The sequence below is a fragment of the Hyphomonas sp. genome, from assembly GCF_016125515.1.
Taxonomy (GTDB): domain Bacteria; phylum Pseudomonadota; class Alphaproteobacteria; order Caulobacterales; family Hyphomonadaceae; genus Hyphomonas.
On record NZ_WGLO01000015.1, the window covers coordinates 1 to 55,986 of the forward strand.

Consider the following 55,986-nt stretch of genomic DNA (forward strand, 5'->3'; position numbering starts at 1 on the left):
CCGCGCAATCGTATCCACGCCCTTCAACTCCAGCTCCATCCGCTACCAAAACGCGGATGGTCAAACACTCCAAACGGGGGGTCAAAGTTGGACGCCGATAACCCCGTCTAAGGGGTCAAACTTGCACGCCGAAACACAGTATGCGATTCCGCTCAGCCTTCCCGCCAAGCCCATCAAGCGGCGATGACCGACTGATGGAAAGGGTCGCCGGCGAGTTCCCCCTGCTCGCCGGCGGCTTTTTTGTCCGGCCAACGCGTTTCACGATTGCGCGGCGACGAACGGCGTATGGCGGCCGTTGCTGAAACTAGGAGGCCGCTTTCAGCTGTACCTGCGTCGGGCGCGCATTCCCGCGGCCATAGAGGTTGACCTCAAGCTTCGAGATCGCATGGACGAGGGCATTGGGCCCGTATCTGATCTCGCCGGTGAACTCGATCTTGGGGAAGCGGGCAAAGAGTTGTTCGTAGGCGACCTGCAACTGCATCTGCGCCACTCTCGCGCCGAGGCATTTGTGAACGCCGTGGCCGAAGGCGATGTGTTTTGAGACATTTTCCCGCGTCATGTCGAAGACGTCGGGGTTCTCGAAAACGTCCGGGTCCCGGTTGCCGGCGCCGTACCACATGACGACCTTTTCATCCTTCGCAATCCGCTGGCCGTTGATCTCGGTATCTTCAAGCGCGGTGCGACGCATATGCTTGACGGGCGAGACCATGCGCAGCGCCTCTTCGGACATGCGCGGGATCATCGCGGGGTCACTCAGAACGATCGCCCTCTGCTCTGGCCATTCCGTCATCAGCTTGACGGTGCCTGACAGCGAGTTGCGGGTCGTGTCATTGCCGGCAAAGATGATCAGAAGCCAGGAGCCGTCGAGGTAGGCCTGCGGCAGGTCTTCGCCGTCAAGTTTTGAGTGCGCGATCAGCGTCAGGAGGTCTTCGCGCGGATGGGCGCGCCGGTCGGCCATGACACGCGCGCCGTAGGCGAACATCTCTTCAACAACCTTGTTGAAGCGGAAGGGAAAGAGGGGCTCTCCGAGAAAGGTTGTCAGGGGGTTGGAGAGGAACTGGCTCGCCATTTCGAGATAGTGCATCCAGTACACAATCTTCGGGCGATCGGCCTCGTCGACGCCGAGCATTTCGCAAAGCGTGTAGAGCGGGAGTTCGTTTGAGAAGACTTTGACAAAGTCGACGACCGGTCCTTTGGCCTCAAGATCATCACACAAGGCATCGACCTTGGCGCGGACTTTCTCACGAAGCTTCGCCACATAAGCCGGAACAAAGAAGTCCTTCTGCTGGATCCGCATCTGCATGTGGCTTGGTTCGTCCATGCTGATCAGATTATCCATGGCGGCGCGGATCAAGATCTCGGGCTTCCAGTTCTTGCGGTCCGGAACGGCGAGGTTGATGCCGCCGCGCTGCGACGAGAAAATATCAGGCTGAAGCTCGACGGTCTTGATGTCTTCATACCGCGACACTGACCAATACCTGGAGGCCGGGCGCCTGACCTTCGACCACATGACAGGCGCCTCTTCGCGCATCCGCCTGTAGAGGTCGTAAGGGTGGCCTCGTTTCCAGGAGTTCGGGTTCCAGAGCTCGAAGTCTGTCTCCAGCTCAGGGTAACTCGCTGGATAGACGGGCTCGGTTGCGCCTGTATCTGTGAGGATTTCGTCGCTGATCAGCTTCATGTTGGCCTTCCTGAAACTACTGGCGGATGTTCCAGCGGTCTTCGCGAGGGAAGTCAAAAAGAATTAAGTTTGCCCCCTCATAGGCGTAGCCATCCTGTTGCGGCCGGGACGGGTGCGACGGCCGTGGGAGGGATAAATCGGCATCGTGCAGATTGCTGATGAGCCCTTCAACCGCAGAGGTCGATGGCCAAGGATTGCCTTTGCAGCGGCCAACGGGCCCGATGACACATTGCGGCCGCCGACGGGCTTTAGGGGTATTTCCACGTGGCAGCGGAGCCGCTTCTGGGCTGCTGCCTGATGGTGATGTTTATGTATCGCGATGGGCAACGTCGATTCACATAGCTGTCGGAGAAGGAAATATCCTGTCGATCGCCTGGCCGCTTCAAAATTCTGCGACCGCTTCCTTCTGAAGGGCGGCATGCGTCTGGCGGCTCAGTTCGGCGTTGTGGCTGCCAGCGCTGCATCCTCCAGGGCCAGCCAGTCCCGCGCAGGCAAGCCCAGCGTCATGTCCAGAAACATGGGGCCAATGGACCACATCCGCTTCGAGCGGGCGTTAGCGAGCACCACGATGCCGGTATTGCGGTCTGGCAGCAGCATGATCTGCGCCGCATAGCCGTCCACCGAGCCGCTATGGGCAACAACCGTCTGCCCGGCATAGTCGTAAACCCGCCAGCCGAGCGCATATTGTGACGCGCTGAGGTCCGGCAGCGCGTCGCGCATGCGCCGTGTCTCGGACGGGGTGGCGACCTGCGGCGCGTGGATGAGGTCCAGTACCTCCGGCGGCAGCACATCCGGCACGTTGCCGAGCTGCGCCTTCAGCCACTGCGCCATGTCATTGATCGAGGCGTTCACGCCGCCAGCCGCAGGCGTCGTATAGTAAGGCAGCTTCACATCGATCCGGGTCCACGGGTTCGGCGGCAGGTCCGGATCGGTCTGGCGCTTGCGGTTGTGCGGGCGCGCCCAATTCCCCCCCGCAACCAATCCGTCCAGCCCATAGCTTGCCGTCTTCATCCCGAGCGGCTGGAAGAGTTTTTCTCCAACAAGGTCGGCATAGGCCTCTGAATAGGCGCGCGCCAAAGCCCGCGATGAAAGGTCGTAAAGGATGTTCTGGTAGGCGTAGCAGTCCGAGACCGGGCAGATCGATTTGACCTTCCGGTATTGCGGCAGGATCGCGCCCGGCGCGGTGCCCGCTTCCAGCAGGTTGTCGAAAGCGTTCGGTGGCAGGCTCGTCCGGTGGCTCAGAATATCGGCGAGGGTCAGCAACTTTTCCGCCCCGCCCGGCAATGCCAGCTCCGGGGCGAACCCGGTGACCGGTTCGTCCAGCGACAGCCGGCCCTCGGAGACAGCAAGGCCCACCAGGCTGGAGGCGAACCCCTTCGAAAGTGAGGCCAGACGGAACAGCGTGTCGGGATTGACCGCCTCGCCGCTGCCGATCTCGGTTTCGCCATAAGTGCGCAGGAACGCGACCTCTCCGCCCCGCACGACAGTGACCGCCAGCCCGACGAAATCCCCGGTCTCCATCGCCTTCTGCAGGTTGGTATCCAGGCGCAGCATCTGCGTCTCGGCAACCAGTTCCGGTGAGGCGAGCGGGGCGAGCGCCGCGCGCTGAAACCCGTCCGCGCTGGCCGTTAAGGCCAGTCCGGACAAGCCGGCGGTCAAAGCGGCCCAAATCAAAGTACGCATCCGAATGACCTGCTCCAGCGCCGAATCCGAGTTACGGTTAGAATTGACACCGGCCATTCTGTCCAGTTCGCCGCTCGCCCGGGCTGGCAAATTTCGGCGGCGGCATGAGGGATTTGCGGGGCATGGCGCCCGCAGTCTTCGATGCGCAACATCGAACCGATGCGCGAACGCCACGGCAGTGGCGAAACATAAAGCCTCAATTTTGATATGTTGGAGGCCTTTCAACCGCCTTATGCGTGAATTGTGATGCATCATCGAGCCATGAGGCGAGCTGGCGTAAAATCTTGCCGGTGAAGATTTCGAGCTGCTGTCGGAGCGCCAAGGCATCAGCATACAGCTGGCGCGGCTTCAGGCAGACGCGAACAGTTGCGCCGATGAAGCTGAGCTTGTCGGTAAGCGAGACGACGGCGTCTGGGTCTTCAAGATCGATTGTGATCTTGTCGGATTGCCGGAGATGTTGACGCAGGGCGGCCCCCGGCGAGCTCCGCCGGAGGCCGCCGCGCATTCAAGCTCAAAGTTGAGACCCCTCAAATCCAGATCAACGGATTGGAGCGATCAGCAACGCGCTCCATCAAAGCCGTGCAAAGCGCTGGCGAGGACAAACCGGCACCACTTTTCGGGTTGAGCGCTGCCGACCACCCAATCACAGCGCAGGCCCGAAAAGTGAAAAGGAGTTTCCGGCAAAGCCAGCGCGACACCTGAAAAACGAGACGCGGTTCTTCGCAGCTCGCGCAGATCTGCGCGACCCAGATGCGTGCGCCTTGCATACATCCGTCAAAATGTGTATAAATGCAGGAATTATACACATGAATCGACTCTGCGAGAGTTCACCATGCGCACCAATATCGATATCGACGACGCCCTGATCAAAGAAGCCATCGCTGTGACAGGCGCAAAAACCAAGAAGGATGTCGTCACAGAGGCGCTGCGCCTTTTGGTGAAAACGCGCCAACAGGCCCGTGTCAAAAAGCTTCGCGGCAAACTTAAATGGGAAGGCTCGCTCGACGCGATGCGCACCGACGAATGATCCTGGTCGACAGTTCGGTCTGGATCGATTTCTTCAACGGCGTTGAAAGTGCCCAAGTGGGCATTCTGGATGCCAGCCTCGGCGAAGTTCCGATTATTGTTGGCGATCTTATAATGACGGAAGTCTTGCAGGGTTTTCGCTCGACCAGAGATTTTAATGCAGCAAGGACGGCGCTCGATCAGTTTGAGTATCGAGACATGGTGGGCCGGGATATCGCCTTGCAGAGCGCCGGGAACTACCGCTTACTGCGCCGACAAGGCATCACGGTTCGAAAGACCATCGACGTCATTATCGCGACGTATTGTGTTGAGAACAGTATAGCGCTTTTGCATGCCGACAGGGATTTTGATCCCATGGAAAAGATACTGGGCCTGTCGGTGGTTGCAGGCTGATCCGCCCTCGGTTTTCCGCTAACCAGATCGAGCCCTTCGAGGGCCGTGTGCCTCGCCGAGTGCTGCGCCGACTGCACTAGAAACTGAACGATGTCCGAGAAGTAGGCCGCCAGCAGGATGGTCGCGGCATTCAGAAACGTCATTTCCAGCGGGTTTCAGGCAGAAGCGAACGGGTTACGGCCCTGACACTGAACGTGTCGATAAGCGAGACGATGGCGTCCGGGTGTTCAGGATCGTTTGTGACCTTGTCGGATGACCAGAGACCTTAACCCATGCGGTCTTTCTTTGCGGTCCTCGCCTCAGGCAGGCTGGCGGGCCAATGCGCCGGCATCGATCTCGCGCATTGCATCGGCAATGATCTCGAACGAGCGCCGCCGTTTTTCCGGATCGTACATGTCGGACACCACCATCAACTCGTCGGCTTGCGTTCGCGCCAGCAATGCGATGATCCCCTTACGGACGGTTTCGGCATTGCCGATGATGCTGAAATTCAGCATGTGCGAGGCTTGCGCACGCTCCTGCGGGGTCCAGTAGGTGTCGATGTCGTCGATCGGCGGCTGGGTCAGCTTGCGTCTCCCGCGTACGAGGTTGGCGAAGGACATCTGCTGCGAGGTTGCAAGATATCTTGCCTCCTCGTCGGTTTCAGCCGCGATGATGTTCACACCGATCAGCGCGTGCGGTTTGGGCTGGCGCGCCGAAGGCCTGAAGCTACCGCGATAGATCGCGAGCGCCTGATCCAGCATCTGCGGCGCAAAGTGCGAGGCAAAACCGAACGGGAAGCCATAGGCCGCCGCCATCTGCGCGCCATAGAGGCTCGAGCCCAGAATCCAGAGCGGTACGTTGGAATTCGAACCCGGAACGGCCTCGATCCTCTGTCCAGGTTGCACCGGGCCGAGCCAGGCTTGCAGCTCGAGCACGTCTTCCTGGAAGTGTTCCGAAGCCGACGGGTCGCGCCGCAGCGCGCGCAGCGTCATCTGGTCTGTGCCCGGAGCGCGGCCGAGCCCTAGATCGATGCGTCCCGGATAGAGCGCCTCCAGCGTGCCGAACTGTTCGGCAATCACGTACGGCGAATGGTTCGGCAGCATAATGCCGCCCGCGCCGACGCGGATCGTCTTCGTGCCCGCGGCAATATGCGAGATGACCAGCGAGGTCGCGGCGGTTGTCACGGTCGGCATGTTGTGATGTTCCGCCACCCAGAAGCGGGTATAGCCCAGCGCCTCGGCATGCTGCGCCAGGCGCCGCGCTTCGTTCAGGGCATCGGCCCGCGTGAAGCCTTCGCGCACCCGGCCGAGTTCAAGGATGGAAAGTCGTGCCATGGACGCGCCCTCGTTTCATGCTCTTGCCTAGATGGGGGCTTCGCCCGGTTCGCCAATAGGCGTCAGAATCCGGCCGGCGGCGGCAGTCCTGAAGACGACAGGCAGATCGCCTTGAACCGCGCGCCCATGTCGCTCGGGTCGATCAGCTTGCGCGCCGCCTTGAAAACGTCCTCAGCCGCCTCGGGATCGGCGTTGACCAGTTGGTTCAGGCGCGCCTGGGCGCCGAGGCCCAACAGGAACATCCCCTGCGGCGTCGGTCCCGCCACGTCCAGCCCGGCCGCTGCCGCAAGCCGCGCCAGCCGGCCAAAATCCACATCGACGGTCAGGTCAGACGCCCCGGGCATGTCGAGCGGCGAGACCTGCCGGCCCTCGCGGTAAGCGCGCAATGTGTCGCCCGGCGCCTTGTCGTCCGGCCCGTAATCGATGAACAGCGCGCGCACCGGCGCAGGGCGCGAGACGAGATCGGCCACCACCAGGTCGAGTCCGACCTGCACCTCCACCACGTCGCCCGCGAGCGCAGTGCCGTGCGGCGGGCGCGGCTCATCTGCGGCGAGGCCGAAGGCAAGGCGCCTCTCGGTATCAAGGCCCACGACGCATTCGCGCCAGGTGCCATCGTCCTGCCGGAACTGGCGCGCGGGCAGGCAGTCCAGGTATTCGTTTGCCACGATGAGGGCGGGCCCTTCCGGCACCTGTGCCAACGTCTGGGCGAAGACCGGGCTTGAGGCCTCAAACAACCGTTTCAAGCCGGCTGCGAGCACCGGGCTCGGCTCGACGAAGACCAGCTGCATGGCGTCGGCGAAAGCATTGCCGCCGGCCGCGCCCGCAGCACGCAGGGCATCCAGCATCAGCTGTCCGCGCCCCGGTCCGATCTCGACCAGATGGAAACGGTCCGGCGCGCCCATCGCGCGCCATTCATGCACCAGCCACAGGCCGATCAGCTCGCCGAAGATCTGGCTGGTTTCCGGCGCGGTGATGAAGTCGCGCCCGATGCCGGGCCGGGCCGCATAATAGCCCGCCTTGGGGTCATGCAGGGCAACCTGCATGAAGGTGGATAGGGGAATGGGGCCGCCCGTCTCGATCAGGCGTACCAGTCGCTCTTCAATACTCATCGTGCAATTCAGGCCCTGAAACGCGCTATCGCGCCTTTGCCGGAACCAGATAGGCCGCGCCAAATATGCCGGCCAGTATAATCAGGACCCAGGAGGCCAAAGACCCGAAATCATACACAGGTTGATTGCGGTAGAACCAATGCAGGCCGACATGGACAACGGCGAAAACGCAGAGCCCGTAACGGCGCGCGGCCCGGTTTCCCGTTTCCGCCAGCAAGATCAGGCCCAAAACGATCGGGACATGCGCCCAAAGGAAGATCTGCTGATCCAGTGATGAATACCCGCTGAGCGTGTTCGTGAAGGCGTTCCGGCCCTGGCGCAGGGTCGATTCCAGCTCGTGCGTGATCAGGCACGCCGCGGTCAGCCGGTAAAGGCGATCTGGTTTCATGCGCTGTCCTCCCCAGGATGGCGCGCTTGCGGAGCGTCCGTAAAACTACGTATTAATCTTTCGTTTATACGCTCTTTTCCTTGCCTTTCAAGGCGTTCCAAATCAGCCAGGCGCCGCCGATCCACATTGGGGTCGAGAGCAACATGCCCATGGTCAGCCATTCCGGCAGTCCGCTGACAAAAGAATCCGGTTCGCGGAAGTTTTCGGCAACAGATCGCCCCACGCCGTACAGGATCAGGAAAATTCCTGCCACGAGGCCCGGCCGCTTCAGCGCGCCGAATTTCCAGATCAACAAGGACAAGACGAGCAGGGGGAGCCATCCCTCCAGCACTGACTCGTAAAGCTGGCTCGGATGGCGGGCCATTTCGGCGCCCGTATAGGCCCATTCGCCGGTTTCCCAATTATAGGCCGGCGGTGTCGAGCCCGGCACATAGCCTTCCGGGAAGATCAAGCCGACCGGTGCATCGGTGTGGCGACCATAGAGTTCGGCGTTCACAAAGTTCGCGATGCGCACGAGGCCGATGCCGATCGGGGCCGTCACGCCCGCGATGTCCCCGACCGAGAGCAGCTTCACGCCGCGCTTGGCCGCGAAGAACCACAACACGGTCGCGACGCCGAGGATGCCGCCATGGAAGGCCATGCCGCCGTCCCAGATACGGATCACCGTCAGCGGATCGGCGGTCAGCACGTCCATCTGGTAGGGCACCATATAGAACAGGACGTAGCCGAGGCGTCCGCCCAGGATGATGCCGATGATGATCCAGAACATCAGGTCATCCATCGCGTCCTTGCTGAGCGGCGGCTCGCCGCCCCAAAGGTTCGGGCGCTTCAAGAGCTGCATCGCGTACCACCAGGCCCCGCCGATGCCGGCGATATAGCCGAGCGCATACCAGCGCAGATGGAAGGTCGGCAGGCCGATGAACCCGAAATCGATCGAGATCAGGGCCGGGCTCCAGCCCGGAAAGTGCAGCGCAGCCTGGGTAAGGTAAACGCTGAGCGCGGCGAGGAGTTCTGTCATGCGGCGTCTTTTCCCTGTCTGGCGGGCGTCCTATCTGTTAGTCCACCGGCATACCCGGCGCGAAGGAGTAGCCGCATGGCAGGTACAAATCCACTGCTCGATGACATTGCAAGCCTGATGACCGGCGCCCTCGGTGCCGCGCGCTCGGCAGGCGAGGAAGCCAAGACCGCCGCGCAGGCCCGCATCCGGGCGCTGATCGCGGACATGGATCTGGCCGGCCGGGACGAAGTGGAGGCCCTCAAGGCAATCGCCACCGCCGCGCTCGACCGGGTCGACACCCTCGAAGCGCGCATCGCGGCGCTTGAAGCGGCGCAGGCGAAATCCACTGCTTCATAATTCCGCGACTGCACTCGCCCATGGACATTGCCCGGGCAGCCCGATTTGTTCGGGATTGGATTTGTCATGCGAATCCGGCACCAATTCAGGAAACCCGCAGGGGAGGCGACCGAATGAGCCTTGAGATCGAGACTGGCCACGATTTCGAAATCGATCCGCTCGACATTGTCGAAGGGGTGCTGGAAGCCGCCAACTGGCCCTTCGAGCGCGACGAGGAGGGCACCCTTCAGGTTGTCGCCGAGACGCGCTGGGGCGATATGGGCGCCCTGTTCGCCTACCGGCCGGAGCCTTCTGCGATCCACTTCTCCCTCACCCTCGACGTCAAGGCGATGGCCGCCAAGCGCAGCGCGATCGCCGAACTCGTGATGCTCGCCAATGAGCGTCTCTGGGTCGGGCATTTCGACTTCTGGTCCGACGACGGTGTCATCATCTACCGCTACACCTTCCCGATGGAGGGCCGCGACGAGGTCAGCCCCGGCGAGGTCCGCGCGGTCATCGCCGCGGCGGTCAGCGCGGCCGACCGGTTCATGCCGGCGTTCAACTTCCTCGTCTGGGCCGGCAAGTCGCCGCGTGAAGCCATCGACGCGGTGATGTTCGAAACTCACGGCGAGGCCTGAGACCTCCCATGGCCGCAGCGCCGTCGCTTGTACTCGTCGGGGCCGGCCGCATGGGCGCCGCGCTCGCGCGCGGGTGGTTGAACGCCAAATCGAAGCGCCAGATCACCATCGTCGAGCCGACCCCTTCGGATGAAGTGGCCAGCTGGGCCGCCGCGGGCAAAGTCACGCTGAACCCCGCGGCAGCGCCGGCCGGCATCCTGGTCGTCGCCGTGAAGCCGCAGCAATTTGCCCAGGTGGCTGAAGCGATCCGCGGCTTTGCGGGTCCGAAAACCCTCGTCGTCTCGATCATGGCCGGCGTTCGCATCGCGCAGCTCTCGCGCCGTCTGGACACGGCCCGCATCGCCCGGGCCATGCCCAACACGCCGGGCGCCATCGGGCAGGGCGTCACCGTCTTCTGCGCTGCCCCGGGCCTCAGCGCGGCCGACAATGAAACGGTCCGCAGCCTGCTCGCGCCGCTCGGCGAAGTGCATGGGCCGGTTGACGAGGGGCTGATGTCCGCCGTCACGGCCCTGTCGGGCAGCGGCCCGGCCTACCTGTTCCTGCTGGCCGAATCGATGGCCGAAGCTGGCGAGTCCGAAGGCCTGCCGCGCGCCCTGGCCCAGCGCCTCGCCCGCCGCACGGTCGAAGGCGCCGCCGCCCTGCTTGCCGCCAGCGAAGACGGCCCCGAAGCTCTGCGCCGCGCCGTAACTTCCCCCGGCGGCACCACTCAGGCGGCTCTTGACATCCTGATGGACACGGGTGGCATGCCTCGATTGTTGAGAGACGCTCTGCGCGCTGCCGCGACCCGCGACCGGCAGCTGTCAAAAGAGGCGGATTAACCCCGGGAGGCATGGCCCTTGGCCAGCGCTGAGAAGATCATCGAGAAGGGGCTCAAAGCAGCCCTCGAGCTGGCTGCGTCGCGGCCCTGGGCAGATATTCCGTTGGCGGACATTGCCGCCCGGGCGAAGCTCTCGCTTTCGGACTTTCACGGTGTGGCCGGGCGCGAAGACCTCGTCGAAGCGCTGGATGGCTATTTCGACAGGGCGATGTCGGCAGACGGCGTGCCAGAAGAAACCTCGCCGCGCGAACGCCTGTTCGATGTCATCATGCTGCGCTTCGAGGCGATGGAGCCCTGCCGCGCAGGTCTCCTCGAGCTCCTGAAGTTCCGCGAAACCTCGCTCACCCATGTCGTGCGCCTGCCGGGCCATCGCCATGCCAGCGCCGCCTGGGCGCTTGCCTCAGCCGGTCTCGATAATGATGGCGGCGCGCCGGCCAGCCTGAAACGCATCGCCATTGCCGTTGTCATAGCCCAGGCCGAGCGGGCCTGGCGCAAGGAGGCCGGCGGCGACTTTGCCCTCACCATGGCCGCGCTCGACAAGGGGCTGCGCCGGGCCGAGGAACGCCTCGGCCAGCTGCGACGGTTTACTGGCCGCGCGCCCACTTCCAAACCCGAAACCGAAGAAACCGCCACATGACCCGTCCCGGACTCGACACAAACCCGCTTGAACTGACGCCTGACTGGTTCAACACGCTGTTCGGCGAGATCGGCATCGACGCCGACGTGCGCAGCCTGACGGCGAAGTCCATTGGCACGGGCCAGATCGGCGAGAATGTCCGCTTCGTGTTCGACTATGCCCGCGCCGGCGCGAACGCGCCAAAAACGCTGGTCGGCAAGTTTCCCTCAGCCAATGAAATCAGCGTCGCGACGGCAAAACTGCTTGGCCATTACAAGCGCGAAGTGATGTTTTACCGGACTTTTCCGAAGGTGGCCGGCCGCATCACGCCCAACGCGCTGTACACGGATTATGACGAGAATACCAATCGCTTCGCCCTGATCATGGAAGACATGGCGCCGTCGGAGCAGGGCGACCAGTTGAAAGGCTGCGGCGTCGAGGAGGCGAGGCTCGCGATGGAGGCGGCCGCCGTGCTCCACGCCGCGCATTGGGAAGATCCGGTTCTGGACGAACATGACTGGCTGCAGGGCTCTGCCAAGGCGCCGCCGCCGGGCCTCGGGCCGGAGCAGATTGCAGGCCTCTGGGCCGCCTTCAAGGATCGCTACGCTGCGCATATCAACGCTGAACAGATCGAAGTCGGCGACGCCTATGCTGCTAGCTTGCCAAAATGGGGCGATGCCTATCAGGGCCCGCACGCGCTGACCCATTCCGATTACCGGCTCGACAACATGCTGTTCGGCAAACCCGGCGCGAAGAAGCCGCTGGCCGTTGTCGATTGGCAGACCGCAGGCAAGGGCGCGCCGGCCAATGACGTGGCCTATTTCATCGGCGCCGGTCTGACGCGCGAGGATCGCCCGAAGCATGAGCAGGCGCTGCTGCGCCATTATCATGACTGTCTGAAAGCCGAAGGTATCACCAGCTACAGCTTCGAAGATCTCTACACGCACTATCGCTGGTTTTCGTTCTACGGCATCTCGGTGGCTTTCGCCGCCGCCATGATCGTCAAACAGACCGAGCGCGGTGACGAGATGTTCCTCACGATGCTGCGCCGCCACTCGGCACAGGTGCGCGAGAACAATGGGCTGGAGCTTCTCAAGGGTCTTGGCTGATCGCAGCCTGCCTGAAATTTATCCGTAGCCGGATAGAGTTGGGTTTCGGGCGCCCGCGGCCGTGGTGATTCGGCGCTTCGCCAAAATGGCCAAAGCGCCAGATTTCGCCTATTTCAAGGCATTTTATACCCGTTTCATTGATGTTTCGCTGATATGCGACGCCTCTTGCGCAATTCCAAAAGCGAAGTTATGCGATCCGGCTCTTGGTCGATTATCCGCAAGAAAGAGTTTGTAGCAGCCAGAAACCCCCGTTTTTAGCTGTGTTCCGCGTTCACTGTCTTACAGAAGGAAAATGACATGGCCGTTAAACCGAAAGCCGCTGCCAAGGCCCCGGCAAAAAAAGCACTGGTGAAAAAGGTGCCGGTGAAGAAAGCGCCGGCTGCCAAAGCGCCTGCGAAGAAGGTCGCCGCGAAAGCCGCCGCCCCCGCGAAGAAAGCAGCACCTGAAGTGCTGACCGTGAAACACCTCGCCGCCGAAGTTTCGGAAGCGCAGGAAATCTCGAAGAAACAAGCCGAGATGGTTGTCACCGACTTCATCGACCGCATGGGCGGCTACCTGAAAAAGGGCAAGAAGCTGCGCATCTCCGGCCTCGGCATCTTGCAGGTCCGCGCCCGCCCGGCACGCAAGGGCCGCAACCCGGCCACCGGCGAAGCCATCAAGATCAAGGCGTCCAAGAAGGTCGCGTTCCGTCCTTCGAAAGACCTGAAAGACCGCGTTCTCTAAGCCTCGGCTGACAGAGTTTGCCCAGCGCCCGGCCAGCGAAAGCTCGGCCGGGCGTTTTGTTTCGGACGCTTTCGCGTTGACCGGTTTGGCCTTCCGCCGAAAGATGCCGTCCGGGAGAACGTCCATGACAGATGAGATCGAACGCGCAGCGCAGGACCTGTTGGCTGAGATCGCTTTGACGCCGCCCAATGCTGCGCCCGGCCAGAACATGCTGTCGCCCAGCGCGCGCCGCGATGTGGGCGCCACGCCGCTCTGGCGCGCGCATGACGGGCCGGCGACCCTGTTCGTTCATGGCTGGAACGATACGCGCCGGATCTGGCGCCAGTTCGCGCAGGACTTCATCGCCAATTCGCGCCCCGTTCTCCTGATGGACCTTCCTGCGCATGGGGCTTCCAAGGCGAGCGCTTTCGGCCGGGACGAAGCAGGCCGGTCCTTGCGCGAGGTGTGTGAGGCCGAGGCGCCGATCGATGCTATCATCGCTCATCGTTCGGCTGCATCGCTACCGCGGCCGCGATGCAGTCCGGTGCCCGGGCCGATAACGTCATCCTGATTGTGCCGCCGGTGCTCGGCTGCGAGGCGTGCCAGCGCCGGAGGGCACCGATCCGGCCGTAATCGACCGTGTGCTGAAAATCCCGGCCGACGACGGCCGGGCTCTGCCGGAAGCCTTCAACTTCGAATCTGCCCTCGCCGATTTCGACGGCAACCTGCTTTTCATCGGGTGTGATGAAGATGACATCTGCCCTCGAAAAGGCAGAAGGCGATTGAAAGCGCTGCGACATCACCCGATTGAAACAGATTGATCAGAACCGTCCCGATCGGGAATCTTCCTCGACCAGGGTGGGCGGCCTGGTGAAGTCTTCCCGTTCGGGAATGTGTCCTTGTCTCGGGTTGGCGATGCCGAAGGACATATCAGTTGAGCAATGATTCGAGGCTTTCGCACTGCGCGGCGTGCTTTTCCGGGTTCGTGTCTCGCAGTTTCAGGATGTTTTGCAGCTTCCACTGGACGGCGGGCAGGTCCGCCGCGGATGGTAAATCGATGGCGTCGAAGTCCGGTTCGCCATTGACCAGTGTTCGCAGAAATCGTGCCGCATTGCCGTTCAGGCGCGACTGTACATCTGCAATGAGTGTGACCCGCACTTGCTCCAGTTCGGCGAGGCTGACCGCATCGACAGTCATGCCGGAGAACTCAGCCTCGAAGACGTTTGATAAGGGTGCGAGGTTCGGGTTCAGCAATTCATGCGGAGGTCTGCTGGAGCTCGCGACACAGACGAGGAAGGCCCGGAAGAGATCATCCGTAATGCCCTCATGCTCTTAGAGCAGCTTCACATCGAACAGGTCGCGCGGGTGCTGACGGTCAAGCGCGGCATGGAGCTTGCCGGCATAGAGATCCTCGAACGCGACCAATCTTGTCTCCGCGAACCCGAATTCGTCCTCGACCGCAGGTGAGACGCGTTTGGTCTCGGGCTCGAACACAACGCCGCGTGTCACAGGGGAGGTTTCGACCTTCACGGATGCAGCGCCGCGCCGAAACAGGACGCGGGTGGCGCCGCCGCCACCGCCCGGGATCCGGGTCGCGGTCACGCCTCGCACTTTCGAGCCTGCCGCAGCGATACGGGTCATGGCGGCGTCGATGTCCGTAAGGGATTGCGCGCGTTCCCTGACCGGCAGGAAGGTCAGATCGACATCGACCGACAGGCGCGGAAGATCACGATAGAGCAGGTTGATCGCCGTGCCGCCTTTCAGGGCAGAAGTCTTCTTCTGCCGCCACGGCAGGCTGGATATCCACCAGCAGCCGGACCTGATCCACATATCGCTCACGTGCCATGGCGAGCCTCACTTTGCGGCATCAGCTCAGGCGGCACGGAGACCTTGTAGTGCGGATGAAACTGTCCTTTGTCAAAGAGGGCGCGGGGCCCCGAGCCGAGGTCGAACCGCTCCGGCGAGAGATGTCGCCGCCAGGCATGAGCATGCTTGTCGGCAAAAACGAAGAAGAGCCGCTTGACCTTGATGCTGGTGCAGGACGCCAGCAGCTTTTCCAGTCGGCGGGGGCGCGCGGACACGAGGCCTTCAAAGGCCGTATCGACGATATGAGCGCTCTCATGCTTCGGCAGCTCATCCAGCAATTCAAGGATGGCGCGTTCCGGCGTTGAACACTTCAGCAGGCCAACGGGGGAGTCGACCTCCGTCGTTTCCTCATGGGCCTTCATGTCGAACAGTTTGGCGCTGTGCAGCCTGTAGCGGCCCGCCTCATCCAGCCGCTTGAGCCAGGTCGGATGGGCTTCGCCATAAAGGTGGACGTCCTGATCGCCGCGCATCGGCAGATAATGGGCGAACCCTTGCAGCTCCAGTGCGGTCCGTCCGCCAACCACTGATGAATAGTTCATGATGTGCTGCAGCGAGCGCACCACGCGTTGCCAGTCTGCGCCGCCAGCGACAACCTGCGGCCGTCGATAGAGGCCGCGCACCACCGGTTCGAGCCAGCCGCTGTCTATGTATTTGTGGGCGAGCATGCGCGTGATGCCATGACGCTCCAGCGTTGACGTATCGACCAGCTGACCTGGCAGGACGGTCTCCAGCAGCCATTTTAGCTTTGTCTCATTTTGTCGCCTCATAGGATACAAAATAGCCAATTTTCGAAATTTAGCAAGTGGAGAGTTTTGAAAATACGCAGACTGGTATACCCAAAGGGTACTAAAACCACCAAACTCGAAACGCGCCGGGTTAAGCGAACACGCCTGTACACACGCCAGCACCCAGTGATCACCGTGAGCCGTACAAGGCTCTAAATTCTCGCAAGACGTCGCAAGAGCGTCGCCCCGCAAGGTCAACGGGAACCGATCTAAGTGTTTGTTGAAGAACACTTTTTTAGCGAAAACTTGCACAGCCTCGGTGGTTCTCGCAAACATGCGAAAGCCGAGCTCCCAAAGACCAAATCGCCGATCTTGCCGGTCACGTGCCTGGCGCAGGGGTCACCGGTATCGACGGGCTCGATCACCGCGAACTCTGCCTCGACCGGCAGGTCCTTTCCGCCATCCTCGCCTTCCTCGGATACACCTAGCCGGATCTTTTTTTGCCTGATCCTTACCGGAATCTGGCACGCAAACCCCGCTTCCGGCAGGTTTTGGCCCCAATTCCCCGAAATGTGCCGCCCCGGAACAGGTTTCCAAACGGGCCCCTAACGGGGGTGGCCAAACTCATCTTCCAAGGCAAGGCCGGGCTTAAACCGCCTCGTGTACGGTCCGCTCATACCCCTGCAGAAGCGGGGTGAAACGCTAAGGACCGTGAAGTGGTTTTTGAAATGAACATGCAGAATGCACGCCCGATGAGTGTCAAAGGCCCGGACGGCCAGAAGCTCACCCTCGCCGACCTGCCGTCGCCCGGCATCTCCCGCTGGGTCACCCGCCGCAAGGCGGAAGTTGTGGCCGCCGTCCAGGGTGGTCTGTTGACCCGCGAAAGCGCCTGTGAACGCTACAATCTGACCGAAGAAGAGTTCGAAGGCTGGGAGCGGCTCTACGCCCGTCACGGCGCCAAAGGCCTGCGCACGACCCGCTTGCAGCAATACCGCCGTTAACGCGGCGTTTGCCTTGTTAAACCTGCCTTAAGGCGGGCCTTCTAGCCTTCCGGGAATCTGCCGGCCAAACGGCCGGCCCCGGAGAGCACGATGGCGCTTGGCAAGACTGCAGACACGGCTCAGGCGGGGCTGCTGCGCCCGCTGGCGCTGCTGGCCTGCGCGCTGGCGCTCGGCCTGCTGGCCTGGCGCGGCGCCGCCCTGCTGACCGGCCCGGGCGCACCGGTTGCGGCGACCCCCGCCGAAGCTGCGCTCGCCGACATCCTTACCCCGATCGCCGGCCCCGGCCTTGCGCGCATCAGCGTCGCCTACAATGCCGAAGGTGGCCGCACATTGCTCGTCCTGCTGGACGACGCGGCCGCGCCCCGCATTCCGGAGCTCCAGCGCATCGCCCCCATCGCCGCCGGCCTGATCCCGGAGCGCGGCGACAAGCTGGTCATCGAAACCGTTGCCTTTGCCGGCGGCCTGCCGGGCCGTCCAGACATGGCGGCCTGGATCGAACTTGCCGCACTGGCCGGCCTCGGCCTGATTGGCGGGGCACTCGCCGTGCTGGCGCGCACCCCGGCGCCGGTCGCCGCCGCGCCGTCCCAGATCCTTCCGGCCCAGCAGCCAGTGGAGCGTCCGCGTGAGGCGCTCCGGGCCCAGAGACCCGTCGCGGTGTCGACGGACGCCGCCGCGGACCTCGCGCGCCGCGATCCCGCCCGTGCGGCGGCCGTTGTGCGCGGCTGGATGACGGCCAAGGATGAAACCGCATGAGCGCGCTCACCCGCCCCCAGGACACTCTTGCCCCGGGCCTCGCCCGGTCGGCCCGGTTGATGCGCGCGCTGGGTCCGGACGCGGCCGCGATCTGGGCTGAGCTTGATCCGCAGGAAGCTGCCAGCCTCAGCGCGGCGATGGACCGTCTCGGCGACGACCCTGCCGGTGAGGCCGAAGCGCTGCGCCGCTTCACCGAAGCCCAGCGCAGCCCCGCCGCCTCGGGCGTGTGGGCAGACCTTTCAGCGCTCGACACAGCCTTGCTGTCCGGTCTCTTGCGCAACGAGCGCGCGCAGATCGTGGCGCTGGTCCTCTCCCGTCTTACCGGTGAAGCCGCCGCCCGGTTGCTGCGCGCCTTGCCGCCCACGCTGTCGATCGATGCCATGCAGCGCCTTCTGCATATCGGCGAGGTGCACCCCGCCGCGATGGCGAGCCTCGAGCAGCACCTGAAGGGCCGCGTCAAGGCGCTGGCCAGGGACGGTGCGCAGGTGGGCGCAGAACGTATCGCCAGGATCTTCGACCGGCTCGATCCGCGTGCGGGCACGCTGTTCCTCAGCGCGCTCGAAAAGGCGGAGCCGGGCACGGGCGAGAAAGTCCGCTCCCTGATGTTCACCTTCGACGACCTCGCGACGCTGGACGCTGGCGGCATGCAGACATTGCTGGCGGCCGCAGACCGGGCCGTCCTGATCACTGCGCTCAAGGGCGCAAAGGACACAACCGCGGCGGCCTTCTTCGCCAACGTTACCCAACGTTCCGGAGACCTCCTGCGCGAAGAGATCGCTGCGCTGGGCCCGCTGCGCCGCAGCGATATCGAAGCGGCCCGCACCGAACTGGTGGAGCTTGCGCGCCTGCTGATCGGCCGCGGCGAGATCCGAGCGGGCAAGGCTAATGATCTTGACGAGCTGGTCGAATGACGGCGCGCGCTGTGAAGTCCGTCACGCCGTTCGACTTCCGGGCCGATTTCGGGCCGCAGCCGGAAGAGGTAGCGGCCGAGGATCCGGCCCGCGTCAGTTTCACGGGCGAGGAGATTGCCGGCCTGATCGCGCAGGTGCGCGCTGAGACCCTCGCGGAGGTCGCCCGCGTCAAGGCCGAGACCGAGAGCGAACGCCTCGCCGCCGTGACCGCCGAGCTTGCCCAGGCGCTTGAAGAGATCGCTCAGGTGATGCGCCTGATTGAGTCCAGCCAGTTTCACGCTACAACCGAGGCGCGCCTGCGCAGCCTCATCGATGGCGCGGCTGCGCGGATCGTTCACGGGCAGGGCGACCTGTTTGCGGCGACCGGGCTGTCGCCCAAGCCGAAGGAAGACCGGACATGACCGAACCAGGCAATCCCGCGCTCCACCGCATGTTGATGGACGTTCCGGTGCGCGTTGAAGTCGTGCTCGGCGAAGTGCGCCTGACGATGGAAGAACTGTCGGCGCTGACGCCCGGCGAAGTGCTCACGCTTGAGAAACAGACCGGTGAGCCGGTCGACATCTACGTGTCCGGCCGCCTGATCGCGCGCGGCAAGCTGGTGGTCGCCGATGGCGAACTGGGCGTAACGCTGACCGAGATCGTGGACGCGCGCACGGTCAATTGAAGCGCCCCTAAATTAGTTACATCTGGAACTAATTTTCCATTTGGCCTATACTGGCTGAATGGACACAGGCTTTGCAAAGAATCGCTATCACGATGCGCCCCGCGCCGCCGATTTCACGATCGACCAGGCATGGGAGACCTACAGCGCGGCCGAACATGACCGTTGGGACCGGCTGTTCCGGCGCCAGCGCGAGGTGACCAAGGGCCGGGCCTGCCAGGCGGCGCTCGATGCGATGAACGCGCTGGAGCTGTCGCCTTCGGGTATTCCGCACATGGGCCGGTTGTCCGACCGGCTGGAAGTGATGACTGGCTGGCGGGTCGTGCCGGTGGCGGAACTCGTGCCGGACGACATTTTCTTCGACCACCTTGCCAATCGCCGGTTTCCGGCAGGCGCCTTCATCCGGCCGGAAGCGGAGTTCGATTACCTGCAGGAGCCGGACATCTTCCACGACATCTTCGGTCATGTGCCGATGCTGGCGAACCCTGTCTTTGCGGACTTCATGGAGGCCTATGGCAAGGGCGGCCAGCGGGCGATGCGTCTCGGCCAGCTGCACAACCTGGCGCGGCTCTACTGGTACACGGTTGAGTTCGGACTTATTCAGGAGGCGGACGGTCTGCGCATCTATGGTGCGGGCATCCTGTCGAGCCCGCAGGAAACCGTGTTCGCGCTGGAAGATGCGAGTCCCAACCGGATCGGATTTGATGTGCAGCGCCTGATGCGGACCAAATACATCATTGATGACTTCCAGCAGACCTATTTCGTGATCGACAGTTTCGATGCGCTTCTGGAGGCCTGCTACCGCGACTTCGGGGATGTGTATGCCGAAGTGAAGGGCGCGTCCGACCTTGAGGCCCACGAGATCGCGCCGGAAGACCGCGTGATCACCCGCGGCACGCTCGATTATTTCAAGGCGGGCGGCCGTAAGGGCTGAAGCCTGCACGTGCGGCCGGACGCAGCTTGCCTGATCGCGAAGTCTGCACTCAACGGCTCCAGGCCGGGCCCTGGCGTTGCGCTTGGGTACGGTGGTTGGGGCCTTAACCTGAGAGCATTACGAGCCGATCTCATACGCATTTGCGTATAAATAAATTCTATGCGCAAACGCGTATAAGGAGGATAGCCTGTGGCTGATCTGGTTCGAAGCCCGCGGATGGCGGGCGATCTGGTGCGCAAGGCACGCCTCGGCGCTGGCTGGACACAGGCCGAGCTCGCGGCTCGCATGCGGGTACGTCAAGCGACAGTGTCCAAACTGGAGGCAGGAGCGCCGGCGACCCGTATGGAAGTGTTCTTTGACGCCATGACGGCGCTCGGCCTCGACCTTGTCGCCAACAAGCGCGGCGGTAGGGCGGACTTTGTAAAACTCATCTGATGGCGCGCCGGAGCCGGACGCGCAGCGGCTGAGCGTCTATCTCAATGTCCTTTTCGTCGGGCGGTTTGAAGAGGCCGGCACGGGGGCGGTCTCCTTTGGCTGTGATGCGGGATGGATCGACTGGGCCGGCGCGATGCCGGTCTCGATCTCGATGCCGCTCGGGGCGCAGGCGCGGTCAGAAGGCGGCGGCGATCTGGGCAAGTTCGCGGCGGAGGGATTTACCGTTGGTGGTGAGGTGGGTGTCGACTTCGTCATGAGTGCGGCGCCAGACCGGAACAGCGGCTTTCAGGAGATCGCGGCCGGCATCGGTGAGGTGGAGACGGCGCGAGCGCCGGTCGTCCTTGTCCGGAACAATTGCGACCAGGCCGCGGCGTTCGAGCGGCTTGAGATTGGCGGTCAGCGTGGTGCGGTCCATCGCCAGGAAGTCGGCCGCCTCGCCAAGGCGCGGCGCGTTCGGCCGGTTGAGCGACATCAAAAGCGAATACTGACCATGGCTGATGCCGAACGGGGCGAGCGCCTGGTCGAACCGGCGGGCGAGGGCCCGGGCGGCGCGGTGCACGCCGAGGCAGAGGCAACGTCCATAGACTTCGTGCGTGATGCTGAGCGGCAGATCTGTTCTCATGACCGATATATAAGTTGACATCAACGTATCTGTCAACGAGAACAGGCAGGCTACCTGAAGACAGAAGGGGAGACCGGGATGCCTGAAGTGACCGGCTACAAGTGGGTTCCGGAATTTGCGCAAGGGTTCGTGCGCGACCTGCGGGTGCGCTGGGCGCTCGAAGAAGCGGGCATTCCCTATGACGAGCATCTCATCTCGCTGGAGGAGAACGCGTCGCCCGCGCATCTGAAACGCCAACCCTTCGGGCAAGTGCCCGCCTATCGCGACGGGGCGGTCGACATGTTTGAATCCGGGGCGATCGTCTTGAAGATTGCCGAGCGCAGCGAAGCCCTGATGCCGGCAGATGACCCGGGCCGGGCGCGTGCCATGAGCTGGATCTTTGCCGCGATGAATTCGGTCGAGCCGCGCTTGATGAATGTGCGCAGTGCAGAGTTGTTCTGGGCCGGCGAGCCCTGGGCGGAGAGGTTCGGCGCGAAAGCCGCCGAACTCCTGCAGATGCGGCTCGCACGGCTCTCGGACTGGCTGGGTGACAAGCCGTTTCTGGAGGATCGCTTCACAGCCGGCGATCTCATGATGGCGTGTGTGCTGCGCGAGATTGAGGGGACAGACCACCTGGCGGCATTTCCCAACCTCGAGGCTTATTGTGCGCGGTGCCTGTCGCGGCCGGGATTCAAGGCGGCGCTGGCGGCGCAGCTGAAGGCGTTTGCGGCCTATGAAGCAGCAACTTGAGGAGGATGTCATGACGGGTCTCGAAAGGAAGGTGCGCCCCTGTCTCTGGTTCGAGACGGGCGGGGTGAAGGCGGCGGAGTTCTATGTGTCGCTGCTGCCGGACAGCCGGATCGATGCGGTGTTCGAGCATGGCAATGCGACCGATCCGATGGTCGTGGAATACACGCTGGGCGGGGCGCCGATGATGCACCTGACGGCGGGGCCGATGTACAAGCAGACACCGGCGGCCTCGATCAGTGTGCTGACGAAGGATCAGGCGGAGACGGACCGGTTGTGGCAGGCGCTGCTGGAGGGCGGGGGCAAGGAGAGCCGGTGCGGCTGGCTGGCCGACCGGTTCGGTGTGTCCTGGCAGATCGTGCCGGAGAAGATGGTGCGTCTGTTCCACGATACGGACCAGGTGGCGGCCGCGCGGGCGCGCGCCGCGATGCTGGAGATGCGCAAGATCGACATTGCGGCCATCGAAGCCGCGTTTGCAGGGTGATGGAGGACAAGATGACAAACCCGAAGAGGAAGCCAGTGGCAGAGATTGCCGCTGAAATGGGCGTGAGCCTGCTGTCGCCGCACCTGACGTGCCGGGATTGCAACAAGGCGATCGATTTCTACAAGGCCGCTTTCGGGGCCGAGGAGATGATGCGCCTGCCAGGACCGGACGGGCGGCTGCTGCACGCTTCGGTGCGCATCAATGGCGAATTGGTGATGCTGAATGATGAGTATCCCGAAATGGGCGGAGCCTCGCCGCTGGCGCTGGGCGGCACGCCGGTGACGCTGCACCTGATGGTGGATGATGTGGACGCTGCGGCGGCGAAGGCCGTGGCGGCGGGCGCCGAGGTGGTGATGCCGGTGGCGGACCAGTTCTGGGGCGACCGGTACGGCGTGGTGAAGGACCCGTTCGGGCACCAATGGTCGATCGCGTCGCCGGTCTGGCCGCCGAAATCGCCTGAAGAGATGGACGCGGCGCGCGACGCCGCGATGAAGCAGATGGCTGGAGGCTGACCTGATGGCCTATATCGACGGGTTTGTGCTGGCGGTGCCGAGCGCCAAGAAGGACGCCTATCAAAAGATGGCGTCGGACGCCTCGGCGGTGTTCCGCCGGCTTGGCGCCATCGGCTTGGTCGAGAACTGGGGCCTCGATGTGCCGCAGGGCAAGGTGAACTGTTTCAACTCGGCCGTGATGCGCAGGCCGGATGAGACTGTGATGTTCTCCTGGATCGTCTGGCCGGACCGCGCGGCGCGCGATGCCGGCAACAAGGCGATGATGGAGGACCCGGCGTTCGAGGGCATGTCTCCTGAGACGATGCCGTTCGACGGCCAGCGGATGATTTTTGGCGGGTTCGAACAGCTGTTCGGCGACGCGCTGGCGGCGCCGGGCATCGTCGACGGGACGCTGATGCCGGTGCCGGCAGGCAGCCGCGCCGCCTATCTGGCGGCGGCGGAGAAGCTCGCGGCGGTGTTTGTCGAGCATGGCGCGACGTCGGTGGTGGATGCCTGGGGCGACGACTTGCCGGAGGGCAAGGTGAACTCCTTCCATACGGCCGTTCTGAAGAAGCCGGATGAGAACGTGATTTTCTCCTGGATCAACTGGAAGGACGCGGCGACGCGTCAGGCGGGCTGGGACAAGGCGATGGCCGATCCGCGGATGGCCGAGTTCAGCCCGGTCACGACTGGCGCGGACCTCGGGCGGATGATCTACGGGACGTTCGAGCCCATCGTGACGGGCTGACCGGTCCGGAATTATTTGCTTGCGAATGAGTTGCAATAAGGGTCGCCGCCCGTTACAGCGAATGAGAAACATTCTCAGTAACTGGTGGTCCTTTACATGTCCGTTCCGTCTTCAGACTTCATTCGCCCGCGCCTCGTTGCGCGCCTTCTGGGCTGTGCGGCGACCCTGGGCATTGGGATCGCTCCAGCGCTGCCGGCGTTTGCCGACGATGCCCCTGACGAGGTCAAGCGCCAGGAGACCGTCTATGTCTATGGCACCCGTTCGGGCTATACGGAGGATACCTCTCGCGGGGCCACCAAGACCACCACGCCCATCGTCGAGATTCCGCAGGCCATGACCGTCATTACCGGCGACCTGATGCGCGATCAGGCGATCTCGGGCATGGCAGAGGCGCTTCGCTTCGTGCCAGGTGTGACGGTCGCGCAGGGCGAGGGGCACCGGGATGCGCCCGTGCTGCGCGGAAACACGACAACGGCCGATTTCTTCGTCGACGGCGTGCGCGACGATCTCCAATACTACCGCGATACCTACAACACCGACCGGATCGAAGTGCTCAAGGGGGCTTCGGGGCTCGTGTTCGGGCGCGGAACGGGCGGCGGCGTGATCAACCGCGTGACCAAGCAGGCCGATGGCGAACGGGTGCGCGCGCTGACGCTGGGCGTCGGCTCGTTCGGCTTTGGCCGGGCCAATGCGGATCTGGGCGACGCCATCGCCGAGGGTGTAGATGGGCGGCTGAACCTTGTTTATGAGCAGGCAGGCAGCTACCGCGACGGTGTGGAGTCTGAGCGCTACGGATTTGCGCCTTCGGTTTCGGTTGATTGGAGTGAGCGAACAACGCTTCGTCTGTCAGCGGAGCATTTCGTCGATGAGCGCGTGACCGATCGCGGCGTACCGTCGATCAATGGCCGGCCTTTCAGCGTTTCCGAAAAGGCCTTCTTCGGTAATCCGGACCTCAGTCCCAGCGATGTGACCGTGAGCTCGGTTTCGGCGGTTCTGGAACATGAGTTTTCCGACGCGCTGACCTTGCGCTCAACCTTGCTCTTCGCGGACTATGAGAAATCTTATCAGAACATCTTCGCGAGCGGCGCAGTGAATGCCCAGGCCGGCACGGTGCAGCTTGCGGCCTATAACTCGCAGACGGAGCGCCAGAACCTGATCAGTCAGACAGATCTCATCTGGGAGGGGCTGCTGGGAGGGATGGAGCACACGCTTCTGCTGGGCGTCGAAGCGGGTCGGCAGGAGAGTGACAACCAGCGTGTGGAAGGCCAGTTCCCGGCAGCGGGCGGACTTGAGCGTCTCACGGTCTCGATTGCCGACCGGGGGCAGGATGCGGTCGCGGTGTTCGGCCGGCTCTCGCGCGACAACACAAACGACCTCGATCTGTTTGCCGTCTATGTGCAGGACCAGATCAAGCTCACCGATGACTTGCAGATCGTTGCGGGCGCGCGGTTTGATCGCTTCGACTTTGCGTTTGGAAACCGGCTGGGCGCTGATGCCGCGCGGACCGACGAGTTCGTGTCGCCGCGCTTCGGCGTTGTCTATCAGCCTGTAGAGGACCTGTCGGTCTATGCCAGCTGGGCCCGGTCGTACCTCCCACAATCGGGCGAGCAGTTTTCGTCACTGACACCCTCGCAGGCGGATTTCGAGCCGGAAGAATTCGAGAACTCCGAAATCGGCTTGAAGTGGCAGCCTTCGGACGAACTGCTGATCACGGCCGCGCTGTTCCGGCTTGACCGGACGAACACCCTGTCGCCGGGCGCTGTATCGGGCACGACCGTTCAGACCGGCGCGCAGCGCAGCGAAGGCCTGGAGCTCGCATTGCAGGGTCAGATCATCGAGGGCTGGGATGTTGCAGCGGCCTATGCCTGGCAAACGGCAGAAATCACCGAGACGACAACTTCAGCCCCGGCTGGCCGTGAAGTGCCTCTGGTCGCCGAGCAGAGTGCGAGCCTCTGGAACAAGGTCCGTGCGACCGCGCGGCTAGACTTCGGGCTCGGTCTGGTCTGGCAGGACGACCGGTTCGCGTCGATCTCGAATGCCGTGGCTTTGCCGGGATATACGAGGGTTGATGCAGCGGCCTATTATCAGCTGTCGGATGACCTGACCCTTCAGCTGAACCTCGAAAACCTCACGGGCGAGACCTATGCGGCCAGTTCGCACAATGACAACAACATCATGATCGGCGCGCCCCTGACGGCCAAGCTCTCGCTGAGCGCGCGGTTCTAGTCCTGGTGGGCGAGCACCTCAGGCGGGCTTGCGGCGGCGCGTTGCGGCAAGGGCGGCGCCGTATTCCGGCACGAGATTGCCGAGAAGGCGCAGGGCTTCCAAAGTTTCGTGGCGGCGGGCAGCGTCCATCAGTACGCTGATCTGCTTTTCAAGGAGTTCGTTCTGCGGCGGTTCGCAAACGACCCGGTTGACGCCGTCAACACGGGTCGTCTCGAGCTCTTCATAGGCGTAGGTCAGCGCTTCGTGGCGCTTCTCGCCCTTGCGCATGCCGGTGGTGACGATCTCGATATCGACGCCGGGCACCTTGCCCTTGAGGCGGATCATTGTCTCGGCCAGCTGGCGGATGGCGATCGGCTCGCCCATGTCGAGCACGAAAAGCTCGGCATGGTGCGCTTCGCGCTGCAGGGCGGCGGCCTGGAGGACGAGCGAGGTCGCCTCCTCGATGGTCATGAAGTAGCGGGTGGCTTCAGGATCGGTGATCGTCACCGGCCCGCCGGCCGCGATCTGGCGCTCGAACAGCGGCACGACGGAGCCGGATGAGCCGAGCACATTGCCGAACCGGACCATGGCGCTGGCCATGCCGGCTTCGGTGGTGATGCGGCTGATGGCGAGTTCGGCCAGGCGTTTGGTGGCGCCCATGACATTGTCTGGCGCGACGGCCTTGTCAGTCGAGATGAACACGAACTGGCGCGCGCCCGAGGCGGCGGCGGCCCGGGCGACGTTCACCGCGCCGCCGACATTGGTAAGGATCGCTTCGCAGATGTTCTCTTCCATCAGCGGCACATGTTTCAGCGCGGCAGCGTGGATGACGATCTCGGGCCTTGATTGCGCGAAGGCTGCATTCATGCGGACAGGGTCGCGGATGTCGCCCAGATGCGAAGTAAACGGCAGGCTAGGATGGTGTACGCGCAGCAAATGGTCGATCTGGTAGAGATTGAATTCGGACGAGTCGATGATCGTGAGGGCTGCGGGAACGTTCTGCGCGACCTGCAAGGCCAGCTCTGACCCGATGGAGCCGCCGCCGCCGGTGACCACGATCCGGGCACCGCTGATCAGGTCGCGCACCGGCCGGCGGTCAAGTGCGCGTTCCGGGCGGGCGAGCAGGTCGGCCGCGCGGATCGGTTCGAGCGTCTGCGCCGTCTCGTCATGGCCAAGCGCCATGATGTCCGCCCGGTGGGTGGAGGCGATTTCGAGGATACGGGCCATCTGGCCGCGTTCGCGGGCGGGTCCGGTGACGGCGACCCAGGGCGCGCTGCCATAGCGCAGCGAAAGCACGTCGATGACCTCGCCCAGCGTGTCGAGGTTGCCCATGATCGGCACGCCGCGCACGGCCCGGCCGGGCTGGTCAGAGCTGACCTCGATCAGGCCGAGCACGCGGACGGTCGAGCCGGCCGCGGAGGCTTCCAGCCGGCGCAGGACGTTGACCCAGCTGTCGGCGTCGCCGACGAGCAAGACCGGCTGGCTCTGGTGCGGCAGGCGCTGGAAGATCTGCAGCGGCGCATTGGTCGTGCGATAGCGCGCGAACATACGGCCGGCGAAAAGCGCGGCCGTCCATAGGGTGATCGTGACGAGCAGCGTCGGCAAAGGGTTATGCAGCCGGCCATTCAGGGCCACCATCACCGGCAGATAAAGAAGGACCGACAGGGCGATCCCCTGGATCAGCTTGAACGCGTCGGGCGCGCCGATATGGCGCCAGACCTGGCGGTGGACGCTGCCGGTGACCAGACCGCACGCCGCCGCCAGCATGAAGGCGGCGGTGGCCAGCAGCCAGGCCTGGACCGGGAAATGTGAAACATCGCGGTCGGACACCAGCATGGCCAGGTGTGCCAAAGTCATGCCAAGGCCGGCCATCGCCAGGTCGAAGGAAAGCGTGAGTGCCATTGCGCGCCGGGCGGCGTCTCTGGGGGTCACTGACTCAACTCCTTCACAGGGAGCCGCCGAAGCGGCTTGGCTGATTTGTGCCACCGAAGCCGGCCCGCGAAAAGCCGGAATTCGTTGCAGAGGTGTAATCCATTGCGCGAAATCCCTGACCGGGGGATTCGGCCCTCGCGCCACAGCCGTGGCGGCGCGCCTGCGCAGGTGCGCAGACTGCCGTAGCCTCAGGCGCCACGGACCGCGCGAGGGCACGAGATGTGTTCAAATGCTCCAGCACGTTCCGGATGTTCCGACCTTGCACGCTCACCGGTTTTCCTCTTTCCAGTTGCGCGCCCTGATTGCAAGAGGCCGTACGTCAGTGCGTTCCTTGCCATGTTAATGTTGCACTTTTCAGGTCGCCCATCCGTCCATTTGCCCGCCCCACGGGCGTCCGGACGTTTTCTTGCGAGTAAGGGAGCGGTTCACGATCGATGCAATCAGTCTGTTCCCAGGATTGCTTGAACGATTTTCCGCGCTTCATCTCCAAGCCGCGCAGCGCCTGTTTCAAGCCGGTGTCGCCAGGCTGGGCCCCGTGAGACGGCCTCTTCGAGAACAGCGATCAGGTCGTCCGATCTGCGTTTGGCGGCGAGCGCTTCGACAAGAAGGCCAGCCTGAACAATATCTTTGTCGGACTTAACAGCACTCTCGCCAGCTTCGTGCCGCATAGTCGATACAATCAACTTATGAACTGCATACCGCTCCGGAGATGGAACATTCACGAGTGTTCCGAAGCGCGTGAGGATCGCCGCTTCGGTCGTATCTCTCAGCAAGAAGTCCAGAAAGCGGAGGGGAACAGCATCGGATCGCAGGCTCGGCAGGTTGACCGGAGCGTCCCGGTCGGCGCCGCGATTCGTGGTGAGGACGTCGACCCGGTATCCACCAGGGCGAATATAGGTTGCGGCGATGTTGGGGCCTGCCAGGGAAGGAACTGGCGCAAATTCCCTATCGACTGCCTTCAGGACATCGATCAGGGAGACGTCGAGTGAGTCATTGAGCGCGACAGATACACCATAGTCTTGTGCGAGATCGACATCCCCGGTTCGTATGGCGGCATTGGGCAGCCTTATGCCAAGAAGGCCGGCATACGCTTGGAAAGCGATGGTGCCGACAATCACACCTCTCAGGCGGAACACACCAGCCTCCGCGAAAGCGTCTATCACGGCGCCTGTCAGTGCGTCCGGTTCGGGCAGGCCGGCACCTGAAAGTGAACGCCGGATCGCTTTGCGCGTATCGGCATGCGCCTTCGCATTCATCGCGCGTTCGATGGCCGCCTGGCGCTCCGGCGTGTCAGCGCCCAGGTACCGTTCGGGCGGGCGGCCCTGCGGGGTCGTCGGTTCCTGCACGTACCAATAGTCTTTTCCTGAGATGCTTCTTTTTCGGAAGGTCGAGCCCTCTGGAAAATCAGACGCTGTCGCAAGCCGCAGCTGGTCTATCAGCTCAGCGTAGCTGGTCTGGATGACGAGGGGGAGTTCCTGGATGGTCATTTACCGGCAAAATACAAAAATGCCGGTAAAAGTCAATAGTCGTAATGATTTCAATCCACTTACCACACGAAAATCCTCTCGTATCGTAAGGGTGATCAGGGCGTGACGGTCATCTCCAGCAGCAGGACCGCTTCGATCATTTCGTCCGAAAGTTCAATAGCGAGCGGCCTCACGAAGGGCCGGGCATGGCTTGCCCGGCGAGCGTCCACACGCCGTCACCGCGCCCCGATTACGGCTTGCCGAATATCGATTATCCCTTCCGCGGCCACGACACCCTGATCACCGCCTGCGGCAGGCTCTGCATGCACAGCAAGAAGATCAACATCTCCACCGTGCTCGCCGGTCAGCGCGTCGGCCTGAAGGAAGTCGATGACGGCATCTGGCTCGTCTCGTTCATGCAATACGACCTCGGATACGTTGATCTCGAGGCAAGGACACTACAAACTGTCGACAACCCGTTCGGGGCGAAAGTGTAACCTATCTCTCCGGAACATTCTGTTACCTATGTGTCCGGGTCGGACAAAAAGGGGGGGTGGTGGGCCCGGCAGGACTTGAACCTGCGACCAAACCGTTATGAGCGGTCCGCTCTAACCAACTGAGCTACAGGCCCCTGAACAGGTCGTTTAGGCGCCGCACGTGTGCCATGCAACGGCCTTGTTCGGGTTCGAAGACGGGCGTACCGGTTTTGAATAACGGAAAAGGAGTTTCCGATGATGCGTCCTGTGTATTCCATGGTGGCGCTGCTGCTGGCCGTTGCCCCCGTCGCCTGCGCCCAGATGCCGATGACCGGCAAGATGGCGCCGATGGGTGAAGGTTCCAGCATGATGGGAATGATGAATCACAATTCGATCCAGCCCGAGACAACGCTTCAGATCAATGCCGAAGCGAGCATCAACCGGGCGCCCGACATGGCCTACATCACGGCCGGCGTGACCGAGGAGCGTGCGACCGCCAGTGACGCGATGGCCGCCCAGTCCGAAGCGATGAACGGCGTGTTCAAAGCCCTCACCGATGCCGGCATTGCGTCGAAGGACCTGCAGACCTCGGGCCTGAGCCTCTATCCGCGCTATGACTATGTCGAAGTGAAACAGCGTGATGGCAGCTCGCGCGGCGAGCAGAAGCTCGCCGGTTATGTGGCCACGAACCAGGTGACGGCGCGCGTGCGCGACCTCGCCACGCTGGGCGCCACGATCGACAGCCTTGTCAAAGCAGGCGGCAATACCTTCTCCGGCGTCACGTTCGCGATCGAGAATGACAAGGAGATCAAGAACCAGGCCCGCACGCAGGCCATGAAGGACGCGATTGCGAAGGCCGAGCTGTACGCCTCGGCGGCCGGTCTTAAGGTCGCGCGGATCGTGACCATCACCGAAGGCTACGAATATGCGCCGCAGCCGATGATGATGGCGCGTTCTGAAAAGATGATGGATGCGGCGGAACCCACGCCTGTTTCGGGCGGCGAGATCGGCGTGACCGCCAGCGTCAGCGTTCTGTTCGAACTGACGAAGTAAGCTTCAAGGGGCGGCGCTCATTCGGGAGCCGCCTCGTTGGCCGGTGGGAAAAAGCCGAAGCGCCTTACAGGTAGCCTTCCGCGAGCAGGTCTTTCATGTCGATCAGGCCGAGCGGACGGCCGGTATCATCGACGACAAAGGCGTTCGAGATACGGTTCTCGCTGAGGCGCTTGATCACGAACTGCATGCGTTCTTCCGGTTCGATCGTGCGCGGATTGGCCGTCATCACATCGCCTGCCGGGGCGCCGGCCTTGCCCGCCATCATCGCCCGGCGCAGGTCGCCGTCCGTGACCATGCCGACGAGCGCGCCCTCGGCGCTGACCACGCCGGCGCAGCCCTTGCGGCCTTCCGAGACGGCGAAGACAAGCGCTTCGAAGCTCGCATCGGCGTTGACCAGCGGCATCGCATCCTTCTGTTCACGGACATAATCACCGGCCGTCTGCAGCGAGCGGCCGAGCTTGCCGCCCGGATGACGGAAGCCAAAATCTTCCCGCGAGAAGCCGCGCCGCGCCATCAGAACGATGGTGAGCGCATCGCCGAGCGCGAGCGCCATCGTGGTGGAGGAGGTGGGCGCCAGGCCGTTCGGGCAGGCTTCGGCGACGGTCGGCATTTCGAGCAGCACGTCCGAGTAACGGCCAAGGGTCGATTCGGCGGCGCGGGTCATGGCGATCACCGGGATCTCGTTTCCCTTGCAGTAGCGCAAGAGGTCGACCAGTTCGCGGCTTTCGCCGGAATACGAAATCGCTATGACCACGGAGCCCGGCACCAGCATGCCGAGATCGCCATGGCTCGCTTCGGTCGGGTGGATGAAGAAGGCGGGCGTTCCGGTGGAGGCGAGGCTCGCCGCAATCTTCTGGCCGATATGGCCAGACTTGCCGACGCCGGCGACCACCACGTGGCGGTCGGTCGACAGGATCACGTCCACGGCTTCGATGAGCGTGTTGCCCAGCGCGCTCTCCAGCTTGTCGAGGGCGTCGCGCTCGGTGCGGATGACGCTACGGGCGAGGTTCAGGTCTGAATTTGCGCTCACGGTTCAAGGACTCCCGGGCCGGTGCAGGACAGCGAGCGGGGTTGTGCGGGAGACGCGCGGGTTCGGCAAGTGCCCGGGTGCGCGCGAGCCCGTCAGCGCTGGGTCTGGCGCAGCACGTAGTCGGAGATTTCCGGGCTGGGGCGGGCAGGCTTGGTTTGACGGGCCTGATACTCGGCGACCGACAGGCCGGCGGCCTGGGCGGCGAGGGCTTCGGTCTGACGGGCTTCGTACTCGCTGACCGAGAAGCTGGCGCCGGGTGCGGGCAGGGCCGGCGACGGCTGGACTTCGGCGACATCGTCGGACCCGTCGCCTTCAACCACCAGCATTTCCTCGGCTTCGCCTTCATCCGTGGTGTCGGCGAGCGCGAAGTTTACCGGATCGGCCTTGTAGGCGCTCAGCGGCTTGCCGTTCAGCATCGGCTCGGCGGCATCGTTCGGGTTGGCCGGCACCTGGACGGCGGCAAACACCGTGGAGCCGCGCAGGGTGGGGGAGACTTCAGCGGGGTCGCCATAGGTGGCGAAAGCGGCTTCGACGAGCGAGGCGACGTGCGCGTTTCGCGACTTGGCGGTGGCGCCGCCGAGCATCACGACGATCACGCGGTGACCATCACGTTCGGCCGAGGTCATCAGGTTGAAGCCAGAGGCGCGGGTGTAGCCGGTCTTGATGCCATCAACGCCGACAACCTCGCCGATGAGGTCGTTATGGTTCTTGTAGACCATCCGGCCCCAGGCGAATTTCTGGTTCTGGAAGTAGTGATAATACTGGCTGTGCTGCTCAAGCAGCGCGTCGGCGAGCAGGGCGAGGTCGTGGGCCGTGGTGATCTGTGCTGTGTTCGGCAGGCCGGATGCGTTCTTGAAGGTTGTGTTCTCAAGGCCGAGATCCCTGGCTTTCTCGGTCATCCGGGCGGCGAACTTGCGCTCGCTGCCGGCCAGGTGTTCGGCGATGACAACGGCCACGTCGTTGGCGGATTTGGTGACGAGCGCGAGGATCGCGTCCTCGACCTTGATCTTGGTGCCGGCCTTCAGTTTGAGGTTCGACGGCGGCTGGGCGGCGGCGTTTTTGGACACCGTCATCTTGTCGGTGAGTTTCACGTCTCCGGCGTTGATCGCATCGAACAGCAAGTAAAGCGTCATCACCTTGGTGAGTGAGGCGGGATAGCGGGAATCCTCGGCATTGCGCTCATGGAGGATTTCGCCGGTATCGGCATCCATCACGAAGGCGGCGTATTTTTCAGCAAGCGCGCTGGGGGCAAGAACCAGCGCAGTCGACCCGATGGCAATCGAGACAGCCGCGGCGCGGTACAAGGAACGACTGAGCAGCGCCATGATTCAGGCAACCTCCAAAACTCGAAACCCCGGCACTCCCGGAACAAAGCTAGATTCGGCCAAACCGGTTGACCACTGCTTAACACAGCGATTCCGCTGACACTTTCGTAAAACATGCAAGATGAGTGCAAGTTGAACGACAAATGCTTAATGTTGCACCGCACAAAATTTATTGCATCTGCGAGGGCGGTGTGCTATTCAAAGGGCACCTGATTGAAGAAGGAATCCCCGAATGGCCAAGACTGCTGACTCTGCAACCCGCGCCAAAGCGGAAGCCCGCCCTGCTGCTGCGACCACCAAGAAACTGGAAGCCGGCATGGACCAGATGGCCGATTTTGCCTCCAAGATGACCGGATTCACCGAAGGCAGCGTCAAAGCGCTGACCGACAGCGCTGTCGCTTCGACCGAAGTGATCCGCGAGATCGGCAACCGAAATGTCAGCTTCATGACCTCTGCCATGGAGCAGGGTGTCGAACTGACCCAGACGCTGGCCAGCGTGCGCGACCCGAAAGAGATGTTCGAGATCCAGACCGCGTTCGCCAAGTCGATGTTCTCGGCTTTCACCACCGAACTGACCGCCCAGACCGAGCTTTGCGTCAGCGCCTGGCGCAACGCCGCGAAGCCCTACATGGCGTCCTTCTCGAAATAAGATACCGGGGCCCGGTGGGCCGGGAGGCTCTCCCGGCGCTGTAGAGTTGAAGGGCTGGACCTGATGGGTCCGGCCCTTTTTCGTTTGGAGCTGACCCCGCGTCCGGCTTGCGACTCGGCGGCGCTGGCCACACTATGGGCGCTGGCGACGCGGGCGGGAGCCAGGCGATGACATTACACGACCGGCAGGGGCTGGAACTGACAGGGGCTTCGCCGCGTGCGGCGGAGCTGTTCGACCTGGGGTGTAGCCGCTTTGCCCGGTTTTGCGGCGATCCGATCGAGCCGTTCCGGGAAGCCCTGGTCGATTCCCCCGAATTCGGCATGGCGCTGGTCGCAAAGGCCTGGATCTATGCCATGTCGACCGAACCGCAGGCGACCGCGAGCGTGCGCCGGATGGTGGACGACCTTGAAGACATGCCGCTTGGCCCCCGCGAAGAGGGCCATGTCCGGGCGCTGAAACTGGCCATGACGACGGAATGGACGGCGGCGGCCCGCGCGCTGGACCTGCATGGGGCGGCCTATCCGTGCGACCTGATCGGGCTGATGGCGGGCCACCAGGTGGATTTCCTGACCGCGAATGCGCGCAACCTGCGCGACCGGATCGCCCGGGCGCTGCCGGCCTGGGAGGGGGTGCCGGGACGGTCTCACCTGCTCGGCATGCTGGCTTTCGGCCTTGAAGAGATGGGCGATTATCGCCGCGCCGAGGCCGCGGGGATGAAGGCGCTGGAGCTGGATGCCGATGACAGCTGGGCCCACCATGCAGTGGCCCATGTGATGGAAATGCAGGGGCGCGCCGCCGAAGGGCGCGATTTCATCCTGCGGCGGCGCGCGCACTGGGCGCAGCCGGAGAATTTCCTCAAGGTGCACAATTGGTGGCACCTGGCGCTCTGTCATCTGGAGCTTGGCGAACTCGACGTGGCGCTCGCGCTTTATGATGAGGAAGTGCGCGGCGAGCCGACGACGGTGGCGCAGAACCTGGTGGACGCCTCGGCGCTGCTGTGGCGGATCCATCTGCTGGGTGGCGATACGGGAGAGCGCTGGGACGAACTGGCGGACACATGGACCCAGCATGCCGACGGCAAATGCTATCCTTTCAACGATGTGCATGCCGCGATGGCCTATATCGGCGCCGGCCGGCGCAGCGACGCAACGGATCTGGTGAAGATCGCCCATGAGGGCAGTCCGGACCACGAGATGAACCGCTGGATGCGCGAAACAGGGGAACCGCTGATCGACGGTTTCCTGCATTTTGACCGCGGCGAATTCCCCGCCGCCATTGAACCCTTGATGCGGGCACGCCAGATAGCAAACGCGTTCGGGGGCAGTCATGCCCAGCGCGACGTGATCGACTGGACTCTCATCGAAGCGGCATTACGGGGCAAGAACCTGGCGGTTGCGCGGGCGCTGGTCCAGGAACGCCTCGCGCTGCGTCCCGATAGCCGCGTGAATCTCGCCTTTGCCCGCCGCGCCGGTTTGCGCGCGCATTGAACCAACAGGACCCCAACCCATGCCCGGTTTCATCGACTTCAAGACGCTCGAACGGCCCTCAAGCCCGAACACCGCCTTGCTGGCGCCCGAAGGGTTTACCCCCACGGCAACGCCGGACGGCGCCGCGCCGGTCTACAACGCCGCGCCGGCCGAGCTTTATGCGCGGGCCCTGAACGCAGTCGCCGCCAAGCCGAACTGGCAGCTGGGCGAGAAGGACGACGCCGGATTGCGGCTCAGGTTCGTGGCAGTTTCGGCGCTGATGCGGTTCAAGGATGACGTCGATCTCATGATCCTGCCGGCAGATGGCCAGCCGGGCAAATCCACGTTCGCTGCCTATTCGCGATCCCGCGTGGGCTATTCCGACCTCGGCGCAAACCGCAAGCGTCTCGACGCCCTTTCGGGCGCGTTGATGGCGCCTTGAATTCGGGCACATCTGCAATGAAGCGCCAAATGCATCTTCAAACTCGAGCAGGAACGTATATCTTGTCAGACATGAACCTCGCTCTCGACCCGATCCGGATGGCGGGACCGCCTGTGCCGGGCACGCCCCCCGGGGGCGGAGCGCCGGGCGAAGGTGATGGAACGAGTTTCGACCTCGCCACCGAAACGCGGATCAAGACCAAGAAGCCGTCGCTCTACCGCGTCCTGCTGCTGAATGACGACTACACGCCGATGGAATTCGTCGTGTTCATCCTCGAGCGGTTTTTCAACCGTTCGCGGGAACAGGCGACCCGGATCATGCTGCACGTCCACCAGAAGGGCGTCGGCCTGTGCGGGGTCTATACCTACGAGGTTGCCGAAACCAAGGTAGCCCAGGTGCTGGATCTTGCCCGACGACACGAACACCCGCTCCAGTGTGTCATGGAGAAAGAAGACTAGACGCCCCATATGAAAAAAGACGAACGTTCCTAATCACACGACCTTATGAAAAGGCTGCACTCCTTGCCCCGTCTCTCCCAATCTCTCGAAACGGCTCTTGAAAAGGCACTCTCGCTCGCGAACGAACGCGACCACGAGTACGCCACACTGGAGCACCTGCTGCTGGCTCTGACAGAAGACGAGCATGCGCGCGATGTGATGGGGGCTTGCAAGGTCAACATTGACGAGCTTCGCGCCGACCTGACGCGCTATATCGATGAAGAGCTTTCGAGCCTGATCGTCGATGGCAGCGAAGGCCGCGTGCAGCCGACCGCGGCGTTCCAGCGCGTCGTGCAGCGCGCCATCCTGCACGTGGAAAGCTCGGGCCGCGAGGAAGTGACGGGCGCCAACGTGCTGGTGTCAATCTTCTCCGAGCGCGAAAGCCATGCCGCCTACTTCCTGCAGGAGCAGGACATGACCCGGTATGACGCGGTCAATTACATCTCGCATGGCGTGGCCAAGCAGCCCGGCATGTCGCGCCCGTCCACGCCGCGCGGCGCAGACTCCTCGGAAGAAGAACCCGTGAAACAGGGCCACGAAGCGCTCGACACCTATTGCGTGAACCTCAACGCGCGCGCCCGGGCCGGCAAGATCGATCCGCTGATCGGCCGCGACATGGAAGTGAACCGGTGCATCGAAGTGCTTTGCCGGCGTAACAAGAACAACCCGATCCTCGTCGGCGACCCTGGCGTCGGCAAGACGGCGATCGCCGAGGGCCTCGCCAAGCGCATCGTCGACGGCGAAGCGCCGGAGATCCTGGACGACGCGATCATCTGGTCGCTCGACATGGGCGCGCTGCTGGCCGGTACGCGTTACCGCGGCGACTTCGAGGAGCGCCTCAAGTCGGTGATGAAGGAACTCGAGCAGCAGGAAAAGGCGATCTTGTTCATCGACGAGATCCATACGATCATCGGCGCGGGCGCGACGAGCGGCGGCGCGATGGATGCCTCGAACCTCTTGAAGCCGGCGCTGCAGTCCGGCGGCCTGCGCTGCATGGGCTCCACGACGTTCAAGGAATACAAGCAGCACTTCGAGAAGGACCGCGCGCTGAGCCGCCGGTTCCGCAAGATCGATGTGGTCGAGCCGACGGTGCCCGACACGATCAAGATCCTGACGGGTCTGAAATCGAAGTTCGAGGATTTCCACGGCCTGAAATACACGACCGATGCAATCAAGGCGGCGGTGGAGCTGTCGGACCGTTACATCACGGACCGCAAGCTGCCCGACAAGGCGATTGACGTGATCGACGAAGCGGGCGCTGCGCAATGGCTGCTGCCGGCCTCGAAGCGCAAGAAGCAGGTCGGCATCCGCGATATCGAAGCGGTCGTCGCAAAGATCGCGCGCATTCCGCCCAAGCAGGTGACGTCGGACGACGCCGCGTCGCTGAAGTCGCTTGAAGGCGACCTGAAGCGCGTCGTGTTCGGACAGGACGAAGCCATCGAAGCGCTGTCGGCGACGATCAAGCTCGCCCGTGCGGGCCTGCGCGAACCCAACAAGCCGATCGGCTCCTACCTGTTCACCGGCCCGACCGGCGTCGGCAAGACGGAAGTCGCCAAACAGCTCGCCTCCATCATGGGCGTCGAGATGCTGCGCTTCGACATGTCGGAATACATGGAGCGTCATACCGTCAGCCGTCTGATCGGTGCGCCTCCCGGCTATGTCGGTTATGATGAAGGCGGTCTGCTCACGGACGGCGTGGACCAGCATCCGCACTGCGTGCTGCTGCTCGATGAGATCGAGAAGGCTCACCCGGACCTGTTCAACATCCTCCTGCAGGTGATGGACAACGGCGCCCTCACGGACGCCAACGGCCGCAAGGTCGACTTCCGGAACGTGATCCTGATCATGACCACGAACGCCGGCGCGTCGGATGCGGCGAAGAACTCCATCGGCTTCGGCCGGGGCAAAAAGGACGAGGAAGCCGATGAGGCGCTCAAGCGCCTGTTCACGCCGGAATTCCGCAACCGTCTCGACGCCACGATCACCTTCGGCGGCCTGACGCCGGAGATCATCGACCGCGTCGTCGAGAAGTTCATCCTGCAGCTGGAAATCCAGCTGGAAGATCGCAATGTCACGATCGAAGTGTCCAAGCCCGCCCGCGACTGGCTGGCCAAGCGCGGCTTCGATGCCGACATGGGCGCGCGGCCGCTGGCCCGGACGATCCAGGAATACGTCAAGAAACCGATGGCGGAGGAGCTGCTGTTCGGCAAGCTCCAGAAGGGCGGCGTCGTGAAGATCGATCTCGACAAGAAGACCGAAGAACTGTCCTTCAAGTACATCGCGGAGCCCGCGAAGAAGAAGAAGGCCACCAAGGACGAAGCCGAAGAACCGGCGACCTGAGCGGCGTAACGTTCTCGATACCCGAAAGGGCTGCCCGTGCGGCAGCCCTTTTGCATTTCAGGGGCGGGGACTATGCTTGCGAAAACGGGAAGTGCAGGGAGGACGTCATGGCGGTCAGCGGCAAGTGTGATCCGAAATTTGCGAAAGTGAAGGAAGAGTTCGAGCGTAACTTCGCCGAGCGCGGCGAAGTGGGCGCAAGCGTTTGCCTGTCGGTGAATGGCGAGACGGCCGTCGATCTCTGGGGCGGCATGGCGAACCCCGAGACGAACGACCCCTGGCAGGAAGACACGATCTCCATCGTCTTCTCCTGCACCAAGGCGGCGGTCGCCCTTTGCGCCCACATCCTGATCGACCGGGGACAACTCAATCCTGCCGCGCTCGTTTCGGAATACTGGCCTGAGTTCGCCCAGAAGGGCAAAGAGAAGACCACCGTCCAGATGATGCTGAACCATGAGAGCGCGCTGCCGACGCTGCGCGATCCGGTCAAGCCCGGCGGGTTTGCAGATTGGGACTATATGGCCAAGCGCATGGCCGACGAGGAAGCATTCTGGGAAGTCGGCGCGCGCAACGGCTATCACATGATCAATTTCGGCTGGACCGTCGGTGAACTCGTGCGGCGCGTTTCCGGCAAGTCGCTCGGCACGTTCTTCCGTGAGGAAGTGGCCGAGAAGACCGGCGCGAGATTCTGGATCGGCCTGCCTGAAAGCGAAAAGGTGCACATTGCGCCAATAAGGCCTTACGTGCCGAAGCCGGATGATCAGCCGACGGAATTCACGATCAAACTGATGACTGATCCGCTATCGGTCCAGCACAAGTCATTCTTGAACACCGGCGGCTGGGACTTCAACGTGCGGGCCAACCAGGCGGCTGAAGTCGGCGGCGGCGGCGGCCTCTCGAACGCGCGCGGGCAGGTCGCCTGGTACACGGAGCTTGCGACGAATTCCGGCAAGCTCGTCTCGGCGGACCGCCTCGCGAACATGTCGATGGTGTCGACGGCCACGCAGCGCGACTTCACGCTCCTGATCCCGACGCGTTTTGCCTCGGGCTTCATGAAGTCGATGGACAATCGCAAGGCGGGCCTGGGGCCGGGCACCAGCGCGATCCTCGGCGAGAAAGCGTTCGGCCATGTCGGTGCCGGCGGCTCCATCGGCTTTGCTGATCCCGAATGCGGCCTCGCCTTCAGCTACACGATGAACCAGATGGGCAATGGCCTGCTGCTCAATGACCGCTGCCAGAGCCTGATCGATGCGGCCTATTCGGCGCTTGGCTATCGAACCAACGCGCCGGGCGCGTGGGTGCGGTAGGTTCAGCTGCCGCCGTCGGATTCGCCGAAGCCCTTGGTGCCGGCCGAAGCCGGCAGCGCGGGCTCACCGGGGCTTGCAAAGTTCGAGCGCACAGGCGGCGCCATGATCTCGGGCGGATCTTCCTGACGCAGGTAGACCGTCTGGCTCGGAAAGGCGAAGCCGGTGCCAGCGCGCTCGATGATCTGCATGATGGCAAAAGCGAACTCTTCCTTGATCGCCAGCCATTCACCCCAGTTCGTGGTGCGCGTGAAGGCATAGATCAGGAAGTCGATTGAGCTCGCATTGAACGTATCCACACGGACGAACAGTGGCGCTTCCGGCGGGGTGGCGAAGCGCGCATCGCGGATCAGCCAGGCCTCGATCTCGTCGCGGATGTATTTCAGTTGCTCGACCGTCGTGCGGTATTCGACGCCGACCACCCAGCGGATCCGGCGGTGGGACATACGCGAGAAATTGGTTAGCACAGCATCCGAAAGCTTGCTGTTGGGCACATAGACCGGGCTTTTGTCAAAGCGCCGGATCAGGGTCGAGCGGAAGTTGATTTTCTCCACCGTGCCTTCGACCGTGCCATCCACCGCGATCCATTCGCCCGGCACGAAGCGCTTTTCGGCGATGATCAGGAGGCCGGAGATGAGGTTCTTGAAGAGGTCCTGCGCGCCGAGGCCGACCGCGATGCCGAACACGCCGAGGCCGGCGAGCAAGGGCGCGATAGCGATGCCCCATTGCTGGGCGACGGCGCCGAGGCCGAGCGCGATCAGGATGAACTGCAAGGCCTTGATCATCCAGTCGACGGCTGAAGATGACAGGGCGTCGCGTACGCCTTCGAAGACGTATTCGAGCGCCTTGACGGCGCGTGAGAGCGTCCAGAAGACAGTCAGTGTAATGATCGACTGGATGACCCGGTTGGCATACTCGGCGACGTTGGGCGCAACGTCGAGGATCTGAAGACCGGCATAGACGCCGACCACAACCGGAATGATCTTCAGCGGCGGCGCGATGGCCTGAACGATGGCATCATCGATCTTGGTTTTGGTGCCCGAGGCGGCGCGGGTGATCCAGCGAACAAGCGTCCGGGCAAACAGGCCGCGGATCAGCAGCGAAAAGGCGAGGATGCCCGTCACCGTGGCGATTTCGCCATACGTCAGGCCATAGGCGCCTTCATTCCAGATCGACCGGATGTATTCGACGGTGTCCAGCGCCCAGTCCGGCGCATTGGCAGTCCACCAATCGGTGACATTCTTCACCAGCAGGTCTGCGTCCATGGTCCGGGTCCCCCGAGGTCTTGGATTGGCCGTCCCAAGCCAACTAGACCGGCCATTGCCGCTTGTTAACCATGCGGATGCAGCTTTTCCGGCGCGCTAGCCGTTGCGCCAGTCGCCGAGGGCCAGATTGCCCAATTTCCAATCGCCGATCCTGGCCCGGATCAGGCGCAGCGTGGGGTGGCCTACGGCCGCTGTCATGCGGCGCACCTGCCGGTTGCGGCCTTCCGAGATCGTCAGTTCGATCCAGCTGTCTGGCACGGATTTTCGGAACCGGATCGGCGGATCGCGCGGCCAGAGCCCGTCCGGCTCGGGAATGACGCTCGCCTTGCCCGGCCGTGTGCGCCCGTCCTTCAGGTCGACGCCGCTTGCCAGCGTGCGCAGCGCGGCCGCATCGGGAAGACCTTCCACCTGCGCCCAATAGGTCTTCTCGACCTTGTGCTTCGGATTGCTGATGCGCGCCTGCAATGGGCCGTCGTCCGTCAAGACGAGCAGGCCTTCGGAGTCATAGTCCAGCCGGCCCGCAGGATAGACGCCCGGCACCGGGATGAAATCCTTCAGCGTGCGCTTGCCCGAACCTTCGTCCGTGAACTGGGACAGCACGTTGTACGGCTTGTTGAAAAGGATCAGCGTCAGTTGACGGCCTCGTGCAGCGTCTTGAGAGTGGAGAGCAGGGCGTCGGCGCCGGACAGCGCAAGACAGCTCGGCGCGTCGCAGAGTGCCGCGTCTGGGTCTGTGTGGAATTCGAGGAAAACGCCGTCGGCGCCGGCCGCAATGGCGGATTTGGCGATGATCGTGACGCCGTCACGCCGCCCGCCGGTCGAGGCGCCGCCGGTGCGCGGATCGGCGCCGGGCAGCTGCACGGCGTGGGTTGCGTCAATCGTGACCGGTGCGCCGAGCTTTTTCATCTCCGGAATGGCCAGCATGTCGACGATCAGGTTGTTGTAGCCGAAGCTGACCCCGCGCTCGCACAGGATCACGCCGACATCCGGCGCGGCTTCGGCGATCTTGGAGAGGATGTTCTTGGCGTCCCACGGCGCCATGAACTGCGCCTTCTTGGCCTGGATCAGCGCGCCGTGCTTTGCGGCGGCCTCGGCCGTGGCGATCACGAGATCGGTCTGGCGCACCAGGAATGCCGGCAGCTGCAGGATGTCCGCCACTTCGGCCACCGCTTCCGCCTGACCGGGCTCGTGCAGGTCGGTCACGATCGGTACGCCGAGCTTGGCTTTCACAGCCGCAAGCGTCTTCAGGCCCGAATCGAGGCCGGGGCCGCGATAGGATTTGATCGACGAGCGGTTGGCCTTGTCGAAGCTGGCCTTAAAGACATAGGGCAGGCCGAGGCGGGCGCAGATGCGCTTCAGTTCCGCGCCGACTTCGAGCGCGAGCGCCTCATCTTCGAGTACGTTCAGGCCGGCCATGACCGCCAGCGGCTTGCCGGCGCCAACAGTCCAGCCGGAGGCTTTGTGGGTGACAACGCTCATGGGCGGCTCCTTCTTGCTGGCGCTGCCATAGCGGAAAACGGCGCCGGCGCAAAAGCCCCGTCAACATGCGCCGCAGAATCAAAGAAGCCGCCCCTGTCGAGGAGCGGCTTCCGTGAGCCCATGGGGCGGTCAGGTCCGGGCGGCGTTACAGCGGCCCTACCGTATCTCTAGGCGCTGGTCAGAGGCTGCTCCAGCCAGACACCATAGGACACAGACCCAACGGCCTCACCTGGTTTCTCACTCGACATGGATCACCTCCTTTCACGCGTGCGGTATGCACGGCTTCGCGCCGGACCATCCGGGGCAGGACCGAGGTAAGCATGATTTGCGCCAATGTTAAGTTAACAAGTGGGTGTTTTCGGTTCAGATCCGCCCTGCGCACAAAAAATGCCCGGGGCACTTGCGTGTCCCGGGCCTGAGTAAGCCTCAAAAGGGGTCAAAAGAGGCGTTTGGAGCTAGTCGTAGGCCAAAGCGCCGATCACGAGGCCGATAATGGCGCCGGTCGCCACCGAGGCGAGAATCGCATCGCCCCGGTCATTGTCGCGCACCCAGTGGTAGCCGTAGGGCGGCTCATAGAGCCCGTAATTGTTATAATCAGTGATATAGACCGTGCGGCGCGGCCCGTAGGTGTAGTAGGCGCCGACATCGTAGCGCGGGCGGTAGCCGGAATAGTAATATGGCCCATACGAGCTGCCATAGGTGACCGTTACGGAGCTGCGCGGATAGTAGGAATAGGACGGGCGGTAGTAATCCCGGCGGTGATGGTCGTGCCGGTAATAATCGCGCCGGTCGTAGCGGTGGTCGTAATGGCGGTCATCTCGGCGATGGTCTCCATGCCGGCGATAATCGTCGTCGCCGCGGCGATCATAGCCGCCCCGGTGGTCATCTCCGCCCCGGCCACGGCCCTTGTCGGCCTGGGCGACGGGGGCAAGAATGAAGCTGGCCGCCGTGGCGACCGCGAGGATGCGGGTGAAGTTCTTGGTCAGGGACATCGTTGAACCGAGCCTTTCTGCAGCAGGAGCACATGGCGCCGGCACGCAAACTCGACTAAGCGCGCAGAAACCACTTCTTGGGGTAAGCTTCTGCCCCTTCGTCTGAACTTTGGCTGAACAGGTCCTTCAGGTTTCTCCGATGAGTGATTTTGGCGACCTTCGAATTTCGGCAGATCTCACGCTTCCGGCCTGGGAGATCAGCGAAGCGTTCGTGCGCGCCTCGGGACCGGGTGGTCAGAACGTCAACAAGGTGTCGAGCGCGGTGCAGCTGACCTGGCAGGTGACGGCCTCATCGCTGCCGGCAGGCATCAAGGAACGGTTCCAGAAGCTCTATGGCAGCCGGATCACGGCCGACGGGCGTCTCATCCTTGAGGCCAGCGAGCATCGCAGCCAGCTCCTGAACCGTCAGGCGGCCCGGGCGCGCCTCGCCGAAATGATCCTCAAGGCGGCCGTGCCGCCGAAGCGCCGGATCAAGACCAAGCCGACCGCCGGCAGCGTGCGCCGGCGGATCGCTTCGAAGAAGAAGCGAGGCGAAGTGAAAGCCTTGCGCGGCGGCGTAAGCGACAATGACTAGGATTGGCAGGCGCCCGGCGCGGCAGCGTTCCAGCGGGGGAGGGCGGTGAGCATCGGCCGGAAAATCCCCGACCCGCAAGCCGCGATGGCCTGGGATGAGCGGTGGTTTGAAGGCGCGGATCTGCCAACTGCCAACCCGCGGAATTTTCCTTGAAACACCATCGGCGCCAAGCTTGAACTTCGCCAGTTTACGCGGGACAGTTGACGCGCTCAGTCGGTCTTTGCAGTCGTCTCGAACAGGTTCCCGCCCATGGCCAATGATCCAGTTTCAACGGCATCGGTCATCGAAATCCGGGTCGAGAACGTCGCCCTTCTGTTCGACCCTCTGGATCCCTTTCCGACACCATCACGCGATCTGTCAAAGACAGCCGAAGACTTCATTGTGGAATGGGCGAGGGAGCTTCCGCGCCGAAACCCGATACGGCTCATCCTGCATGTCCCGTCATCCGATCAGCACGATCTTTCCGAGTTGCAGGTGGCGTTCTCGAACCATTTCAGCCAACGGGTCCGGCGCGTGAACAGCGACATCAGTGAACTCTTTGGCGTGGGCAGACTATCGCTGATGATCGGACTTGCGACACTGGTTGCCTGTGTCCTTGGGGGGCAGGCTGCGGTCATGTTTCTCGGAAGCGGCTCTGCCGCCCGTATCTTTTCGGAAGGTCTGATCATCATCGGATGGGTCGCAAACTGGCGCCCGCTGGAGATCTTCCTCTACGGCTGGTGGCCTCTCGCGCGCCGCCGAACACTCTACCAGCGCCTGGCAGAAATGCCGATCGAAGTGCTCACTGTCTGACGCCGTCGATGAACGAACGCGTACGGGCCCTGGAGTCCCGCGAGATCAGACAGGCACCCGGCGGACGCGCAGCCAACGTGCTCGGCCGATCCCGAAGTTCAACGCCGGCGCGCGCTGGACGGGCGCGCCTTAAGCGACGGAGGCTGCGACGCCAGATCCCTGTTTTCGTTCGTCAGGGCCAGTCAATTCCGGGAAACCCCTCATACCGGGCGTGGTGAGCCTGATGCATCGGGGTGGGGGGCGTGCGGGGAAGTCGAAACAATCTTCGCCCACCTCACGCAGCGAGCGCAGACGTTGCCTCATTCCTCGCGCTGGCGGGGTATCGAATGGAAATAGGCAGTTCCGCAGCGTAGGTAGAACGAAGTTTTCCGAGATCCCGGTCTTCTTCAATGTATTTGGGAGTTTCCCGGCTTGCATCAGACCGTGCGCGAGAATGGGCCGTTGGCATGCTTCGAGGTTCGTGGCCTGCGACGCGTCTATGGCAAGGGACCTGCGGCGGTTGAAGCGCTGCGCGGCGTCGACATTGAAATACCAGAGCGCGAACTTGTGGTCATACTCGGAGCATCCGGCAGCGGAAAATCGACCTTTTTGAACATCGTCGGCGGGCTCGATCAGGCGACAGAAGGCAAAGTCCTGTTTCGCGGCGTTGACCTTTCCGCTGCATCGTCCAGCGAACTGACGGAGTATCGCCGGCGACATGTTGGTTTTGTCTTCCAGTTCTACAATCTCATGCCCAGCCTCACGGCCTGGGAGAATGTTGCGCTTATAACCGAGATTGCAGATGCCCCGCTTACGCCACAAGACGCCCTCGCACTGGTCGGTTTAAGCGACCGGATGGATCATTTTCCGGCGCAATTGTCGGGCGGCGAGCAACAACGCGTCGCAATCGCCCGGGCTGTTGCCAAGCAACCGACGGTCATGCTGTGCGATGAGCCCACCGGCGCGCTCGACTCTGCGACGGGTGTGAAGGTCCTGGAAGCCCTCCTTGAGGTCAATCGCAGCATCGGCGCGACCACACTGATCATCACGCACAATGCCGGTGTCGCGGAAATTGCCGACAGGGTCGTTGTCTTCGCCGATGGACGGGTCCGGGAGACAAGGGTGAATCCAGCCCCCATAAGTCCGAGTGACGTCACATGGTAGCACGCGGGTCCTTCCTCGGCGCTGTGGGCATGCTGGATCGCAAGATGCTGCGCGACTTCGTCGGTATGCGGATTCAGGCGATTGCGATTGCTCTGGTGATCGCCGGAGGTGTTTCGGTTCAGCTTCTGTCTTCTGGACTTGTGACGTCCCTCGAGGAGACGCGGCGTGCCTATTATGAGCGCAATCTGATGGCCGACGTCTGGGCACCCGTCGTGCGCGCGCCCAAGGGCGAGATTGAGGATCTTCGACAGATTGCCGGCGTCCAGGCCCTTGAGGGTCGACTTAGATTCGGCATTCGCATCGACCTGCCGGCCAGTCAGGACTCCGTGCTCGGCGAGATTATCTCAATCCCGGAAACGCATGCACCTTCTGTAAACAGACTGCACGTGTCCCTGGGGCGTCTGCCCGCCAGCGGACGACCCAATGAGGCCGTTATCCTCAAGCGGTTCGCCGAAGCCCACCGGATCGGGCTGGGCGATCAGATTTCATTCATCGTCCGCGGGCGAGAGGTTCAGGTCATGGTCACTGGCCTCGTGATGTCTCCAGAACACGTCTATGCGATTGCCCCCGGCGAGCTCGTGCCAGATGAAAGGCGCTACGGCGTTCTGTGGATGAACGAGCGCGCGCTTTCAGAACTGGCGGGTTGGGAAGGCGCGTTCAATGAGGCCGTGCTCCGCCTGTCCCGAGAGGCAAGCGTGCCGAGTGTTCTCGGACGACTGGATAGCGAACTCGCCGCCTATGGCGCCGCCGGCGCATATGACCGCAAAGACCACGTCTCGGACGCCTTTGTAACCAGCGAAGTCGATCAATTGCGCACGCTCGGGCGGGTCGTTCCGCCGGTGTTCCTCGGCGTCGGGGCAGTCCTGGTCTATGTCGTCATCTCCCGGTTGGTCATGGTGCAGCGCCCCGCGATCGGCCTTTTGAAAGCGTATGGGTATTCTGACCGGGAGGTGCTGATGCATTTCCTGAAGCTTGTGGGCTTGATCGGCGCGCTCGGTCTTCTGGCAGGCGTTCTGCTCGGCATCTGGTTCGGCCGCGAAATGGCGCAGCTCTACATTCGCTATTATGATTTCCCGTTTCTTTTGTTTCGGGCCGCGGCCATGGATTATTTGGTGGTGGGGGCGGTTTCGGCGCTCTCGGTGCTGGGGGCAGGGCTCCTGGCCGTGCGTGCGTCGGTCGCTCTGAATCCGGCGGACGCGATGACACCTCCTCCGCCACCGGACTATTCAAAGGCCGCGGGTATGGCCGTCACACGGGCGCGCTGGATCGACCAGCAGACACGCATGATCCTGCGGCAGATCATCCGTTGGCCTGGACGGGCCTTGGTCACGGTTGGCGGAATTGCCGCTTCACTCGCGCTCCTCGTGTCCGTCCTGGTCATGATGGATGGCATGGAACGCATGATCGCCAGCTATTTCGGCGAGGCAAACCGCTATGACGCTGTTGCGACCTTCACCGAGGCGCGGGGTCCGACTGCGCTTCATGACATGCGGCGAACGCCGGGTGTCATGGCGGCCGAGCCCTTTCGAATCGTGACTGCAATCCTGCGCTCCGGTCCCGCGACTGAAAGGGTCGCGCTGATTGCGACCGCGCCCGGTAGCCAACTCTCGCGGCTGATCGATGCGTCGGGCCGAGACGTCCAACCGCCGCCAGCCGGACTGATCCTGTCAGAGGATCTGGCGCAAAAGCTGAACACGGGACCTGGCAAGACGATCGAGCTTGAAATGACTGAAGGCCGGCGCCCGCACGTCTCGGTTGAGGTTGTGGCACTGGCCCGAACGTATCTTGGGTCGGCCGCTCTGATGGATATCGGTCAGTTAAACCGGCTCATGGGCGAGGGGAGCGTCATCTCGGGCGCGTATCTCTTGACGGACGCCGCGGGCGAGGATCGGCTCAGAACAGAACTGGTCGAGGCGCCTGGCATCGCGACCGTTTCCTTTCTGGCACCTTCCGAAGATCGGCTCAGGGCTTTGATGGATGAGAACATCGGCGTCTCGCTCACTGTATTCGCATTGTTTGCCGCCATGATCGCACTCGGCGTTGTGTACAACTCCGTACGCATCAGCTTTACCGAGCGCCAGCGCGAACTGGCGTCTCTTCGTGTGTTGGGATTTTCGAAAGTCGCCGTGTCCTACATTCTGTTAGGGGAAGTCGCGCTTCTCATGCTCGTGGCGCTTCCATTGGGGCTTGGCGCTGGCTGTCTTCTTTCCATGTACTTCGCAGAAGCGATGGGCTCCGAACTTTTTCGCCTTCCGCTGGCCTTCGAGCCGGCCACAATGGCGGCAGCCAGTCTGATTGTAATCGGTGTCGTCATCCTTTCAGGGCTGATTGTAAGGCAACGGATCGACACGATCGATTTGGTAGAGGCGCTGAAAAGCGCGTGATTCTCAGGACGGACGCGATGACGATCAAGGCATTCAAACCAGACTTCCGTTTCGTCTTCTGGACTGGTGCGAGCGTCTTGCTCGGCGCGCTTCTTCTGTACGCGTTCTGGCCGAAAGCGGAGCTGGTCGATATTGGCGAAGTCACACGCGGTGAGATCGTCGTGGAAGTCAGCGCAGAAGGCCGGACACGCGTTCGCGACCTTTACGTCGTTGCAGCGCCGTTGACGGGGCGTCTCCAGCGCATCGGAAACCGGACCGGAGAAACGGTCCGCAAGGGGGACGTCGTCGCCAGACTGGATCCCTCCGAAGCGGCTCTGCTCGATCCGCGCTCCCGGGCGGAGGCGCAAGCGGCGCTGGCCGCTGCCGCGGCTGCATTGCGCCTCGCGCAGGCCCAGCTTGCTGAAGCCGAGGCCGTCGAAGTGGACGCTGTAAAGGAAGCTGAACGCGCGCGCACGCTGTTTGCAAAGCAGGTTGTCTCCCGAAGTGCGGCCGACCGCGCAACGATGAACCTGGAGTCGGCATCGGCGCGCGTCGCGGCCGCCCGGGCTGCCCGGGCTGTGGCTGAAGCCGATCGCAACGGGGCGAGAATGCGGCTCGAGCCTCCCAATGCCCCGGCAGATGGGGCGCGGTTGCGCGAGCTGCGCGCGCCCGCAAACGGCAAGATTCTCCGGGTCCATGTCCAGAGTGAAGCCGTCGTCGCGGCCGGAACGCCCATCCTGGAAATCGGTGATCCCGGACGTCTGGAAATCGTTGCGGAGTTCCTGTCCGAAGACGCCGCAAGGTTTCGTCCGGGAGCTGACGTTCGGTTGACAGGGTGGGGCGGGCCAACGCTCGCGGGCCGCGTCCAGGCGGTCGAGCCATCAGGATTCTTGAAGATCTCAGCGCTGGGCGTCGAAGAGCAGCGCGTCAATGTCATTATTGATCTGGTGGAGCCTCCTGAGGATCAGGTCCTGAGTGACGGGTTCCGGGTCGATGCGGCCGTAACGATCGGGACGTCGCAGGATGTCCTGCGGGTGCCCGTTTCAGCCCTTTTCCGGGATCAGGAAGCCTGGTCTGTGTTCCGGGTTGAGGACGGCCGGGCGCAGCTCACGACGATCGAGCTCGGCGACCAGAATCAAAACCTCGCTGCCGTCATTTCAGGCCTTTCCGACGCCGACCGTGTCGTCCTCTACCCCGACAGGTCCCTGACGGACGGTCAATCCGTGCGTCAGCGCCTGAATTGACGGCTTCGCCCGGCAGAAGCGATTTCGATCGGTCTGGAGCGCGCGTCCAGCGGCGTACTGAAGGGTGTTAGTTCCAGACAAATACCATCGCGCCCGCGCCCGCGGCGACGACCGCGAGCGACGAGGCAAGAAAATAGGCGCCGAAGCGCACGTTTCCCGCGACGAATGAGATAAACGTCTTGCTCACCATGTTCGCGGTTGCCGCCAGCAGGATCGCGCCGGCTGCAAGGTGCGGTGAAGGCGCCAACAACCGGGTCACGTTGAGGACGACCGCGTCGGTATCAGCCAGGCCTCCGAGTGCCGCAAGGGGCAATAAGGCGATTTCGCCGGCCCACCGGGACCCCAGGGCAACGCAGATGTTGAGCCCGCCGATCAGGAGCGCAAGGCTCGCGACAGATTTCAGATCGAATGGACTTTTCAGATTGGGTAGCAGCTGTTCCTCGCTCGCCTGACCTCTCGGGTGCAGAAGATAAAGCGCGCCGGCGGCCCCTAAGCCAGCTGACGTGCCCAGAACCGGCAAGACGAGGGCATTGAGTTGCGGCGCCATGAAGATGACGAGCAGCATGATCCGAACCAGCATGACGACGGTTGTAAGCAACGCCGCTGAGGCCGCATCGATTGCGGTGACCGTTTCCCGACGCACACGTCCGGCCAGCTCTGCAACAGTCAGAGTCGACGATACAACCGCGCCGGCCGCCGAGCCAAGCGCCAACCCCGCCCGGTGCCCGAGCAGGCGAACGGCGATATAGCCTGCAAACGAGATGGTCGCGATGAGAATGGTGAGAAACCAGAGCTCACGCAGCTGGATCACACCCCACGGATCGACAGGTGATGATGGTAGCAGCGGCAGGGCAAGGAATGTCATCGCGAGGATCAGGAATGCAGACCGGATTTCCGGCCATGTCAGGGTACCCAGCCAGGCATGCAGGCTATCCTTGAAGGCAAGGATGCAGGCAACGGCAACGGCGCCCGCCGCGGCTTCCTGAAGATAGCCAAGCCCAGCAAAGGCCCCGAGCGCGAATGTCAGTATGCCCGCAACGGCGCTGGTTACTGAAAACTCTTCGTCAGCTGACGTTTCGCGCCACTCAAACAGACCGAAGACCGCCGAGAACGTTATCGCGATCGCAGCAAAAGCGGAGGCGCCCATGTCTGCACCGAGAACCGCAGAAACGCCGCCGAGCAGTCCGGCAAGCGTAAATGTGCGCAGGCCAGCGGCCCGCGAACCCGGTTCTTCGCTGCGCTGCTTCCAGCCCCGCTCGATGCCGATCAGCGCCCCGATCGCAAGCGCGGCTGTCAACCGTTGAAGGAGTTGCAGGTCCACGCTTAAAGATGTCTCCTATCACGGGCGGGCTACAGATCAGACAGCAAAGCGCGAAGCGCGTTTACGCCGCTGCGCCTTCTCGCAACACCGACCAAGATCAATCAAGATCAATGCGAGAGCAGGATTGGTACCGGGGAATTGGAGACAAGGAAATGGCTCGGGCCGCCCAAGAGGCGCTGGGCCAGTTTCGGATGCCTGTATCCTCCCATCACGATCATGTCTGCGCCGAAGCCCTGCGCCGTTTCAACGAGACGCTCGCCAACCGGTTTGCCGAGACTGTCTGCATTTTGAACAGTCATCTTCAGACCGTGCCGGGCGAGGTGAGTTGAAATATCGAGGCCAGGCGCCGCGCCATGCTTGCCGGGGCCGATCTTTGCATCCACCGTGGTGACACAGACGTCCGCTCCCGGCGCCAACATTGGCAGTGCATCGTGAATGGCGCGCGAGGCCTCGCGGCTGGCGTCCCAGGCCAGCAGCACTTTCCGGCCGATAGGCGCCGGTTTCCAGGACTTGGGCAGCGCCAATACAGGCCGGCCAGCGCCAAACATTGCGCCTTCGATGATTTCGCCGTGATGATCGCGGTCCGGCTGTTCTGGCATCCGCGCAACAATCAGATCCGCATACCGCGCAAATACAGCCACCGTTCCAGCAAGCGCCGTGTCAAAGGTCAGCGATTCCCGAAGCTCCACCTGTACTGATTTTTCCTGAATGTACTTGTTCAGGCGGTTCCTGAAGTCTTCAATCTGGTCCCGGCTCGCCTGCATCTGGGCCTGGAACTCAGCTTGGCCCGACATGATCCCTTGGCTGAAGAGGGGGGATGGCTGCAGGCCGATGGCGCAGCAGCTTAAATGAGCTTGCCAGGCCTCGGCGAGACCGGAAGCCTGTTCGATCAATCCAAAATCGGATTCAAAGGACGAAATGCAAATCGAGAGATCACGAAAGCCCATGGCATTGCTTCTCCTGTTTTGACTTGGATTTGAGAGTTGGAACGTCTTGAATTCAAGCTTGCTCTGCGCGTTCAAGTCGAACGATACGGAAACATACGTATCCCGGTATAATGCGAGACTTTCATAAGGTTGGCTGCGAACAACCTCTCCATCGGGCTAGGCGCGCTGCCGGTTTTGTCAGCGTCCTCAACAAAAAGGAGTGCGGCTTCTCGCTTGTTGCGCGACGCGCGTCTTCGCTCAGCCGGCGTTTGAGCAAGCTTGGAAAGTTTGTCGCCGAAGAGGATCGTAGGCGGATGATAGTGTCGGGCGATGTGAACCTGGACGTTCAGGGTTTGAGTAGCGAGGAAGCCCGTCTTCGCCTGCTGGAGCTTGGCCCGAACGATTTGGGTCCGGGGCGAAGCCGGTCGGTGATTGCCATCGTTCTGGAGACACTCAGAGAACCGATGTTCCTTTTGCTCATTGCGGCGGCCATCATCTATGCCGTCATGGGCGATCTGGGCGAGGGCCTTTTCCTGCTCGGCGGCGCCGGCGCGGCGATCGGTCTTGTGATCTTTCAGGAAGCCCGAAGCGAGCAGGCCCTGAAGGCGCTTCAGCAGCTCGCGCAACCTGAGTCGCGCGTGTTGCGTGACGGCGCCGAATGCCGGGTGCCGTCGCACGAAATCGTACCTGGAGATATCGTTCTTGCCGGAGAAGGAGAGCGTCTTACGGTCGACGGTCTGCTTGTGGCAGGTGACGTTCTGAGCGTCGACGAATCCGTGCTGACGGGAGAGTCGGCGCCGGTCAACAAGACACCCTGCCAGGTTACCTGTGAGGTCGACGAAGACGTCCAACCCGGCTCGGGGGCTGCGCATCAAGTGTTCGCCGGAACACTCATCGTGCGGGGGCAGGCTGTCATCAGGTCGAGCCGTACTGGCGCGCGGTCTGCGCTTGGCCGTATCGGCAGCTCGCTTGCCGGCATCGAACTCGACCGCACGCCACTTCAACAATCCACGAGCCGGCTGATCGGTTATCTGAGCCTCATCGCGCTGGCATTCTGCGGGCTGGTTGCTGCCACTTACGGCGTGCTGGGCGGCGACTGGCTGGGCGGCGCCCTCGCGGGCATCACGGTTGCGATCGCGTTGATACCGGAAGAGTTCCCGATGGTGTTGGCGATCTTTCTCGCGCTGGGGGCCTGGCGACTGGCCACGCACAAGGTCCTGGTTCGACGCAGCGCTGTGATCGAAACGCTGGGAGGCGCAACGGTACTGTGCGCGGACAAGACGGGCACTCTGACCGAGAACCGGATGCACGTTGCGCGCCTCTGGACCCAAGACGGCGAACAGGCGTCGCCGCTGATGGCAATCTGTCGGTGCCTGTCCGCGAACTCGTGCAGATCGCGGCGCTCGCATCGGCCGTCCGGCCAGTCGATCCCATGGACCGGGCCGTGCGAGCCTTGAGCGGGGCGGGGGCTCTGACGGCGGCGGGCGTCGCCTCTGAACCTGAACGTGCCTGGCCGCTGAATCCGAACCTGCTGGCTGTTGTCCAGCTCTGGCAGATGCCGGATGGAACACGCCTGGCCGCGGCAAAGGGGGCGCCCGAAGCGATTTTCCGGCTTTGCCGTCTGGCTCCGGACCAGGCGGCGCGCATGATTGGGATCGTCGAGTCCTATGCCGGTCTTGGGCTGCGTGTGCTTTGCGTGGCCAGCGCTCGCCTTGACGGCCGCGTTTTTGAGGATCCCTTGCTGGGAGACTTCCGGTTTGCCGGTCTGATCGGGTTCATCGATCCGCTCCGCGCCGAGGTGCCCCAGGCCCTTCAGGAGGCCCGGCGCGCCGGCATCAAGGTTGTCATGATTACCGGTGACCACCCGACAACCGCGATGGCGATTGCGGCGGCGGCCGGTATCGATACGGCGGCCGGCTTTATGGTCGGGTCCGAGATCGAGGAACTTCCCTTTGACGTGCTTTGCGAGAAGCTGAAGACGGTACGCGTCTTTGCACGAATTGCCCCGGAGCAGAAACTCAGGATCGTGCAGGCGCTCCGCCAGGATGGTGAAATCGTCGCCATGACGGGGGACGGCGTCAATGATGCGCCAGCCCTCGAGGCGGCCCATATTGGTGTTGCAATGGGTCAGCGCGGCACGGACGTTGCCCGCGAAGCCGCCGACCTCGTCCTGTTGAACGACAGCTTTGCGTCGATCGTCGGCGCCGTTCGCCTCGGACGACGCATCTTCTCGAACCTCAGGCGGGCCATAACCTACATCATCGCGATCCATATCCCGATCGCAGGCCTTGCCTTGCTGCCCTTGCTGCTCGGCTTGCCGCCGATGCTTTATCCCATGCACATTGTGCTTCTGGAACTTGTGATTGACCCGACCTGCGCGCTCGTCTTCGAAGCCGAACCCAGTGACCGAAAGGCTATGCAACGCCCGCCGAGGCGCTCCGGCGAACTCCTGTTCGGCCGCCGCGAGCTGGTCCTTGCGCTCGTGCAAGGCATGGGTCTTCTCGCTGCAGTGCTTGCTCTATACGGGTCGCTCCAGACGGTGGGCGGCGCGGACGAACCCACCGCGCGGGGGGCAGCTTTCATTGCGCTTGTCATCGGCAACCTGATGCTCGCGTTGACCGACTCGGCTGCCTCCGGACGTATCTTTGCGCCCCATCGGCGCGTCTTCTGGGCGATCACGGCCGGCGTTGTCGTGGTGCTTGCAATCGTATTCACGATCGAAACGCTGAGCGCCATCTTTGCCGTGGAACTGCCCGGGGCAGGATTGCTGGCACTCGCGATCGGGACAGGGATCGTAGGGGGCGGCTGGACCGCGCTGCGGCATCTGTGGCCGGGCAGAACATCTGAGCACGCAGAGGGAATTGCAATATGACGGCATTGGATAGGTGGGCCAAAGGCTACGGGGTGATCCGCCATTGCGAGCAGACCCGGGATCGGATCGCAGCTCTGGCGGAACGCCTTGTGGAATCGGGTTCGGCATCGACGCAAGACCTGGTCTATGAGGCCTTGTCGGCTGCGGACCGTCTTGCCAGCGCCGCGATGTGGGTCGTTGTCCATATGACGTATGCGCGCCGGGTTGACCTCTCCGGCGCCGATCTGGGGGCCGCTGATTTCAAGCCTGTACCGGAAGGTCATACCGGCGGATCGCTCAATGTCGTACCAGCCTATGTCGGCTACCTTGCGGCGAACCTCCTGACGGCAACGACGCGGGGCTGGATTCTTGGGCAGGGCCATTGCGTGGCTGCTGTCGAAGCCGTGAATTGCCTCGTCGGCAATCTGACAGACCAGCAAGCGGATCGTTATGATTTCAGCGAAGCCGGCATAAGCCGTCTGTGTGCAGACTTCTATAGCTATGAGATCGATGCGCAGGGGACCGCATCAGCGCCTCTCGGGAGCCATGTCAATGCATTCACCGCGGGCGGCGTGTCTGAGGGAGGATATCTCGGCTTTGCAGAAACCCAGTATGTTCACATGCCGCTCCCTGGAGAAAGCCTGGTGGCCATACTCAGCGATGGCGCGTTCGAGGAGCAACGCGGCGGTGATTGGGCCGAACGTTGGTGGCGTCATGAAGACTGCGGCTTCACGGCGCCGGTCATGATCCTGAACGGGCGACGCATCGAGCAGCGTACCGAGATAAGGCAAGATGGCGGGGCGGCCTGGCTTGCCCGCTACCTTGAGGTCAATGGGTTCGATCCGATCGAGATTGATGGGAGAGATCCGGCGGCTTTCGTCTGGGCGGTTCTGGAATCGGAAAGGAGGCTCACTGAGGCCGCCAGGTCGATCAAACAGGGAAAGGCGACGTATCCCGTGCGCCTGCCGTTTGCCATCGCGACGACCGAGAAGGGGTTCGGCTTTCCGGGAGCTGGAACAAATCGCGCGCACAACCTTCCGCTCGAACAAAACCCTCATACCGATGAAAAGGGGAAGCAGGCATTCAATGCCGGCGCCAGGGCGCTTTTCGTCCCATTTGACGACCTGGCAGCCGCCCGCCAGGCGTTCCAGCAGCATGAGGCGCAACACCGAGTGAAGGAGGGGCGTAATCCCTTCGCCGTCCGGTGTCCCGACGCGCCGGTTGTGCCCTTCCGCGCGCAAATTCCCGCCGGCTCGGCGCTGGCTGCAATGGACCATTGGTTTGTTTCATTTGTTGCCGCCAATCCGAACCACCGGTTCCGGATTGGTAATCCCGATGAACTCAAGAGCAATCAGATGGGACGAACCCTGGCCCGTCTCCGGCACCGGGTGAACCAGCCCGAACCGGGGTCTAAGGAATCCGTAGACGGATCGGTCATCACGGCGCTGAATGAAGAAGCGGTCATCGGTGCAGCGCTCGGCAACAAGGCTGGCCTGAACCTTGCCGTCTCTTATGAAGCGTTCGCCGTCAAGATGTTGGGCGCGCTGCGCCAGGAGATCATCTTTGCGCGCCAGCTCATGGAGGCTGGACGGCCACCTCAATGGATTGGCGTGCCCTTGATTGTGACGTCCCACACATGGGAAAATGGCAAGAACCAGCAATCCCATCAGGATCCCACCATTGGTGAAGC

At 62.9% G+C, this 55,986-nt stretch carries 57 protein-coding genes, 1 tRNA gene and 2 pseudogenes (1 of these 60 only partly in view); 39 read left to right on the forward strand and 21 right to left on the reverse strand.

The annotated features are described in order from the left end of the window. Nucleotides 1-304: 304 nt before the first annotated feature. From GC148_RS12070 to GC148_RS12080, 3 genes are all read right to left on the reverse strand, one after another. Complete coding sequence (locus GC148_RS12070) at nt 305-1,678, reverse strand: cytochrome P450 (RefSeq protein WP_291071014.1); 1,374 nt, start codon at nt 1,676-1,678, stop codon at nt 305-307. A 432-nt stretch (nt 1,679-2,110) separates the two neighbouring features. Further along, nucleotides 2,111-3,361 carry a serine hydrolase domain-containing protein gene (locus GC148_RS12075; protein WP_291071015.1) on the reverse strand — a complete coding sequence of 417 codons (1,251 nt, stop codon included), beginning with the start codon at nt 3,359-3,361 and terminating at the stop codon, nt 2,111-2,113. A 196-nt stretch (nt 3,362-3,557) separates the two neighbouring features. Next, nucleotides 3,558-3,866 (reverse strand): hypothetical protein, encoded by a 309-nt coding sequence (locus tag GC148_RS12080; protein WP_291071016.1) that lies wholly within the window; start codon nt 3,864-3,866, stop codon nt 3,558-3,560. Nucleotides 3,867-4,193: 327 nt separating this feature from the next. Here GC148_RS12080 and GC148_RS12085 point away from each other — a divergent pair, with 327 nt between their 5' ends. Both GC148_RS12085 and GC148_RS12090 read left to right on the forward strand, forming a co-directional pair. Continuing rightward, nucleotides 4,194-4,388, forward strand: coding sequence for a type II toxin-antitoxin system VapB family antitoxin (locus tag GC148_RS12085; protein WP_291071017.1), 195 nt, complete (start codon nt 4,194-4,196; stop codon nt 4,386-4,388). Further along, the gene (locus tag GC148_RS12090) at nt 4,385-4,780 is read left to right on the forward strand and encodes a PIN domain nuclease (RefSeq protein ID WP_291071018.1); all 396 of its coding nucleotides are present in this window, start codon (nt 4,385-4,387) and stop codon (nt 4,778-4,780) included. Before GC148_RS12085 ends, GC148_RS12090 begins: the two co-directional genes overlap by 4 nt. A 299-nt stretch (nt 4,781-5,079) precedes the next feature. Here GC148_RS12090 and GC148_RS12095 read toward each other — a convergent pair whose 3' ends face one another. The 4 genes from GC148_RS12095 to lgt form a co-directional block, all read right to left on the reverse strand. Further along, on the reverse strand, nt 5,080-6,096 hold the full coding sequence (locus GC148_RS12095) for an LLM class flavin-dependent oxidoreductase (protein WP_291071019.1): 1,017 nt from the start codon (nt 6,094-6,096) through the stop codon (nt 5,080-5,082). 62 nt (nt 6,097-6,158) lie between these two features. Then, nucleotides 6,159-7,205 (reverse strand): SAM-dependent methyltransferase, encoded by a 1,047-nt coding sequence (locus GC148_RS12100; protein ID WP_291071020.1) that lies wholly within the window; start codon nt 7,203-7,205, stop codon nt 6,159-6,161. Between the two features lie 25 nt (nt 7,206-7,230). Next, the gene (locus GC148_RS12105) at nt 7,231-7,593 is read right to left on the reverse strand and encodes a DUF6713 family protein (protein ID WP_291071021.1); all 363 of its coding nucleotides are present in this window, start codon (nt 7,591-7,593) and stop codon (nt 7,231-7,233) included. Nucleotides 7,594-7,657: 64 nt separating this feature from the next. Continuing rightward, nucleotides 7,658-8,611, reverse strand: a complete 954-nt coding sequence (gene lgt, locus GC148_RS12110; protein WP_291071022.1) for a prolipoprotein diacylglyceryl transferase — start codon at nt 8,609-8,611, stop codon at nt 7,658-7,660. A gap of 75 nt (nt 8,612-8,686) precedes the next feature. Here lgt and GC148_RS12115 point away from each other — a divergent pair, with 75 nt between their 5' ends. The 8 genes from GC148_RS12115 to GC148_RS12150 all read left to right on the forward strand — a co-directional run bounded on the left by GC148_RS12115 (nt 8,687) and on the right by GC148_RS12150 (nt 13,629). Then, nucleotides 8,687-8,947: an accessory factor UbiK family protein gene (locus GC148_RS12115; protein ID WP_291071023.1), complete on the forward strand. Its 261-nt coding sequence runs from the start codon at nt 8,687-8,689 to the stop codon at nt 8,945-8,947. A 113-nt stretch (nt 8,948-9,060) separates the two neighbouring features. After that, on the forward strand, nt 9,061-9,564 hold the full coding sequence (locus tag GC148_RS12120) for a YbjN domain-containing protein (RefSeq protein WP_291071024.1): 504 nt from the start codon (nt 9,061-9,063) through the stop codon (nt 9,562-9,564). An 8-nt stretch (nt 9,565-9,572) separates the two neighbouring features. Continuing rightward, complete coding sequence (proC, locus tag GC148_RS12125) at nt 9,573-10,382, forward strand: pyrroline-5-carboxylate reductase (protein WP_291071025.1); 810 nt, start codon at nt 9,573-9,575, stop codon at nt 10,380-10,382. Between the two features lie 18 nt (nt 10,383-10,400). Continuing rightward, nucleotides 10,401-11,018 (forward strand): hypothetical protein, encoded by a 618-nt coding sequence (locus GC148_RS12130; RefSeq protein ID WP_291071026.1) that lies wholly within the window; start codon nt 10,401-10,403, stop codon nt 11,016-11,018. Beyond that, nucleotides 11,015-12,106, forward strand: coding sequence for a phosphotransferase (locus GC148_RS12135; protein ID WP_291071027.1), 1,092 nt, complete (start codon nt 11,015-11,017; stop codon nt 12,104-12,106). The genes GC148_RS12130 and GC148_RS12135 overlap by 4 nt, the downstream gene beginning before the upstream one ends. A gap of 363 nt (nt 12,107-12,469) precedes the next feature. Next, complete coding sequence (locus tag GC148_RS12140; protein ID WP_366063834.1) at nt 12,470-12,829, forward strand: HU family DNA-binding protein; 360 nt, start codon at nt 12,470-12,472, stop codon at nt 12,827-12,829. A gap of 124 nt (nt 12,830-12,953) precedes the next feature. Further along, nucleotides 12,954-13,379, forward strand: coding sequence for a hypothetical protein (locus tag GC148_RS12145; protein ID WP_291071029.1), 426 nt, complete (start codon nt 12,954-12,956; stop codon nt 13,377-13,379). Between the two features lie 28 nt (nt 13,380-13,407). After that, complete coding sequence (locus tag GC148_RS12150) at nt 13,408-13,629, forward strand: hypothetical protein (RefSeq protein ID WP_291071030.1); 222 nt, start codon at nt 13,408-13,410, stop codon at nt 13,627-13,629. Between the two features lie 109 nt (nt 13,630-13,738). Here the strand turns inward: GC148_RS12150 and GC148_RS15970 are convergent. After that, nucleotides 13,739-14,654, reverse strand: a pseudogene (locus GC148_RS15970) (nucleotidyl transferase AbiEii/AbiGii toxin family protein). Continuing rightward, entirely contained in the window at nt 14,644-15,735 is a 1,092-nt protein-coding gene (locus tag GC148_RS12165; RefSeq protein WP_291071032.1) for a type IV toxin-antitoxin system AbiEi family antitoxin domain-containing protein, read from the reverse strand. The pseudogene GC148_RS15970 and the gene GC148_RS12165 overlap by 11 nt, the downstream one beginning before the upstream one ends. Nucleotides 15,736-16,127: 392 nt before the next feature. Between GC148_RS12165 and GC148_RS12170 the strand changes: the two genes are divergently transcribed. From GC148_RS12170 to GC148_RS15975, 8 genes and pseudogenes are all read left to right on the forward strand, one after another. Further along, complete coding sequence (locus tag GC148_RS12170) at nt 16,128-16,400, forward strand: DUF1153 domain-containing protein (RefSeq protein ID WP_291071033.1); 273 nt, start codon at nt 16,128-16,130, stop codon at nt 16,398-16,400. Between the two features lie 90 nt (nt 16,401-16,490). After that, the gene (locus tag GC148_RS12175) at nt 16,491-17,153 is read left to right on the forward strand and encodes a hypothetical protein (RefSeq protein ID WP_291071034.1); all 663 of its coding nucleotides are present in this window, start codon (nt 16,491-16,493) and stop codon (nt 17,151-17,153) included. Beyond that, the gene (locus GC148_RS12180; RefSeq protein WP_291071035.1) at nt 17,150-18,064 is read left to right on the forward strand and encodes a FliG C-terminal domain-containing protein; all 915 of its coding nucleotides are present in this window, start codon (nt 17,150-17,152) and stop codon (nt 18,062-18,064) included. The genes GC148_RS12175 and GC148_RS12180 overlap by 4 nt, the downstream gene beginning before the upstream one ends. Continuing rightward, the gene (locus GC148_RS12185; protein WP_291071036.1) at nt 18,061-18,465 is read left to right on the forward strand and encodes a hypothetical protein; all 405 of its coding nucleotides are present in this window, start codon (nt 18,061-18,063) and stop codon (nt 18,463-18,465) included. Before GC148_RS12180 ends, GC148_RS12185 begins: the two co-directional genes overlap by 4 nt. Further along, nucleotides 18,462-18,728 carry a flagellar motor switch protein FliN gene (gene fliN, locus GC148_RS12190; RefSeq protein ID WP_291071037.1) on the forward strand — a complete coding sequence of 89 codons (267 nt, stop codon included), beginning with the start codon at nt 18,462-18,464 and terminating at the stop codon, nt 18,726-18,728. Before GC148_RS12185 ends, fliN begins: the two co-directional genes overlap by 4 nt. Before the next feature lie 58 nt (nt 18,729-18,786). After that, nucleotides 18,787-19,659: a phenylalanine 4-monooxygenase gene (gene phhA / locus GC148_RS12195; RefSeq protein WP_291071038.1), complete on the forward strand. Its 873-nt coding sequence runs from the start codon at nt 18,787-18,789 to the stop codon at nt 19,657-19,659. A gap of 189 nt (nt 19,660-19,848) precedes the next feature. Next, on the forward strand, nt 19,849-20,094 hold the full coding sequence (locus tag GC148_RS12200; RefSeq protein ID WP_291071039.1) for a helix-turn-helix transcriptional regulator: 246 nt from the start codon (nt 19,849-19,851) through the stop codon (nt 20,092-20,094). A 28-nt stretch (nt 20,095-20,122) separates the two neighbouring features. Further along, nucleotides 20,123-20,254, forward strand: a pseudogene (locus GC148_RS15975) (HipA N-terminal domain-containing protein); the annotation flags it as partial. Nucleotides 20,255-20,269: 15 nt separating this feature from the next. Here GC148_RS15975 and GC148_RS12205 read toward each other — a convergent pair. Beyond that, nucleotides 20,270-20,716 (reverse strand): MarR family transcriptional regulator, encoded by a 447-nt coding sequence (locus GC148_RS12205; protein ID WP_291071040.1) that lies wholly within the window; start codon nt 20,714-20,716, stop codon nt 20,270-20,272. 78 nt (nt 20,717-20,794) lie between these two features. On the opposite strand from GC148_RS12205, the gene GC148_RS12210 reads away from it, so the two are divergent. The 5 genes from GC148_RS12210 to GC148_RS12230 all read left to right on the forward strand — a co-directional run bounded on the left by GC148_RS12210 (nt 20,795) and on the right by GC148_RS12230 (nt 25,391). Next, nucleotides 20,795-21,445 carry a glutathione S-transferase family protein gene (locus GC148_RS12210; protein ID WP_291071041.1) on the forward strand — a complete coding sequence of 217 codons (651 nt, stop codon included), beginning with the start codon at nt 20,795-20,797 and terminating at the stop codon, nt 21,443-21,445. A gap of 10 nt (nt 21,446-21,455) precedes the next feature. After that, complete coding sequence (locus tag GC148_RS12215; protein WP_291071042.1) at nt 21,456-21,926, forward strand: VOC family protein; 471 nt, start codon at nt 21,456-21,458, stop codon at nt 21,924-21,926. A gap of 56 nt (nt 21,927-21,982) precedes the next feature. Next, the gene (locus GC148_RS12220) at nt 21,983-22,438 is read left to right on the forward strand and encodes a VOC family protein (protein WP_366063836.1); all 456 of its coding nucleotides are present in this window, start codon (nt 21,983-21,985) and stop codon (nt 22,436-22,438) included. Between the two features lie 4 nt (nt 22,439-22,442). Next, complete coding sequence (locus GC148_RS12225; protein WP_291071044.1) at nt 22,443-23,165, forward strand: DUF1428 domain-containing protein; 723 nt, start codon at nt 22,443-22,445, stop codon at nt 23,163-23,165. Between the two features lie 96 nt (nt 23,166-23,261). Then, nucleotides 23,262-25,391, forward strand: a complete 2,130-nt coding sequence (locus GC148_RS12230; RefSeq protein ID WP_291071045.1) for a TonB-dependent siderophore receptor — start codon at nt 23,262-23,264, stop codon at nt 25,389-25,391. An 18-nt stretch (nt 25,392-25,409) separates the two neighbouring features. Here the strand turns inward: GC148_RS12230 and GC148_RS12235 are convergent, their stop codons facing one another. Further along, nucleotides 25,410-27,302, reverse strand: a complete 1,893-nt coding sequence (locus tag GC148_RS12235) for a polysaccharide biosynthesis protein (RefSeq protein WP_291071046.1) — start codon at nt 27,300-27,302, stop codon at nt 25,410-25,412. Between the two features lie 440 nt (nt 27,303-27,742). After that, on the reverse strand, nt 27,743-28,789 hold the full coding sequence (locus GC148_RS12240; protein WP_291071047.1) for a GSU2403 family nucleotidyltransferase fold protein: 1,047 nt from the start codon (nt 28,787-28,789) through the stop codon (nt 27,743-27,745). Between the two features lie 185 nt (nt 28,790-28,974). On the opposite strand from GC148_RS12240, the gene GC148_RS12245 reads away from it, so the two are divergent. Next, a complete protein-coding gene (locus tag GC148_RS12245; protein WP_291071048.1) occupies nt 28,975-29,265 on the forward strand; it encodes a hypothetical protein in 291 nt (96 codons plus the stop codon). A gap of 57 nt (nt 29,266-29,322) precedes the next feature. Here the strand turns inward: GC148_RS12245 and GC148_RS12250 are convergent. Beyond that, nucleotides 29,323-29,399 (reverse strand) — tRNA-Ile (locus GC148_RS12250). Between the two features lie 100 nt (nt 29,400-29,499). Between GC148_RS12250 and GC148_RS12255 the strand changes: the two genes are divergently transcribed. Next, nucleotides 29,500-30,297 (forward strand): SIMPL domain-containing protein, encoded by a 798-nt coding sequence (locus tag GC148_RS12255; RefSeq protein ID WP_291071049.1) that lies wholly within the window; start codon nt 29,500-29,502, stop codon nt 30,295-30,297. A 64-nt stretch (nt 30,298-30,361) separates the two neighbouring features. Here GC148_RS12255 and GC148_RS12260 read toward each other — a convergent pair whose 3' ends face one another. Together GC148_RS12260 and GC148_RS12265 are read right to left on the reverse strand one after the other, a co-directional pair. After that, nucleotides 30,362-31,327, reverse strand: coding sequence for a KpsF/GutQ family sugar-phosphate isomerase (locus GC148_RS12260; RefSeq protein WP_291071050.1), 966 nt, complete (start codon nt 31,325-31,327; stop codon nt 30,362-30,364). 92 nt (nt 31,328-31,419) lie between these two features. Continuing rightward, nucleotides 31,420-32,652 (reverse strand): D-alanyl-D-alanine carboxypeptidase family protein, encoded by a 1,233-nt coding sequence (locus GC148_RS12265; RefSeq protein WP_291071051.1) that lies wholly within the window; start codon nt 32,650-32,652, stop codon nt 31,420-31,422. Between the two features lie 232 nt (nt 32,653-32,884). On the opposite strand from GC148_RS12265, the gene GC148_RS12270 reads away from it, so the two are divergent. The 6 genes from GC148_RS12270 (at nt 32,885) to GC148_RS12295 (ending at nt 39,350) form a co-directional block, all read left to right on the forward strand. Further along, complete coding sequence (locus tag GC148_RS12270) at nt 32,885-33,301, forward strand: phasin (protein WP_291071052.1); 417 nt, start codon at nt 32,885-32,887, stop codon at nt 33,299-33,301. Nucleotides 33,302-33,468: 167 nt separating this feature from the next. After that, a complete protein-coding gene (locus GC148_RS12275; protein WP_291071053.1) occupies nt 33,469-34,788 on the forward strand; it encodes a tetratricopeptide repeat protein in 1,320 nt (439 codons plus the stop codon). Between the two features lie 19 nt (nt 34,789-34,807). Beyond that, nucleotides 34,808-35,209 carry a DUF1499 domain-containing protein gene (locus tag GC148_RS12280; RefSeq protein ID WP_291071054.1) on the forward strand — a complete coding sequence of 134 codons (402 nt, stop codon included), beginning with the start codon at nt 34,808-34,810 and terminating at the stop codon, nt 35,207-35,209. A 98-nt stretch (nt 35,210-35,307) separates the two neighbouring features. After that, nucleotides 35,308-35,667: an ATP-dependent Clp protease adapter ClpS gene (gene clpS, locus GC148_RS12285; protein ID WP_366063838.1), complete on the forward strand. Its 360-nt coding sequence runs from the start codon at nt 35,308-35,310 to the stop codon at nt 35,665-35,667. A gap of 63 nt (nt 35,668-35,730) precedes the next feature. Continuing rightward, nucleotides 35,731-38,046 (forward strand): ATP-dependent Clp protease ATP-binding subunit ClpA, encoded by a 2,316-nt coding sequence (clpA, locus tag GC148_RS12290; protein ID WP_291071056.1) that lies wholly within the window; start codon nt 35,731-35,733, stop codon nt 38,044-38,046. Between the two features lie 107 nt (nt 38,047-38,153). Then, nucleotides 38,154-39,350: a serine hydrolase domain-containing protein gene (locus GC148_RS12295; protein WP_291071057.1), complete on the forward strand. Its 1,197-nt coding sequence runs from the start codon at nt 38,154-38,156 to the stop codon at nt 39,348-39,350. 2 nt (nt 39,351-39,352) lie between these two features. Here the strand turns inward: GC148_RS12295 and GC148_RS12300 are convergent, their stop codons facing one another. The 4 genes from GC148_RS12300 to GC148_RS12315 all read right to left on the reverse strand — a co-directional run bounded on the left by GC148_RS12300 (nt 39,353) and on the right by GC148_RS12315 (nt 43,082). Beyond that, nucleotides 39,353-40,612 carry a mechanosensitive ion channel family protein gene (locus GC148_RS12300; RefSeq protein ID WP_291071058.1) on the reverse strand — a complete coding sequence of 420 codons (1,260 nt, stop codon included), beginning with the start codon at nt 40,610-40,612 and terminating at the stop codon, nt 39,353-39,355. Between the two features lie 96 nt (nt 40,613-40,708). Beyond that, a complete protein-coding gene (locus GC148_RS12305) occupies nt 40,709-41,245 on the reverse strand; it encodes an rRNA large subunit pseudouridine synthase E (protein WP_291071212.1) in 537 nt (178 codons plus the stop codon). Further along, nucleotides 41,242-42,090, reverse strand: coding sequence for a 3-deoxy-8-phosphooctulonate synthase (gene kdsA / locus GC148_RS12310; protein WP_291071059.1), 849 nt, complete (start codon nt 42,088-42,090; stop codon nt 41,242-41,244). Before kdsA ends, GC148_RS12305 begins: the two co-directional genes overlap by 4 nt. Nucleotides 42,091-42,545: 455 nt before the next feature. Beyond that, on the reverse strand, nt 42,546-43,082 hold the full coding sequence (locus GC148_RS12315; protein ID WP_291071060.1) for an RcnB family protein: 537 nt from the start codon (nt 43,080-43,082) through the stop codon (nt 42,546-42,548). Nucleotides 43,083-43,221: 139 nt separating this feature from the next. On the opposite strand from GC148_RS12315, the gene arfB reads away from it, so the two are divergent. The 5 genes from arfB (at nt 43,222) to GC148_RS12340 (ending at nt 49,198) form a co-directional block, all read left to right on the forward strand. Next, nucleotides 43,222-43,656 (forward strand): alternative ribosome rescue aminoacyl-tRNA hydrolase ArfB, encoded by a 435-nt coding sequence (gene arfB / locus GC148_RS12320; protein WP_291071062.1) that lies wholly within the window; start codon nt 43,222-43,224, stop codon nt 43,654-43,656. A 249-nt stretch (nt 43,657-43,905) separates the two neighbouring features. Beyond that, nucleotides 43,906-44,448: a hypothetical protein gene (locus GC148_RS12325; protein WP_291071064.1), complete on the forward strand. Its 543-nt coding sequence runs from the start codon at nt 43,906-43,908 to the stop codon at nt 44,446-44,448. A 411-nt stretch (nt 44,449-44,859) separates the two neighbouring features. Then, nucleotides 44,860-45,591 (forward strand): ABC transporter ATP-binding protein, encoded by a 732-nt coding sequence (locus GC148_RS12330; protein WP_291071066.1) that lies wholly within the window; start codon nt 44,860-44,862, stop codon nt 45,589-45,591. A gap of 29 nt (nt 45,592-45,620) precedes the next feature. Further along, complete coding sequence (locus tag GC148_RS12335; protein ID WP_291071068.1) at nt 45,621-47,975, forward strand: FtsX-like permease family protein; 2,355 nt, start codon at nt 45,621-45,623, stop codon at nt 47,973-47,975. Between the two features lie 17 nt (nt 47,976-47,992). After that, nucleotides 47,993-49,198, forward strand: a complete 1,206-nt coding sequence (locus GC148_RS12340) for an efflux RND transporter periplasmic adaptor subunit (RefSeq protein WP_291071070.1) — start codon at nt 47,993-47,995, stop codon at nt 49,196-49,198. Between the two features lie 67 nt (nt 49,199-49,265). Here the strand turns inward: GC148_RS12340 and GC148_RS12345 are convergent, their stop codons facing one another. Both GC148_RS12345 and GC148_RS12350 read right to left on the reverse strand, forming a co-directional pair. Next, entirely contained in the window at nt 49,266-50,519 is a 1,254-nt protein-coding gene (locus GC148_RS12345) for a DUF4010 domain-containing protein (protein ID WP_291071072.1), read from the reverse strand. Nucleotides 50,520-50,626: 107 nt separating this feature from the next. Continuing rightward, nucleotides 50,627-51,541, reverse strand: a complete 915-nt coding sequence (locus GC148_RS12350; protein WP_291071074.1) for a universal stress protein — start codon at nt 51,539-51,541, stop codon at nt 50,627-50,629. Between the two features lie 224 nt (nt 51,542-51,765). Here GC148_RS12350 and GC148_RS12355 point away from each other — a divergent pair, with 224 nt between their 5' ends. The 3 genes in view from GC148_RS12355 to GC148_RS12365 are tightly spaced (each overlapping or abutting the next) and all read left to right on the forward strand, a layout consistent with a single transcriptional unit that may run on beyond the window. Further along, nucleotides 51,766-52,902, forward strand: a complete 1,137-nt coding sequence (locus GC148_RS12355) for an HAD-IC family P-type ATPase (protein WP_291071076.1) — start codon at nt 51,766-51,768, stop codon at nt 52,900-52,902. Then, the gene (locus GC148_RS12360; RefSeq protein WP_291071078.1) at nt 52,815-54,317 is read left to right on the forward strand and encodes a cation-translocating P-type ATPase; all 1,503 of its coding nucleotides are present in this window, start codon (nt 52,815-52,817) and stop codon (nt 54,315-54,317) included. Before GC148_RS12355 ends, GC148_RS12360 begins: the two co-directional genes overlap by 88 nt. Next, nucleotides 54,314-55,986, forward strand: the 5' portion of a protein-coding gene (locus GC148_RS12365) for a xylulose 5-phosphate 3-epimerase (RefSeq protein WP_291071080.1). It continues 679 nt past the right edge of the window; the window shows 1,673 of its 2,352 coding nt (coding positions 1-1,673); its start codon is at nt 54,314-54,316; its stop codon lies beyond the right edge, outside the window. Before GC148_RS12360 ends, GC148_RS12365 begins: the two co-directional genes overlap by 4 nt.

Coding starts and splice junctions, on each gene's coding strand:
- GC148_RS12070 (WP_291071014.1), bottom strand. CDS start 1,678: ATGAAGCTGATCAGCGACGAAATCCTCACAGATACAGGCGCAACCGAG.
- GC148_RS12075 (WP_291071015.1), bottom strand. CDS start 3,361: ATGCGTACTTTGATTTGGGCCGCTTTGACCGCCGGCTTGTCCGGACTG.
- GC148_RS12080 (WP_291071016.1), bottom strand. CDS start 3,866: ATGCGCGGCGGCCTCCGGCGGAGCTCGCCGGGGGCCGCCCTGCGTCAA.
- GC148_RS12085 (WP_291071017.1), top strand. CDS start 4,194: ATGCGCACCAATATCGATATCGACGACGCCCTGATCAAAGAAGCCATC.
- GC148_RS12090 (WP_291071018.1), top strand. CDS start 4,385: ATGATCCTGGTCGACAGTTCGGTCTGGATCGATTTCTTCAACGGCGTT.
- GC148_RS12095 (WP_291071019.1), bottom strand. CDS start 6,096: ATGGCACGACTTTCCATCCTTGAACTCGGCCGGGTGCGCGAAGGCTTC.
- GC148_RS12100 (WP_291071020.1), bottom strand. CDS start 7,205: ATGAGTATTGAAGAGCGACTGGTACGCCTGATCGAGACGGGCGGCCCC.
- GC148_RS12105 (WP_291071021.1), bottom strand. CDS start 7,593: ATGAAACCAGATCGCCTTTACCGGCTGACCGCGGCGTGCCTGATCACG.
- lgt (WP_291071022.1), bottom strand. CDS start 8,611: ATGACAGAACTCCTCGCCGCGCTCAGCGTTTACCTTACCCAGGCTGCG.
- GC148_RS12115 (WP_291071023.1), top strand. CDS start 8,687: ATGGCAGGTACAAATCCACTGCTCGATGACATTGCAAGCCTGATGACC.
- GC148_RS12120 (WP_291071024.1), top strand. CDS start 9,061: ATGAGCCTTGAGATCGAGACTGGCCACGATTTCGAAATCGATCCGCTC.
- proC (WP_291071025.1), top strand. CDS start 9,573: ATGGCCGCAGCGCCGTCGCTTGTACTCGTCGGGGCCGGCCGCATGGGC.
- GC148_RS12135 (WP_291071027.1), top strand. CDS start 11,015: ATGACCCGTCCCGGACTCGACACAAACCCGCTTGAACTGACGCCTGAC.
- GC148_RS12145 (WP_291071029.1), top strand. CDS start 12,954: ATGACAGATGAGATCGAACGCGCAGCGCAGGACCTGTTGGCTGAGATC.
- GC148_RS12165 (WP_291071032.1), bottom strand. CDS start 15,735: ATGTTTGCGAGAACCACCGAGGCTGTGCAAGTTTTCGCTAAAAAAGTG.
- GC148_RS12170 (WP_291071033.1), top strand. CDS start 16,128: ATGAACATGCAGAATGCACGCCCGATGAGTGTCAAAGGCCCGGACGGC.
- GC148_RS12175 (WP_291071034.1), top strand. CDS start 16,491: ATGGCGCTTGGCAAGACTGCAGACACGGCTCAGGCGGGGCTGCTGCGC.
- GC148_RS12180 (WP_291071035.1), top strand. CDS start 17,150: ATGAGCGCGCTCACCCGCCCCCAGGACACTCTTGCCCCGGGCCTCGCC.
- GC148_RS12185 (WP_291071036.1), top strand. CDS start 18,061: ATGACGGCGCGCGCTGTGAAGTCCGTCACGCCGTTCGACTTCCGGGCC.
- fliN (WP_291071037.1), top strand. CDS start 18,462: ATGACCGAACCAGGCAATCCCGCGCTCCACCGCATGTTGATGGACGTT.
- phhA (WP_291071038.1), top strand. CDS start 18,787: ATGGACACAGGCTTTGCAAAGAATCGCTATCACGATGCGCCCCGCGCC.
- GC148_RS12205 (WP_291071040.1), bottom strand. CDS start 20,716: ATGAGAACAGATCTGCCGCTCAGCATCACGCACGAAGTCTATGGACGT.
- GC148_RS12210 (WP_291071041.1), top strand. CDS start 20,795: ATGCCTGAAGTGACCGGCTACAAGTGGGTTCCGGAATTTGCGCAAGGG.
- GC148_RS12215 (WP_291071042.1), top strand. CDS start 21,456: ATGACGGGTCTCGAAAGGAAGGTGCGCCCCTGTCTCTGGTTCGAGACG.
- GC148_RS12220 (WP_366063836.1), top strand. CDS start 21,983: ATGGGCGTGAGCCTGCTGTCGCCGCACCTGACGTGCCGGGATTGCAAC.
- GC148_RS12225 (WP_291071044.1), top strand. CDS start 22,443: ATGGCCTATATCGACGGGTTTGTGCTGGCGGTGCCGAGCGCCAAGAAG.
- GC148_RS12230 (WP_291071045.1), top strand. CDS start 23,262: ATGTCCGTTCCGTCTTCAGACTTCATTCGCCCGCGCCTCGTTGCGCGC.
- GC148_RS12240 (WP_291071047.1), bottom strand. CDS start 28,789: ATGACCATCCAGGAACTCCCCCTCGTCATCCAGACCAGCTACGCTGAG.
- GC148_RS12245 (WP_291071048.1), top strand. CDS start 28,975: ATGGCTTGCCCGGCGAGCGTCCACACGCCGTCACCGCGCCCCGATTAC.
- GC148_RS12255 (WP_291071049.1), top strand. CDS start 29,500: ATGATGCGTCCTGTGTATTCCATGGTGGCGCTGCTGCTGGCCGTTGCC.
- GC148_RS12265 (WP_291071051.1), bottom strand. CDS start 32,652: ATGGCGCTGCTCAGTCGTTCCTTGTACCGCGCCGCGGCTGTCTCGATT.
- GC148_RS12270 (WP_291071052.1), top strand. CDS start 32,885: ATGGCCAAGACTGCTGACTCTGCAACCCGCGCCAAAGCGGAAGCCCGC.
- GC148_RS12275 (WP_291071053.1), top strand. CDS start 33,469: ATGACATTACACGACCGGCAGGGGCTGGAACTGACAGGGGCTTCGCCG.
- GC148_RS12280 (WP_291071054.1), top strand. CDS start 34,808: ATGCCCGGTTTCATCGACTTCAAGACGCTCGAACGGCCCTCAAGCCCG.
- clpS (WP_366063838.1), top strand. CDS start 35,308: ATGGCGGGACCGCCTGTGCCGGGCACGCCCCCCGGGGGCGGAGCGCCG.
- GC148_RS12295 (WP_291071057.1), top strand. CDS start 38,154: ATGGCGGTCAGCGGCAAGTGTGATCCGAAATTTGCGAAAGTGAAGGAA.
- GC148_RS12300 (WP_291071058.1), bottom strand. CDS start 40,612: ATGGACGCAGACCTGCTGGTGAAGAATGTCACCGATTGGTGGACTGCC.
- kdsA (WP_291071059.1), bottom strand. CDS start 42,090: ATGAGCGTTGTCACCCACAAAGCCTCCGGCTGGACTGTTGGCGCCGGC.
- GC148_RS12315 (WP_291071060.1), bottom strand. CDS start 43,082: ATGTCCCTGACCAAGAACTTCACCCGCATCCTCGCGGTCGCCACGGCG.
- arfB (WP_291071062.1), top strand. CDS start 43,222: ATGAGTGATTTTGGCGACCTTCGAATTTCGGCAGATCTCACGCTTCCG.
- GC148_RS12325 (WP_291071064.1), top strand. CDS start 43,906: ATGGCCAATGATCCAGTTTCAACGGCATCGGTCATCGAAATCCGGGTC.
- GC148_RS12335 (WP_291071068.1), top strand. CDS start 45,621: ATGCTGGATCGCAAGATGCTGCGCGACTTCGTCGGTATGCGGATTCAG.
- GC148_RS12340 (WP_291071070.1), top strand. CDS start 47,993: ATGACGATCAAGGCATTCAAACCAGACTTCCGTTTCGTCTTCTGGACT.